Below are 57462 nucleotides of genomic sequence, written 5' to 3' on the forward strand. Positions count from 1 at the left end.
CGAGCACGGCCGCCCACACGGGGACCGCCTTCGGCGCCCGGTCGGGAAGCTTCCTGCCCGCCTCCATGTAGGCGAAGTTGAACCGTAGGGTCGCCAGACCGAGCGCGTTGAGCGCCTCGGCGTAGGCGACCATGAATGGGTGGTCCATGCCGGCCCCGGCGCCGTGCGCGATGACGACGGTGGCGTCCGCACCGTCCGGGCGTGAGTAGACGCCGGAGACGTCGGAGACGGGTGTGGGGATCGTGAGGCGCTCGCCGTGGTCAGCCATGGGACTATCCTGCCGTTCATGGACCTCGACGTCAGGCCGATCCCCAAGCCCCAGCGCAAGCGGGCGGTGTTCGCGGCGTTCGCGAACCTCGCGGTGGGCGAGTCGTTCGTGCTCGTGACGAACGTCGAACCCGGGCCGCTGCGGGCGGAGTTCGACGACGACCAGTACGGCGCCTCCTCCTGGGTGTACCTCGAGCGGGGCCCCGTGTGGCGCATCCGGGTGACGCGGACCGCCTCCACTCCCCTGCCGCGGGTGCTCACCGACACCCGCGCGCTGGCACAGGAGCACGACGCCGACGCCTCGGGGGCCGTCTTCCGGCTCACCATGGGCAACCGCGACCTCGACTCGAACGTGATCGCCCTGCCGCCCCACGGCACCATCGGCGAGCATGTCGGGCCGGACCTCGATGTGCTGCTCCACGTCATCGCCGGGGACGGCACCCTCGCCACCGAGGACGGCGAGGTGGCCCTCGCGCCCGGGGCTCTCGTGTGGCTGCCCAAGCGCTCGCGCCGCCAGTTCACCGCCGGCGCCGAGGGCCTGCGCTACCTCTCGGTGCACCAGCGCAAGCCCGGCCTCGGCCTCACCCGCCGGCCGTGGTGAGCCAGCGCCCGGGGACCTAGTCGTCGGGGGCGGTCCGGCCCCGGGGGCGCGCCTCAGACTGAGAGGTTGTCGATCATGGCCTGGAGGGCCCGGAGCGTGCGCTCGTACTCGCCGTCCTCGAGGCCACGGACCGTCTGCGCGCGCAGCCCGTGGACCGTGTCCCGCGCGCCGTGCAGCTCCATCCGGCCCAGGTCCGTGAGCCGGTAGACCCCGCCCTTCTCCGCGACGAGGCCGCCGCCGAGCAGGGGCTCGAGGTGCCGCTCGCTCGTCTCCTCCGCCCCGTCATCGAGCAGGGGCGCTATCGCCTCGTCGAGCTGGGCGACCGTGGCCTGGGTGTCGGCCAGGACATTCAGGAGCTGCCACTGGCGCCGGCTGAGCCGATGCCGCTCGAGCGCCTCGTCGAAGCGCTCCTCGAGCAGCCGGTCCAGGGTCCGCAGGAGGAAGCCGATGGGGCGCTGGGTTTCTTGCATGGCGTCGCTCCGGTGGCGCGTGGGTCTCGGTCGAGACCACTATGCGCCGCCACGGGGAGCGCGGCTAGGGACCTCAGTCCGTCTGCAGCGCCTGGCTGCGGACCTCCCGGCCGGCAGACTTGACGGTCTGGGCCAGGCTCGCGGCCGCAGTGCCCTCGCCGTTGAGCACGGCGGAGGCGAGGTCCTCGACGAGGTCGATGTACTCGGTGATCTGCACGGGACCATCGTCGCCTCCCGACGTGTACCGGCAGCCGAGGGGCCGGTGAACGCCGGATGAAGGCTTCGTGGAGACACAGCGGCGAGGACCGCCTCGTGGGCGCCATAGCCACCGGATCACGCCCGAGGGAACCACGCCGCCACGCGGAGGCTTCCAGATGAGTCTCGGGGCCCTATCGCCACAGGTGATCCGGTCGTACCCTGCGCGTGTAGGGACCGCTGGTACCCCTGCCAAGGGTCCGCGCTCACGGCGCTTCGCCCGCTCGCGCCCCGGCAGCTGTGGCAGCGCAGCAGCAACACTTGATCGGAGTGCAAGAGATGACCGCAACATCAGCTCACAGCGCGGCAACGACCCCAGTCACTGTAGGACCAGCATTCGCCGATCCGGCTGCGCTTGGCCTAGGTGCCTTTGCCATGACAACCTTCGTCCTCAGCCTTGCCAACGCGAACGTCGTCCCGACGGCGGGCTCGGCTGTGCTCGGTCTGGCCCTCTTCTACGGCGGACTCGCGCAGGTCGCGGCCGGGCTCTGGGAATTCGCCAAGGGGAACACGTTCGGCGCGACCGCGTTCTGCTCCTTTGGATTCTTCTGGGCGTCCTTCTGGTGGCTCGAGATAAACCCGGACGTCGCCAGCAAGGCCGGGTCCGCTGGCGTCGGCGCCTACCTCCTCGGCTGGACGATTTTCACCGCCTATATGACAGTCGCCGCGATCAGGACCAACGGCGTGGTCCTCGCAGTCTTCGTCATGCTGACCCTGACGTTCCTTGCCCTCACCATCGGCGCCTTCTCAGGTTCCACCATCTTCGACCGCATCGGGGGCTGGCTCGGCATCATCACCGCGATCCTGGCTTGGTACGGTTCGTTCGCGACCGTCGTCAACGCGACCTGGAAGCGATCATTGCTTCCCGTCTGGGCAGCAAGGTAGGCAGCAGGATGGCCACCGCCCCAGAGGGGCCGCGTCCCTCTCCCTTGGAGAACCTGACAACCGAGGAGCGCGTCTTCCCTCCGTCGCCAGAGTTCGCCTCATCCGCGAACCTGCACGAAGACGCCTATGCCGAGGCCGAGCGCGATCCGCTCGCGTTCTGGGCCAAGCAGGCCGAGCGGCTCACGTGGTCGAAGAAGTGGGAGACAGTTCTCGACTGGTCGAATCCCCCGTTTGCCAAATGGTTCGTCGGAGGGCGCCTGAACGTGGCGTACAACTGCCTGGACCGGCACCTGGAGGCGGGCCTCGGGGAGCGTGTGGCCTTCTACTTCGAGGGCGAGCCGGGCGACAGCCGCACCATCACCTACGCAGAGCTCACCGAAGCGGTGTGCCAGGCGGCCAACACCTTGGCGGGCCTCGGGGTCAGGGCCGGTGACCGGGTGGCCATCTACATGCCGATGATCCCGGAAACCGTCGTGGCCATGCTCGCGTGTGCGAGGCTCGGGGCTCCGCATACGGTCGTCTTCGGCGGATTCTCTTCCGAAGCGCTGCAGGCCCGCATCCTGGACTGTGACGCGCACGTCGTCATCACGGCCGACGGCGGGTACCGCAGGGGCAACGCCACGGCCCTTAAGCCTGCGGTCGATGAGGCGCTCGTGGACTGCCCGGACGTCCACAGTGTGCTCGTAGTGCGGCGCACGGGCCAGGACGTGGGGTGGACGGAGGGGCGCGACCACTGGTGGCATGAGACGGTCGAACAGGCCGACATCCACCACGATCCGGAGGCCTTCGACGCCGAGCATCCGCTCTACGTCATGTACACCTCTGGCACGACCGGGAAGCCCAAGGGCATCCTCCACACCTCTGGCGGCTACCTGGTCGGCTGTTCCTATACCCACTGGGGCGTCTTCGACCTCAAGGCCGACACCGACGTCTTCTGGACGGCCGCGGACATCGGCTGGGTGACGGGGCACAGCTACATCGTCTATGGGCCGCTCAGCAACGCTGCGACGTCCGTGCTCTACGAGGGGACCCCCGACGCCCCGCACCGGGGAAGGTGGTGGGAGATCATCGACAAATACAAGGTCTCGATCCTCTACTGCGCGCCCACGGCCATCCGCACCTTCATGAAGTGGGGCGAGGACATCCCCGGACGCTTCGACTTGGGCTCACTCAGGGTGCTCGGTACCGTCGGGGAGCCGATCAACCCCGAGGCATACGTCTGGTATCGCGAGAACATCGGCCACAGTCGAGTGCCGGTGGTCGACACCTGGTGGCAGACCGAAACCGGCATGCAGATGATCAGCCCCCTGCCGGGTGTCACGCCGGCGAAGCCGGGCGCCGCCATGCGCGCACTGCCCGGGGTCTTCGCCGATGTCGTGGATGACGAGGGCCGCCCCGTCCCGAAGGGGTCCGGAGGCTATCTTGTGCTGACCGAGCCGTGGCCAGCCATGCTGCGGACGATCTGGGGAGATGACAAGCGGTACGTCGAGACCTACTGGTCGCGGTTCCCTGGGCTGTACTTCGCCGGCGACGGGGCCAAGCGCGACGAGGACGGCGACATCTGGTTGCTCGGACGCGTGGACGACGTCATGAATGTCTCCGGGCACCGCCTCTCGACAACAGAGATCGAGTCGGCCCTCGTGGCGCATCCCAAAGTAGCCGAGGCCGCGGTCGTGGGGGCCTCGGATGAGGTGGGCGGCCAGGGGATTGTGGCGTTTGTCATTCTCCGCGCAGACGCGGGAGACGGCGGGCCCGACGTCGTGCAGGAACTGCGCGAGCACGTCGAACACGAGATCGGCAAGATCGCGAGGCCGAGGCAGATCATGATCGTCCCTGAGCTGCCCAAGACGCGGTCGGGAAAGATCATGCGCCGGCTCCTGCGCGACGTCGCAGAGCAGCGCCCGATCGGCGACGTCACGACCCTTGCGGACACGACCGTCATGGAAACCATCAAGGCCAACCTCGCTGCCGGAGCCGAGGGGCAGAGCTAGGCCGCGGGGCGGTTGCCCTCCTCCGGAAACGCGTGAGGCCGCCCATCGGGCGGCCTCACAGCTCGGATGCACTTTTGATACGAGCAACTCCGTGGAGGTAAGGGGATTCGAACCCCTGACCTTCTGCATGCCATGCAGACGCGCTACCAACTGCGCCATACCCCCGTGGAGCTGAGGGGACTCGAACCCCTGACCCCCTGCATGCCATGCAGGTGCGCTACCAGCTGCGCCACAGCCCCGGAAGTCGGTTCCAGACGTGTCGTGACGGGCCTTCAGAGCCCTTCACCCCGTCCGGAGCAACTCGATTATCTTAGAGCCTCGCGGCCCGTCCGCACAAATCAGCGGCGGCCGCCGCGCGACGTCGTGCGTCAGCCCTCTTCGACGGTGACGGGCACGGGCAGGGTCCCCGCGTTGTGCTCGCCCAGCCGCCACCGGGGACCCCCATCGCGGTGCGGCCGGCGCTCCTCGAGGATGGACCACGAGCAGTTCGAGAGCCCCGCCAGCGCGCCCCAGAGGTCGTGCGGCAGGCCCAGCAGGTGGGCGAGGCCCACGCGGATGGCACCGCCGTGGCTCACGACCACGAGGGTCCCGTCGGCGGGCACCGCGGCGAGGGCGCGGTCCACGGCGCGGTGGACGCGGGCGGCGACGTCGAGGCGCGTCTCGGCGCCGCCCGCGGCCGTGTTGACGTCGCCGTCCTCCCAGCGGCGGAGCGCCTCGGGGTCCATGCCCCGGATCGCATCGAATGTGTGCCCCTGCCAGGCGCCGGCGTTGGTCTCGCGCAGCCCGCTGTCCACGGCCACCGGCAGGCCGGTCACCGCGGCGAGGGCCTCGGCGGTCGCCCGCGTGCGGTCCAGGTCCGAGGAGACGATGGCGGACGGGGAGAGCGAGGCGAGCCGGCGCGCGGCCTGGTGGGCCTGGCGGTGGCCCTCCTCGTTCAGCGGGATGTCGGTCTGCCCCTGGAACCGGCCGGCGGCGTTCCAGTCGGTGCGCCCATGGCGCCAGAACACGATGCGCCGCAGCGCCCCGCGTGCGGCGTCGGGGTGCACCGCCCTCAGCCCGCGGCGGAGGCGGAGGCCCCCGCGTCGTCGAGGCCGAGGTCCACCAGAGGGCAGTCCTTCCAGAGGCGCTCGAGCGCGTAGAAGGCGCGGTCCTCGCGGTGCATGACGTGGACCACGACGTCGCCGAAGTCGAGCAGGACCCAGCGGCCCTCGGAGCGGCCCTCGCGGCGCACGGGGCGCCGGTCCAGCTGGACGATCAGCTCGTCCTCGATGTTGTCCACCACGGCGTTGACCTGCCGCTCGGTGTCCGCCGAGGCGATGACGAAGACGTCGGTGATCGCGAGCCGTTCGCTCACGTCTACGGCGACGATGTTCTCGGCCAGCTTGTCTGCTGCGGCCTTCGCGGCCGTGCGGGCCAGCTCGACGGCCGTCTCTGTTGCGCTCACTCTTCTCCTTGGAAGCTTGCTGCTGCGGGGCGGGCTACTTGCCGCCCAGCACGATCATGATGATGGCGACGATGAGGGCGAGGATGCCGACCGCGCCGATGGCCAGGAGCACGATGCGCTCGCGCTGGGCCCGGCCCATGCCCGCGTGCGCGGAATCGAGCGGGTCGAGACCGTGGGCGCTGCGGGCAGAGACTGGGGCGCCTTCCGGCATGTCCCCGCGGGGCTGGGCGCGGCGGACGTCCACGGGCCGCGAGCCGGCAGGTCCGGCGCCCGCGGACCGCGGCTGGCGCGCATTCTTCCCGGTGACCACGGGCACGTGGGTGGTCGTGGGGGGCTTCATGACCGGGTGCGGGACCCCCGGCACCCGCACGAACTCGAGCGGGGTCACCATCGCGAGGTTGTCGGTGGCCGCGGGGGCGGGCGCCTTCCGCGGCGGAGCCGCCGCTTCCTTCCGCGATTCCTCGGCGAGGCGCTGCTTGGCCTGGGCGCGGCGGTTCAGCACGGCGGCGCGCTCGGCCATGGCCACCTGCTCGGCGAGGAGCGCCGGGTCGACTTCGGTCCCGGCCCCGCCGCGCTGGGCCTCGAGCATGGCCGCCTGGTTCTTGGCCTGCTCCTTGAGCAGTTCGCGGGCGGCGGCGATCTGCTCGTGGCTGAGCCGGCGGAAGGAGCCGGTCTCGGGGCCCAGTGCGGGGGTGACCGTCAGGCCCTGCGGCACGATCCCCTGCATGGCCGTCGGCGGCGCCGGGTCGACGCCGGGCACGGGCGCCGTGCCGCCCTCAGGTGGGCCCTGCGGCCGGGGGACGACCGGCAGCGGCTGGGCCGAGGGAGCCGGCCCTCCGGGGGCCTCGGCCGGCGGCTGCTGGGCGGGCGCTCCGGGAACACCCGTGATCGGCGGGATCTTGCCCGTCTCGCGTTCGCGGATGGAGCGGCGGGTCGGGAAGGACTGCCGGGCGTTCTGGGCGGCCTGCTCCTTCTCGGCCAGCTCCCGCAGCACGCGCTGGGCAGCGCGGTCCCGGGCGCGCGCCTGGGAGCTGCGCTCGGAGGGCGCCGGCTCGCTTCCCGCGGTGCGGGCGCGGGGGGCGCGGGCGGGTGCGGGCGGCACGGCGGCGGACGACGGCGCGTGGCCGCCGCGCGCTGACGCCGCAGCCGCGCCGTGGGCAGCCGCGAGGGCTTCGGACCGGGCACGGGCGGCCGCGGCCGCCGCCTCGGCCCGGCCACGGGCCTCCGCCTCGGCCTGGTCCGGCGTCAGCTGCTGCTGCGGGGCCGAGGCGAGTGCAGCCTGCTGGGCCAGGCGACGCTCGCGCCGGCTCGTGATCGGCCTATCCTCGTTGCTCATGCCTGCTCATCGCACAGCAGCTGCTGTGCTCCCTGCCTCTCCGTTCTCGTCCTGCGCGTGGCCGTCGCCGTCGTCGGACGGGCGGCCCTTCCCACGGTAGAGGCCGTACTTGGCGATGTACTGCACCACGCCGTCGGGAACCAGATACCAGACCGGCTCGGCCACGGCCACGCGCGCGCGGCAGTCCGTCGAGGAGATCGCCATCGCGGGCACCTCGAGGAGGCTGACGTCCGTCCGGCCGAGGTCGTGCAGCTCATGGCCGGGCCGGGTCACGCCCACGAAGTGGGCGAGCTCCCACAGCTCGTCGACGTCCTTCCACCCCACGATCTGCGCCATGGCGTCGGCGCCGGTGATGAAGTAGAGGTCGGCCTCGGGCCGCAGCCGCCGCAGGTCGCGCAGCGTGTCCTTCGTGTACGTCGGGCCGGGCCGGTCGATGTCCACGCGGCTCACCGTGAAGCGCGGGTTCGACGCTGTCGCGATCACCGTCATGAGGTAGCGGTGCTCGGCGGCGCTGACCGTGCTCTTGGACTTCTGCCACGGCTCCCCCGTCGGCACGAACACGACCTCGTCGAGATCGAACTTCGACGCGACCTCGCTGGCCGCAACAAGGTGGCCGTGGTGGATCGGATCGAAGGTGCCGCCCATGACACCGAGGCGGTGACGGCGTGCGCTCCGGGGCTGCTCTGCTGGGGCCAAGGCGAAAGGGTTCAGTGGCCCTGGCCGCGGTCGTGCTTGTTCGGGTGCTGGCGGTGCGGATCCGCGTGCTCGTCGACGGCCTCGTGGCGGCGGCCGAGGTTGGTGTAGGAGACCGTCACGAACATCAGCACTGCGAAGATCACGAACATCGTCACACCGATGACGAGCGGCGGTGCGATGAGCGGCGCGGGCTCCTCGTGGCCGGCGGCCTCCGCTGTGACGTTGACTGCGGTGCTGATCAGCGTTGCCAGCATGGTCTCCCCTTCAGGTCGTGTCTCTCAGATGAAGCATCTGGACTGGCTATCATCCTACCCCGGCGGATCAGGCGCGGACCTGCCCCTCGCCCTGCACGATCCACTTGGTGGTCGTCAGCTCCGACAGGCCCATGGGGCCGCGGGCGTGCAGCTTCTGGGTGGAGATCCCCACCTCTGCGCCGAGTCCGAGCTCGCCGCCGTCGGTGAACCGGGTCGAGGCGTTGACCATGACCGCGGCCGAGTCGACCTCGGCGATGAAGCGCTCGGCGTTCGCGAGGTCGTTGGTGATGATGGCCTCGGTGTGGCCGGTGCTCCAGCGGCGGATGTGCGCGATCGCCTCGTCGAGTCCGTCCACCGTGGCGACCGCGAGCTCGAGGTCCATGTACTCGGTGGCCCAGTCCCGGTCGGTCGCCTCGTCCGCGGCCACGTCGGCCGGCAGCGCCGCGAGGGTGCGCCCGTCGACGTGCAGGCGCACACCGCGCTCGGCGAGGGCCCGCGCGACGGCGGGCAGCACCGTGGAGTCCTTGTGGACCAGGACGGTCTCGACCGTGTTGCAGACACTCGGGCGCTGCGTCTTGGCGTTGATAAGGATCTCCACCGCCATGCGCTCGTCGGCGCTCGCGTCGACGAACACGTGGACGTTGCCCTCGCCGGTCTCGATGACGGGCACGGTCGAGTTGAGCACCACATTCTGGATCAGGTCGCGGCCGCCGCGCGGGATCAGCACGTCCACCCGGCCCCGGGCCCTCATGAGGGCGTTGCCGCCCTCGCGCCCGTAGGCGTCCACGCTCTGCACGGCGTCGTCGGGGAGGCCCACGGAGGCGAGGGCGTCGCGGATGATCCCCAGCAGGGCCGCGTTGGTGTGGCCCGCCGCGCTGCCGCCGCGCAGGATGACGGCATTGCCGCTCTTGAGGGCCAGCCCGGCGATGTCCACGGTCACGTTGGGGCGCGCCTCGTAGATGGCGGCGACCACGCCCATCGGCACGTTGACCTGGCGCACCCGCACCCCGTTGGGCAGCGTCTGGCCCCGGACCACGGTGCCCACGGGGTCGGGCAGCCCCGCCAGGGTCTCGAGGGCATCGACGAGTCCGTCGATGCGGGCCGGGTTCAGGGCGAGCCGGTCGAGCAGGGCCTTGGATGTGCCGTTGGCGCGTCCCGCCTCGAGGTCCTCGCTGTTGGCGGCGAGGATCGCGGCCTCGTTCTCCTTCAGCGCGGCGCCGATCGCCCGGAGCGCGCGGTCCTTCCAGGCGCGGTTGGCGCGGGCCAGCACGCGCGAGGCGGTGCGGGCGCGGTCGCCGATCGCGTGGACCGCCGCCTCGACGTCCGCCGGAACGAGCACGGCCTGCCCGGGCGCCGGGGTGGCCGGTGCGGTGGCAGCAGTGGTCTCGGGCTGGACGGAGGCAGGCGCATTCGCGCGCGCGGTGTCGGTCATGCAACAAGTCTACCGAGGCGGGCGCGGGCGGGCCCCGCCCGGCGTCACACGAGCACGAGGTCGTCGACGTGGACGACGACGCGCTCGTACTCGGGCCCGAGCTCGCGCCCGAGGTCCCTGGTCGAGCGGCCCAGCATGGCCGGGAGCTCGTCCGCGGAGAAGTTGACGAGCCCGCGGGCGAGCACGTGGCCGGACTGGTCGGCGATCTCCACCGGGTCGCCTGCCTCGAACTCCCCCGAGACGGCCGTGATGCCGGCGGGCAGCAGCGAGCGGTGACGCTGCCCGACGGCCCGGACGGCGCCGTCGTCGAGCGTGAGGGTCCCCCGGACCGCCGCGAGGTGCTCGAGCCAGAGCAGCCGCACCGGCTTGCGACGTCCGCTCACGCTGAACCAGGTGCCCACGTCCTCCCCGGCGAGGGCGCGCGCAGCGGCGGCGGTGGAGGTCACGAGGGCGGGAATGCCGGAGCTGGCGGCGATGCTCGCGGCCTCGACCTTGGTGGCCATGCCGCCGGTGCCCACGCCGGCCTTGCCGGCGCTGCCGATCCTCACCCCGTCGAGGTCGGCGGCGTCGCGGACGTGGTCGATCCGCACGCCCCCCTCGGTCGGCGGCCCCGTGTAGACGGAGTCCACATCGGAGAGGAGCACGAGCGCGTCGGCGTGTACGAGGTGGGCCACGAGCGCGGCGAGCCTGTCATTGTCGCCGAAGCGGATCTCATGCGTGGCCACGGTGTCGTTCTCGTTCACCACCGGGACCACGCCGAGGTGCAGGAGCTTCTCGAGGGCGCGGTGCGCGTTCTTGTACTGGGTCCGGCGCACGAGGTCGTCGGCGGTGAGGAGCACCTGGCTTACGGTCACGCCGTGCGCCGTGAACGCCTGCGTGTAGCGCGCCATGAGCAACCCCTGCCCCACGCTCGCCGCAGCCTGCTGGGTGGCGAGGTCCTTGGGCCGGCGCGCCAGCCCGAGCGGGGCCAGGCCGGCGGCGATGGCACCCGAGGAGACGAGGACGATCTCGGTGCCGGCGTTGGCACGCTCGGCGAGGGTGTCGACGAGCGCCTTGAGGGCCTTCTCCGAGATGCCGCCCCGGATCGTCGTCAGGGACGAGGAGCCGACCTTGACCACGATCCTGCGGGCCTCGGGCAGCCATTCGCGCCCGCGCGCGGTGGCCTCAGAGGTCGTCGTCGTCATCGACCCACTCTCCCTCGGCGGCCTCCTCGGCGGCCACGGTGTCCTTCTCCGGCGTCCGGCGCCGCGACGACTCGGTCCAGATGCCGGCGCGGCGCTCGGCCTCGAGCTCCTCGCGCGCCGCGGCCCTCGCGGCCTTGCGGTCCTCGTAGTCCTCGCGCTTCTGGGCGCGGGTGGGGCGTTCCCAGTCTGCGAGGCGCAGGTCCGTGCCCCGGGGCCCGGTGAGCACCTCGGCCCCGGTCATCATGGTCGGCTCCCAGTCGAAGACCACCGCGTTGTCCTCGCCGATGACCACGGTGTCCCCCGGCTTCGCGCCGACCTTGAAGAGCTGGTCCTCCACCCCGAGGCGGTCGAGGCGGTCCGCGAGGTACCCGATGGCCTCCTCGTTGGTGAAGTCGGTCTGCTTGACCCACTTCTCCGGCTTCTCCCCCAGGACGCGGAACAGCGGCTCGAGGTTGCGCTCCTCGCGCCGGATCGTGAATCCGGCCTCGTTCACGGCGCGGGGACGGAGGACGGCGGGTGCCACCTTCGGCGGGGCGGCCTGGACGGCGTCCCGGGCGGCCTGGACGATCTCGGCCATCGCGAAGCCGAGGGGCTTGAGGCCCGCGTGGCTCGTCGCGGAGACCTCGAAGACGCGGTATCCGCGGCGCTCGAGCTCCGGCCGGACCATCTCGGCCATGTCCTTCCCGTCGGGCAGGTCCGTCTTGTTCAGGGCCACGAGCTTGGGACGGGCGTTGAGCGGCTGCGCCTGCCCGTCGGCGCCCGCGTAGCTCATGTCCACGGCGTACTTCTCGAGCTCGCGCTCGATCACGTCGAGGTCGTCGATGGGGTTGCGGTCGGCCTCGAGGGTGCCGCAGTCGAGGACGTGGACGATCGCCGCGCACCGTTCGACGTGGCGAAGGAAGTCGTGGCCGAGGCCGCGGCCCTCGCTCGCGCCCTCGATGAGGCCCGGGACGTCGGCGATGGTGAAGCGCACGTCGCCGGCCTGGACCACGCCGAGGTTGGGCACGAGGGTCGTGAAGGGGTAGTCGGCGACCTTCGGGCGGGCGGCGGACATGGCGGCGATGAGGCTCGACTTGCCTGCCGAGGGGTAGCCGACGAGGGCGATGTCCGCGATCGACTTGAGCTCGAGGACGATGTCCCGCTCGTCCCCGGGGATCCCGAGGAGGGCGAAGCCGGGGGCCTTGCGCTTGGCCGAGGCGAGCGCGGCGTTGCCGAGGCCGCCCTGGCCGCCGGCCGCGGCCACGTACTCGGCGCCCTCGCCGACCAGGTCCGCCAGGACCTTCCCGTCGCGGGACTTGACCACGGTGCCGTCCGGCACGGGCAGCACGAGCGTGTCGCCGGTGTGCCCGGCGCGCCAGTCGCCCATGCCGGGGCCGCCGTTCTGGGCGTGCCGGTGCGGGGAATGGTGGTAGTCGAGCAGCGTCGTGGTCTGGTGCGACACGCGCAGGACGACGTCGCCGCCGTTGCCGCCGTTGCCGCCGTCGGGGCCGCCGAGCGGCTTGAACTTCTCGCGCTTGACCGAGATGCAGCCGTGGCCGCCGTTCCCGCCCGAGACGTGCAGGACTACGCGGTCCACGAAGCTCGCCACGTCATTCTCCTTAGCTCTTCGGGCCTGTCACCCGATTCTAGTGCTGGGCCGTGCCTGCCCCTCCGGAACGGAGTGGGGACACAGCAAAAGGGTGGAGCGGACCACTGGCCCACTCCACCCTGTGTCAACGGACCGCGCCCAAGGGCGCAGCCGCTGCTGCCTGTCCTCTGCTACGCAGCGACGACGATGTCCACGATCCGGCGCCCGCCACGGGTGCCGAACTGGACCGCGCCCGCGGTCAGAGCGAAGAGGGTGTCATCCTTGCCGCGACCCACGCCGTTGCCGGGGTGGAAGTGCGTGCCGCGCTGGCGGACGATGATCTCGCCGGCGTTGACGGACTGGCCGCCGAAGCGCTTGACGCCGAGGCGCTGGGCGTTCGAGTCGCGGCCGTTGCGGGTGGAGCTTGCGCCCTTCTTGTGTGCCATGAGCTGTGCCTCCCTGAGGAAATCTAGAGTCTGGGCGAACCCGAAGGTTCAGGCGTTGATGCCGGTGATCTTGACCTTGGTCAGCTCCTGGCGGTGGCCCTGGCGCTTCTTGTAACCGGTCTTGTTCTTGTACTTCTGGATGACGATCTTCGGGCCGCGCAGGTCCTCGAGGACCTCGGCCGTGACCGTCACCTTGGCCAGCTCGGCAGCGGCGGAGGTCACCTTCTCGCCATCGACCAGCAGGAGGGCGGGCAGCTCGATGGTGCTGCCGGCCTCACCGGCCACGCGGTTGAGGGTGACGAGGTCTCCGACGGACACCTTCTCCTGACGGCCGCCGGCGCGGACAATCGCGTACACCACTGGGGAACTCACTTCTCTCGACTGATATTTCCAAAAGCTCTTTGCGCGCGGCGCCCGGCGTCCGTGCCTTCGCACGGCGCGTCAGGCGCCCAAGTGTGCTTCTGCCGTGAGTCCGCGAGGGGAATCCCTGGGAGTGAATACCCAAGTGACGGCGCAAGCACCGAGGATCAAGAATACGCTAGTCCTCTGTCCGGCCGCAAATGAGGCCTACCCGGCCACTGCCTGCCGGAAAAGCACGCCCGACCAGTGTATCCCACCGGCCGGGCGTGCCCCGTCACGCGAACCTGCGCGGCGCGTCGAAGAACTCGCGCTCGTAGACGGCGGACGCGGCGAAGGCCTCGCGCATCGCCGTGCGCTCGTCGACCGAGGCGCGGCGGCCCGCGGCGTCGGTGAAGGCGATGGCACGGCGGGTCGCCGCGGCAAAGCCCTCGTCGGCGTACGTGCCGATCCAGGCGCCGTACGGATGCGCGTCCTTCTCGGGCCGGGCGGCATGCCGCGCGTGCAGGGCCGCGCCGACCTCGGCGTAGATCCAGTAGCAGGGCAGCGCTGCCGCGGCGAGCACGGCATAGCTTCCGGACGCAGAGGCCGCGAGCAGGTGGTCCACGTAGGCCTTCGTCACCGGGCCGGGGACGGCAGCGCCGGTGCCGCCGGTCCCCGCCCCGGCCGCGGCGGCGTCGTGCGCGGGCTGCGGATGGCGGGAGAGCCAGGTGCGGTGCAGCTCGGCCTCGACCTCTAGGCAGACCCGGGCGCCCTCCGCCCAGAAGGCCTGCTCCTCCTCCGTCGGGGCGAGCGCGCTCGCCCTGGCCAGGACGCGGGAGTACCCGTTGAGGTACAGGGCGTCCTGGGTGAGGTAGTAGGCGAAGTGCGCCTGGGACAGTGTCCCGTCGTCGAGCTGGGCGACGAACGGCAGCGCGTCGATCTCGGCCCGGACCTTGGCCGTGTCGCGCCAGAGCCCGTCCGTGAACTCGCCCTCGGCGAGGGGAACGGACCCCGTGAGGTGGTGGAAGTGGTGCACGGGGCCGTGGCCCCCGCCGACCTCGAGGTCGCCCGAGGCGGCCAGCGCACCGCGCAGCCACTCCTTGACCACCGCGAGCGAGCGCGCCCAGTCGCCGGTGCGGACCTGCACCGTGGCCAGTGCGGAGGACAGCGAGCAGCCGGTGCCGTGCGTGTTGCGGGTGGACACCCGATCGCCGTCGAGCTGTACGAGGACGCCGTCCGCTCCGCGCCGGGCATCGACGATCGCGTCGGGACAGGCCGCGCCGTCGAGGTGGCCGCCCTTGACGAGCACCGCTCCCCCGGTGCGCTCAGAGAGCCGGCGCCCCTGGTCGAGCGCCTCCTCCCAGGACGATGCCGTCGCCTCTCCGAGCAGCGCCCCGAGCTCGGGCAGATTGGGCGTGACGAGATGGGCGTGGGCGAGCAGGTCGCGCAGCGCCTCCTCGGCGTCCGCGGCGAGGAGCCGGTCGCCGCTCGTGGCGACCATCACCGGATCGAGCACGACGACGGCCGGCCGCGCCCGCTCGAGCCAGGCGGCCACCGTGCGGATCACCTCCGCGTCGGCGAGCATGCCGATCTTCACCGCATCGATCTGGATGTCGCTGCCGACGGCCTCGAGCTGGGCCGCGAGGAAGTCCGCCGGCGGGGTGTGCACTGCGGTGACACCGCGGGTGTTCTGGGCGGTGAGCGCCGTGATGGCGCACATGCCGTAGCCGCCCATCGCCGCAATGCTCTTCAGGTCGGCCTGGATGCCGGCTCCGCCCGAGGGGTCGGAGCCGGCGATGCTCAGGACGCGCGGAACGCTGCCCACAGCGCTACAGCTCCGACGCCGGGACGCCGACGCCGAGGATCATGGGGCCGCCCTCGTCCTTCGGGCTGTCCTTGGCGGCCCGGCCTGCCTCTGCCGGCTGCGCGGGCGCAGCGGCGGAGCGCGTCTGGCCGCCGACGGCGCCTGCGGTCTCCTCGACGCGCGTCACCTCCGCCGAGCCCTGGCCGCTGCGGGCGCCGCGGCTGCGGCGCTTGCGGCCCTGGCGCGGCTCGACCTCGCTCGGCGCGTGCCGCTCCCCCGTGAGCTGGTCGAACGCGTGGCTGAGCGCGTCGAGGCTCAGGGCCGGTGCGGCGGCCGGGGGCTCGTGCGGCGTGTCGCCGTGCGGGATCTCGATCCGCTCCCCGCCGATCGTGAGGACGGGCCGGCCGTCCTCGCCTTCGGAGGTGGCGCGGGCCGTGGCAGGCCCGTGGGTTGCCTCAGCCCGGGCCGCCGGGGCGGACGAGGCCAGGGCGCGCACCGGCTCCTGGGCCTGCCGTGCGGCGGCGTGCTCGGCCGCGCCGGCCGCCTCCGCCGGGACGGTGGACGTGGCTGCGGGCGCCTGCTGCGCGGTCTGCTGTGCGGTCTGCTGTGCGGGCGCCTCCGGGGCGGGCCCGGCAGCGGGTGCGTGCTCGGCGGGCGCGGGGTGCTCGCCGTCGTGCAGGTGGGCAGCGTGGGCCGCTGCTGCCACGGCGGCAAGAGCGGCGCGGGTCGCCTGGGCGCGGGCCTGGCGCTCGGCGTCGTCGGCCGGCGGAGCGGCGGGCTGCGCCGGGGCCGCCTGCGGCTCGGCCGGCTGCCCGCTGCCGCGGCGGCGGCGCTTGCGCCCGCTGCTGGCGGCGGCGCCCTCAGTCCGCGGGGGGCCTGGTGCTCGGGTGCCGGCGCCGGCGGACGGCTGCCGCGCTCCACGGGCTCCTCGTGGGTGATGACGCCGCGGCCGCCGCACACCTCGCAGTTCTCGCTGAAGACCTCGAGCAGGCCCGTGCCCATGCGCTTGCGGGTCATCTGGACCAGCCCGAGCGAGGTGACCTCGGCCACCTGGTGCTTGGTGCGGTCACGCCCGAGGCACTCGACCAGACGGCGGAGCACGAGGTCGCGGTTGGACTCGAGCACCATGTCGATGAAGTCGATCACGATGATGCCGCCGATGTCCCGCAGGCGCAGCTGGCGGACGATCTCCTCCGCGGCCTCGAGGTTGTTCTTGGTGACGGTCTCCTCGAGGTTGCCGCCCGAGCCGGTGAACTTGCCGGTGTTGACGTCGACCACCGTCATGGCCTCGGTCCGGTCGATCACGAGGGAGCCGCCCGAGGGCAGGAACACCTTGCGGTCGAGCGCCTTGTGGATCTGCTCGTCGATGCGCCAGTGGGCGAAGACGTCCTCGTCCGCCTCGTACTTCTCGAGCCGACCGAGGAGGTCCGGCGCGACGTAGGTGACGTAGGCCTCGATCGTGTCCCAGGCCTCCTCGCCGCTCACGATGAGCTTCGAGAAGTCCTCGTTGAAGACGTCGCGGACCACCTTGATGGTCAGGTCGGGCTCGCCGTACAGGAGCTCCGGCGCGAGCACCTTGGTGCTGGAGGCCTGCTCCTGGATCGACTCCCACTGGGCGCGGAGCCTGTTGATGTCGTGGGTGAGCTCTTCCTCGCTCGCGCCCTCGGCGGCGGTGCGCACGATCACCCCGGCGTCCTCGGGGAGCCGGTCCTTGAGGATCTTCTTCAGCCGCGCCCGCTCGACGTCGGGCAGCTTGCGGGAGATGCCCGTCATCGATCCGCCGGGCACGTACACGAGGTAGCGGCCGGGCAGGGAGATCTGGCTCGTGAGCCGCGCACCCTTGTGGCCCACCGGGTCCTTCGTGACCTGGACGAGGACGGAGTCCCCGGACTTGAGCGCGTTCTCGATGCGGCGCGGGGCGCCGTCGAGGCCAGCCGCGTCCCAGTTGACCTCGCCGGCGTACAGGACGGCGTTGCGGCCGCGGCCGATGTCCACGAAAGCCGCCTCCATGGAGGGCAGCACGTTCTGGACCCGGCCGAGGTAGACGTTGCCGATGAGCGAGTCCTGCTGCGTCTTGGAGACGAAGTGCTCCGCCAGCACGCCGTCCTCGAGGACCGCGATCTGGATGCGGTCGTCCTTCTGGCGGACCACCATCTGGCGGTCCACGGACTCGCGGCGCGCCAGGAACTCGGCCTCGGTGATGACGTGGCGGCGGCGCCCCGACTCGCGGGACTCGCGGCGGCGCTGCTTCTTGGCCTCGAGGCGGGTGGAGCCCTTCACGCTCTGCACGCGGGTGCTCGTCGGCTCCGACGGCGTGCGGGGCGCGCGGACGCGGGTCACCGTTCCGGGCGGGTCGTCGTCGAGGCCGCCCTCGAGCTCGAGGTCGGCCTCGCCGCGGCGGCGGCGCCTGCGGCGGCGGGACGTGACCTCGTCGGTCTCCTCGTCAGCGTCGCCGTGCTCGGCGTCCTGGTCGTCGCCGGCCTCGGAGGCGCGCGTGCGGCCCCGGCGGCCGCGTCCGCGGCGGCGACGGCGTCCGGTCAGCTCCGACTCCTCGTCCTCCTCCTGCTCCTCCTCGTGGTCCTCCACGGGCTCTGCGGCCACCGGCCGCACGACCGTGCTGAGGTCAGGGGCCTGGAAGATCATCGAGGTCGGAGAGATGGGCTCCCGGAAGAGCGACGCGAAGCCGCCCTCCGGCTGCTCCCCGGTCTCCGCCTCGGCGGCTTGCGGGGCGGCTGCCTCCTCGCGCGGGGCGCGGGCCGGCGCGGATTCCTGCGGGGCCGCTTTCCGGGTGTTCGGCTCTGCGGCCTGCTTCTCGGGCTCGGCTGCGGCAGCGGCCTGCACCACCTCGGCCGGGGCCTCGCCGGCTGCACCCGGTCGCGCCGCAGCGCGGCGGCGGGCGCGGACCGAGCTCTTGGCCCGGGAACCGGCCGCGGGAGCAGCGGCGTCCTCGTCCTGCGGTGCCTGCGCCTGGTCCGCAGCGGCCGCGTGCTCGGGACGGCGCGTCTCCTCCTTCACCGCGGCGGCCCTGGCGGAGGTCCGCCGTCGGCGCAGCGCCTTCTGCTCGGTGGCCTCCGTGCCCTCGGCGCCCGTCACCTCAGCGGCTGGCTGGGCCGCCGGGACGGCAGCCGTCGCCTCAGCGGCAGGCTGGGCCGCCGGGACGGCTTCGGCGTCGTTGGCGGGGGCAGCCTGCTGCTCCCCCTGCAGCCTGGCGGCCTCTGCGGCCTGCTCGGCAGCCACCGGCTCGGCGGTTGGCTCCTTGGTCGCGGCGGCGGCGCGGCGCGTGCGGGTCGCCCGCTTCGGCTTGGCCGGCGGCTCAGCCGCGCTGGCCTCGGCCTCGCTGACCTCGGTGCTGGCGATCTGGGGCGCCTCCGCCACGGCGGCGTCCACCTCTGCCGGCTCCTGGGCGGCGGCCGGCGACGCGGCCGGGCTCGAGGCGCTGCGCCGCCGGGTGGTGCGGCGGGGCTTCTGCTGCTCGACTGCCACGTGCTCGGCTACCGCTGCGTCGTCAGGTGCGGCTGCGCCCGGCTGCTGTTCCATATCCATCTGTACGTACTCCAAAGGCCGCCCCGTCCGTCCCCACATACGGCGGCCGCGGCGGCGCCACGAGTCGGCACCCGCAGGCGCCGACGAAGTCAGTCCTGTGCCCTCGCGGAATCCCGCGCGGGCCGGCGCCACGTTGCAACCCGCCACCGGTCGAGGCCGGGCAGGTGCCGCTCTGGCCCGCGCATCCCGGTCGGGATCGGTGGATCCGGACGGGCACGGGGCGGCGGTCTTCTCGCTGAGCACCGGACCGGGCACTGCATGTGGATCAGCGTCCGGCCACTGGCATTCTCTCACATGCCGGCCCGGCAAGATCCGGAAGGGCGCGCCCGCCGCCGCCGCGTCGCGCGGGGTCCGGCCCGCGGGCGGGGCTGGACGGGCTCCAGTGATCGCCCAGACGGGCAGCCTAGAATCGGAGCATCCCGCAGGAAGGACCTCCATGACTCCCCAGAGCAGCCCGAGCCGGGCAACGACCGCGTCCGAGACCCACGAGGCCGGCACGGACGGGACGGCCGCCCTCCCCGACGGCGACCGGCACGTGATGACCCGCACCGTCCCGTTCGCGTGGCTCGTGCTGGTCACGAGCGTGGTCGGCTGGCTCGCCTCGGGCGAACTCGTCCTCGAGAAGATCGAGAAGCTCATCAACCCCAGCCACACCACGATCTGCGACGTCAACCCGTGGGTCTCCTGCGGCGAGGTCATGAGCACATGGCAGAGCTCGCTCTTCGGTTTTCCGAACATGTTCATCGGGATCGTGGCCTTCGCGGTCACGATCACCGTGGCGATGGCGCTCCTGGCCGGGGCCCGCTTCAGCCGATGGTTCTGGGTCGGCCTGCAGGTCGGCGTCACGCTCGGCTTCGTCTTCGTCATCTGGCTGTGGAGCCAGGCCCTCTACGCCATCGGGATCCTGTGCCCGCTGTGCATGATCGTGTGGGCCATGATGATCCCCCTCTTCGTCTGGACCACCGCCCGCAACGTCGCCCACGGCGTCATCCCCGCGCCGGCCCGGGTCGCGAAGGCCCTCGCCGACTGGGGCTGGGTGACGGTGGCGGTGCTCTACGTCGCGGTCATCGCGACGATCTTCTTCCGCTTCCTGAACCTCTTCGTCCCCTCCACCATGTAGCCCCCCTCGCCGTTTCGGGTACGCATCTCGTCGCGCTTCTGCCGTTCCGGGTACGCATCTCGTCGGCTTTCCGGCATTCCGGGTACGACGACGGCCGGCGCCTTCCACACGGAAGGCGCCGGCCGTCGTCGTCTGTGGATCCTCCGGAAGGATCGGCCGCTGGCGCGCGTACCCGAAACGCGAAATCAGCGTCGAGATGCGTACCCGAGAGTCAGCGGGAGAACCAGATGCCGATCTCGCGCGCGGCGGACTCGGGCGAGTCGGACCCGTGGACGAGGTTCTGCTGGACCTTCAGGCCCCAGTCGCGGCCGAAGTCGCCGCGGATGGTTCCCGGGGCCGCGGCGGTCGGGTCAGTCGCGCCGGCGAGCGAGCGGAAGCCCTCGATGACGCGCTCGCCCTCGAAGACCGCCGCGACCACGGGGCCGCTCGCCATGAACTCGAGCAGCGGCTCGTAGAAGGGCTTGCCCTCGTGCTCGGCGTAGTGCTCGGCCAGCAGCTCGCGGCTCGGCGTGAGCTGCTCGAGGGCCGCGAGGCGGTAGCCCTTCGCCTCGACGCGGGCAAGGATGGCACCGGTCAGGCCGCGGGAGACACCGTCGGGCTTGACGAGGACAAGGGTGCGTTCGGTGGTCACAGGTACTCCTGGGTGAAGGGGCTGGTTTCCCGCCCAGTCTACTGATCAGGCCCCGCCGCCGGCGGCGCCGGTCCCCGCCGGACCGCCCTCGGGGTGCGTGCGCTCCCATGCGGCCTGCTCGCGGTCGCGCTGGAGGTTCTCCCGGTCGAGGCGGGCGCCGGTGCGGACCGCGAAGAACCACGTCACCAGCAGGATCCCGCCGACGAGGAACATCGTGGGCTCGAAGAAGCCGAGGGCAACGAGGACCAGCTGCAGGATCCAGCCGAGGGCCATGCCCCACGGTCGGGAGACCACGGCGCACGAGAGCACGAACACGGCGAGCAGGACGAACCCGCCGCCGAGCACCGTCCCGGCGCCGAGATCATGCGCGCGCAGCCCGAACAGCACGAGCGTGGCGAAGAACACCACGAAGGCCTCGGTCAGCAGGAGCACCGAGGCGAACATGACGCGGACGGAGCGGCGCTTCTTGGGCATGCCCGGGCGCCACTCGCGCTGGGCCCTCGTGAGCCTGGCCATCATGAGGCATCCTTTCCCAGGAGGGTGCGGGCCTCGCCCACCACCGTGATCGATCCCGTGATCAGCACCCCGCCGGCGAAGTCCTCGGTGGCGTCCGCGCGCTCGACGGCGTACGCGATGGCGTCGTCGAGCTTCTCCTCGACGTGCACGGCGTCCTCGTCGAATCCGAGGTCGAGGGCCAGCTCGGCGAGCTCCTCGGCCGGGATGGCGCGCGGGGACGCCGACTGGGTGAAGCAGTACTCGACGCGCTCGTCCGCGAACTCCTCCTCGAGGGTCCGCAGGATCTCCTCGGCGTCCTTCTCGCGCAGGACGCCGAGCACGATGACGAGGGTCGAGAAGTCGAACGCCTCCTTGAGGGCCTGCGCGCTGACCCGGATCCCGTCCGGGTTGTGCGCGGCGTCCACGATGATCGTCGGGGACGTCCGGACGGTCTCGAGCCGTCCGGGAGAGCTGACCTCCGCGAAGCCCTCGCGCAGCAGGTCGATCGAGAGCTCCCGCTCCCCGCCGCCGAGGAAGGCCTCGAGGGCCGCGACGGCCACCGCGGCGTTCTCCGCCTGGTGGGCGCCGTGCAGCGGCACCGCGAGGTCCTCGTAGCGCCCGGCGAGGCCGCGCACCGTGACGAGCTGGCCGCCGACGGCGAGCGAACGGGACTCGACCCCGAACTCCACGCCCTCGAACCGGTGCGGCACGCCCACCTCGCGGGCCTTCTCGAGGAGCACCTGCGCGGCGCCCCGGGGCTGGGCCGCGCTCACGAGGAAGCCGCCGCGCTTGATGATGCCGGCCTTCTCGCGCGCGATGTCCTCGACGGTGTCCCCCAGCAGGTCGGTGTGGTCGAGGGAGATGGGGGTGACGACGGAGACCGCGCCGTCGCCGACATTGGTGGCGTCGGTGATGCCGCCAAGGCCGACCTCGATGACCGCCACGTCCACGGGCTCGTCCGCGAAGACGGCGAAGCCGAGGATCGTGACGCACTCGAAGTACGTCAGCCGCGGCTCGTCGGCCGCCTCGAGCTCGGCGTCCACGATCGCCAGGTACGGGGTGATCTCATTCCAGATCCGCACGAAGGTCGCGTCCGGCACCGGGGCACCGTCGAGGCTGATGCGCTCCGTCACCCGGGCCAGGTGCGGGCTCGTGTACCGCCCGGTGCGCAGCCCGTGGGCCCGGAGGCCCGCCTCGATCATGCGGGCGGTGGACGTCTTCCCGTTGGTGCCCGTGATGTGGATGATCGGGAAGGCCCGGTTGGGCTCGCCGAGCACGTGCATCGCCCGGAAGAGGGGCGCGAGGCGCGGCTCCATCTTGTTCTCCGGGGCCCGGCTGAGGAGGATCGCGTAGACCTCCTCGACCGTGGTCGGCTCCGCCGCGGGGCCGGTGGCGCGATCGCTCACTGGCCAGCCTCCCCTGCGCGCACGCCCTGGCCGTCGGCCACGCCGGCGTCGACGCGCTCGACGAGCGCTGAGGGCTCGACGTCGGCCACGAGCAGCTCGAGCTCGACCGCGAGGGTCTCGCCCCTGAGCAGCTCGGCATGCTCGCGGGCAGCCGCGATGACGTGCGCCTTCGCGGTCACGCTCGCGCGGATCCGGTCGCCCACGGCGAGGTCGGCCTCCTTGCGGGCCTGCTGGATCACGCGCACGAGGTCGCGGGCCAGGCCCTCGGCCTCGAGCTCGGGGGTGAGGCCCGTGTCGAGGACCACGAAGCCCCCGCCCGGGAGCATGGCGACGGCGGCGTGCTCGCCTGCCTTCGCCGGGTCCACGACCGTCTCGAGCGTGTACTCGTGCGGTTCGAGGCCGATGCCCCCGGCGGTGACGGAGCCGTCGTCGGCCACCGACCAGTCCCCCGACTTCGAGCCCTTGATGGCCGTCTGGACGCCCTTGCCGAGGCGCGGGCCGGCGGCGCGGGCATTGACGACGAGCCGGCGCTCGATGCCGAACTCCTCCTCGCTGGCGTCGGCCGCGTCGAGGAGCCGGACGGCCTTGAGGTTCAGCTCGTCCGCGATGACCGCTTCCGAGCCAGAGAGCTCCGCCGCGCCGGGCACGACGACGGTCATCGCCGCGAGCGGCAGGCGCACCCGCAGCTTCGCGGCCTTGCGCAGCGACGAGCCGGCCGAGCACACGGCCTGGGTGCGGTCCATCTGCTCGACGAGCGCGGGGTCGTCGGCGAAGAGCGCGGCGTCCGGCCAGTCGGTGAGGTGGACCGAGCGGCCGCCGGTGAGGCCGCGCCAGATCTCCTCGGTGACGAGGGGCAGCAGCGGCGCCGCGACGCGGCACACGGCCTCGAGCGCGGTGAAGAGGGCGTCGAAGGCGTCGGCGTCCTCGTCGAAGAACCGCTGGCGGGACCTGCGCACGTACCAGTTGGTGAGCATGTCGAGGTACTCGCGCAGCACGTCGCATGCGGTGGAGATGTCGTAGGCGTCGAGGTGCTGCTGCATCCCGCGCACGAGGCGTCCGGTCTGGGCCATGAGGTAGCGGTCCAGGGGGTCGGTGTATCCGTCGTGCCGGACTGCCGCCTCGAAGCCTGCGCCGGCAGCGCCGTCGCGGGAGGCGCGCGCCGCGTTGGCGTAGAGCGTGAAGAAGCTGTACACGTTCCACAGCGGCAGGATCACCTGGCGCACGCCGTCGCGGATGCCCTGCTCGGTGACGATGAGGTTGCCGCCGCGCAGGATGGGGCTGGCCATGAGGAACCAGCGCATCGCGTCGGAGCCGTCGCGGTCCAGCACCTCGGAGACGTCCGGGTAGTTGCGCAGGCTCTTGGACATCTTCTGCCCGTCGGAGCCGAGCACGATCCCGTGGCTGATGACATTGCGGAAGGCGGGACGGTCGAACAGCGCCGTCGCGAGGATGTGGAGCGTGTAGAACCAGCCGCGGGTCTGGCCGATGTACTCGACGATGAAGTCGCCGGGGTTGTGCGTCTCGAACCATTCCTGGTTCTCGTACGGGTAGTGGACCTGGGCGTACGGCATCGACCCGGAGTCGAACCAGACGTCGAGGACGTCGGGGACGCGGCGCATCGTGGACCGCCCCGTGGGGTCGTCCGGGTTGGGCCGGGAGAGCTCGTCGATGAAGGGCCGGTGCAGGTCGGGCTTGCCCTCGTGGTTGAGCGGGAGCCGGCCGAAGTCGGCCTCGAGCTCGGCGAGGGAGCCGTAGACGTCGGTGCGCGGGTACTCCGGGTTGTCCGAGACCCAGACGGGGATGGGCGATCCCCAGTAGCGGTTGCGGCTGATCGACCAGTCGCGCGCGTTCTCGAGCCACTTGCCGAACTGGCCGTGCTTGACGTTGCCCGGGATCCAGGTGATCTGCTCGTTGAGCTCGAGCATGCGGTCCTTGATCTTGGTGACCTCGACGAACCAGCTCGAGACGGCGCGGTAGATCAGGGGGTTCCGGCAGCGCCAGCAGTGCGGGTAGCTGTGCACGTAGCTGGCCTGCTTCAGGAGGCGGCCCTGCTCGCGCAGCACGCGGGTGATGGGCTTGTTGGCCTCGAAGACCTGCAGCCCCACGATCTCCCTCAGCGGGGCGTTCTCGCGCGAGCCGAACAGCGGAAGGAACTTGGCGCCGTCGTCCACGGAGAGGATCACCGGGATGCCGGCCGCCTCGCAGACGCGCTGGTCGTCCTCGCCATACGCGGGCGCCTGGTGGACGATGCCGGTGCCGTCGGTCGTGGTGACGTAGTCGGCGACGAGGATGCGCCAGGCCTTGCCCGTGCCGTAGACCTCGGCGTCGGCGAAGTAGTCCCACAGCGGCTCGTACCGGATGCCCTCGAGCTCGGTACCGAGGTAGGTGCGCTCGACGGCGGCCGCGGCGGCCTGGGCGTCCTCGTAGCCGAGGTCCTTGGCGTAGGAGGCCACGAGGTCCTCGGCGAGGAGGAAGCGGGTGCCGGCGGCGAACGGCGAGACACCGGGCGCGCTCACCCCGTCGGGTCCGGCGGGCACGACGGCGTAGCGCACCTCGGGCCCGACGGCGAGCGCTGCGTTGGTGGGCAGCGTCCACGGCGTCGTGGTCCAGGCGATGGCGAGGACGCCGGCAAGCTGGCGGGAGACGTCGGAGTCGCCGGCGAGCAGCGGGAAGGTGACCGTGACCGTCTGGTCCTGGCGGTCCTTGTACACGTCGTCGTCCATGCGCAGCTCGTGGTTGGACAGCGGCGTCTCGTCGTTCCAGCAGTACGGCAGCACGCGGTAGCCGCTGTACGTGAGCCCCTTCTCATGGAGCGTCTTGAACGCCCAGATCACGGACTCCATGTACTCGACGTTGAGGGTCTTGTAGTCGTTCTCGAAGTCGACCCAGCGGGCCTGGCGCTTGACGTAGGCTTCCCACTCGCGCGTGTACTTGAGGACCGAGGCACGGCAGGCGTCGTTGAACTTGTCGACGCCCATCGCGTCGATGTCCGACTTCTGGTTCATGCCGAGCTGCTTCATGGCCTCGAGCTCGGCGGGAAGGCCGTGGGTGTCCCAGCCGAAGCGCCGCTCGACCCGCTTGCCGCGCAGGGTCTGGTAGCGCGCCACGAGGTCCTTAGCGTAGCCGGTGAGCAGGTGGCCGTAGTGCGGCAGGCCGTTGGCGAAGGGCGGCCCGTCGTAGAAGACGAACTCGTTGGCGCCGTCACGCCCGGCATCCCGGCCGTCGACCGATGCTTGGAAGGTGCCGTCCTCGTCCCAGTAGGCGAGGATGCGCTCCTCCAGCTCGGGGAAGCGCACGGAATGGGTCGTCGCCGCATCCTGGGCGGCTGCTGCAGAGGCCTTGGGGTACACGCTCACTCGGATCCTGGCTCGCTTCATGCTGCTGGATGCGAGGACGGCGTCCACCCGGATCTGCCGGACGGGGCCGCGGTACCACCTCACTTGCCCGCACCGGCCGGCGCGGGCCTCTCATTGACGGCTGTGACGGGCCTGCCCGTCCGGTTCTACTGGGCGTCCCCGCTGCGGCGGGTGGCGCTGTTCTTCCGGAAGCTCGCCGGTGATGGCCGGGTCGACGCTGTGCTGCCCAGTCTACGCATCCGCGCTCGGCCCTGTCGAAAGTCCCGAATATCTCCAACGACTAGAATAACAGGCCCAGGGGGCGCACAATGGAGCCGTCCCACCACGCGCACGAAGGAGCCCAGGATGCGCACCACCCCAGCACTGTCGCTGCCGACCCTCGTCTCGGCGCAGGAATGGGTCGCCGCGGCCGCCGCCGACGGCCTCCGGCTCGAGATCGCCCACACCGGACGCCGCCAGCGGGTGGGACGCACCACTCGCTCGGCCGCCACCGCCATCCTGCGCACCGCCCTCGAGAACGCGGCGCGGCACGCGGACTGCTCCCGGCCGGTGCGGCTCGAGATCGCCTGGCAGCCCGGGGGCCTCAGGCTGCGGATGCTCAACGTTCCCGGCGAAACGGCCCTCGGCCAGATCCTGCGGCCCGGCCGCGGGATCGCCTCGATGGCCGCACAGGCCCGCCGCGCCGGCGGCTGGCTGCGGGCAGGACTGTCCGAGGAAGGGTTCGAGGTCGCGGCCTTCCTGCCGTGCGCCGTGCCGTTCCCCGTGCAGGCCCGCGCCCACGTCGCGGGAGCGCGGCGCCCTGCGCCGGCCCTGCCCGCGTGCGCGGCCGGCGCGTGAGCCGGACGCGCCCTAGGCCCCTTGCGGATGAGCTTGTGGGCGGCGGCCTGCGCGACCGGCCGCACCACGATCTCGTCGAGGTTGATGTGGTGCGGCACGGTCACCGCGTACCGGACGATGTCGGCGATGTCCTCCGCCGTGAGGGGCTCCTCGACGCCCTCGTACACCTTGTCGGCCGCCTCGGCGTCGCCGCCGAGACGGCGGAGGGAGAACTCCTCCGTCTTGACGAGCCCGGGCAGCACCTCGATGACGCGCACGTTGTTCTCGGCCTCCTCGAGGCGCAGCGCCCGGGTCATGGCCCGCTCGGCTGCCTTGGCGGCGTTATAGCCGCCGCCGCCCTCATAGGAGACGAGCGCGGCCACCGAGGTGAGGTTGAGCACGGTCCCCTGGCCGTTCGCACGGAGCATCGGCAGGAAGGCGCGCGTGATCTTCATCGTGCCGAGGACGTTCGAGCGGAACATCCACTCCCAGTCCTCGGTCTTGGCCTCCGCGACCCAGTCCGTCCCGCGTGCGCCGCCGGCGATGTTCACGAGCGTGTCGGCCCCTCCCCCATCGGCGACGGCGGCGACGAGCCGCGCGACGTCGTCGTCCTCGGAGATGTCGGCGGGGACGGCGATCGCGCCGGTCTCGGCGGCAAGGCTTTCGAGCCGCTCGGCCCGCCGGGCCACGGCGAACACCCGCCAGCCCTCCGCGGCGAGCGCCCGCACCGTGGCCTCTCCGATCCCGGTGCTCGCTCCCGTCACGATCGCGGAGCGCTGGTCAGTCTGGGGCACAGTCGTCGTCATGCGCCCAACCTACCGCGCTCCCCCGCCGCGGGCCCGTCAGCGGGCCCGGAGCAGGTCCGCCAGGACCACGGCCTGATTGTGCTCGGTGTCCCTGGCCGAATACACGAGGTCCACGCTGTCGTGGTCGCGGACGGCGGCCCTGAGCTCGTCGAAGGCCTCGGCGCCGTCGAGCTCCTGGCGGTACTTCCGCGCGAACTCCTCGAAGCGGGCAGGGTCGTGGCCGAACCACGTGCGGAGCCCGTCGGAGGGCCCGACCTCCTTGAGCCAGAGGTCCACCGCGGCCCTGTCCTTGCTCAGCCCCCGGGGCCAGATGCGGTCCACGAGAATGCGGTAGGTTCCCTCGGGGGAAGGCTCGTACACCCTGCGGATCCCCATACTGCCCATGCCGCCATGCTAGGACCGCCGGCGCCGCGGGGCCAGGGGACGGCCACGGGCAGCAGAAAGCATGGAAGAATCGATGGCATGCCTGAAGCAGCCATCACGGGTACAGACACGCCCGACCGCACCCCGACGAATCCGACGAACGTCCCCGACAAGCCCGCCCTCGAGGGGCTCGAGGCCAAGCTCACCGAGCGCTGGCTCGCCGAGGGGACCTACCGATTCGACCCCGATACGACCCGCGAGGCCGTCTACTCGATCGACACGCCCCCGCCCACGGCGTCGGGGTCCCTGCACGTCGGCCACATGTTCTCCTTCACGCAGACCGACCTCCTCGCGCGCTACCAGCGCATGACGGGCAAGAACGTCTTCTACCCCATGGGCTGGGACGACAACGGCCTGCCCACGGAGCGCCGCGTCCAGAACTACTACGGGGTCCGCTGCGACCCGGCCATCCCGTACGACGCCGCCTACCGTCCCCCCGCGCAGCCGGCGAAGAACCAGCGCGACTTCGATGTCATCTCCCGCAAGAACTTCATCACGCTGTGCGAGGAGCTCGCGGTCGAGGACGAGAAGGTGTTCGAGCACCTGTTCAAGACGCTCGGACTCTCGGTCGACTGGGGCCTGACCTACCGCACCATCGACGACACCTCCCGGGCCGTCTCGCAGCGCGCGTTCCTGCGCAACTTCGCGGCCGGGGACGCCTACCTCGCCGAGGCCCCCACGCTCTGGGACGTCACCTTCCGCACCGCCGTCGCGCAGGCCGAGCTCGAGGACCGCGAGGTTCCCGGCGCCTACTACCGCTACGCCTTCACCGCGCCCGACGGCGAGGCGGTGCACATCGAGACAACCCGTCCCGAGCTGCTGGCCGCCTGCGCCGCCCTCGTGGCGCACCCTGACGACGAGCGCTACCAGCACCTCTTCGGCACCACGGTCGTCTCGCCGCTGTTCGGCGTGGAGGTCGAGGTCAGGGCCCACCCGCTCGCCAAGCCGGACAAGGGCTCGGGCATTGCGATGGTCTGCACGTTCGGTGACCTGACCGACGTCACCTGGTGGCGCGAGCTCCAGCTGCCGACCCGCCCGATCATCGGCCGCGACGGCCGCCTGGCCGCCGAGACCCCCGAGTGGATCACGGCCGAGGAGGGCCGCGCAGCCTACGCCCGGATCGCCGGCAAGACGGCGTTCTCGGCCAAGGAGGCCGTCGTGGAGATGCTCGCCGAGCAGGGACTGCTCGACGGCGAGCCGAAGAAGATCCTCCACCCGGTGAACTTCTACGAGAAGGGCGACAAGCCGCTCGAGGTTGTGACCTCGCGCCAGTGGTACATCCGCAACGGCGGCCGCGACGAGGAGCGGCGCGCGACCTTCGTGCAGCGGGGGCGCGAGCTGGAATGGCACCCGACGTTCATGCGCGCCCGCTACGAGAACTGGGTCGAGGGCCTCAACGGCGACTGGCTCGTCTCCCGCCAGCGCTTCTTCGGTGTGCCGATCCCGGTCTGGTACCGGCTCGACGCCGAGGGCAACCCCGACTACACGGACCCGATCGTGCCCGACGAGGCCTCGCTGCCCGTGGATCCGGTGGCTGAGCCGGCCCCCGGCTTCGCCGAGGACCAGCGCGATGTCCCCGGCGGCTTCACGGGCGACCCGGACGTGCTCGACACGTGGGCCACCTCGTCCCTCACGCCGCAGATCGTGGGCCGCTGGAGCCGGGACGATGAGTTCTTCGCGAACGTCTTCCCCTTCGACGTGCGGCCGCAGGCGCACGAGATCATCCGCACCTGGCTGTTCTCGACCGTGGTGCGCGCGCAGGAGCTCCACGGCTCGCTGCCGTGGAGGCATGCGGCGATCTCCGGATGGGTGCTCGACCCGGACCGGAAGAAGATGTCCAAGTCGAAGGGCAACGTGGTGGTCCCGACCGACATCCTCGAGGAATACGGCGCTGACGCCGTCCGCTACTGGGCGGCCTCCGCCAAGCTGGGCGCGGACACGGCGTTCGAGGTTGCCCAGATGAAGATCGGCCGGCGGCTCGCGATCAAGGTCCTCAACGCCTCCAAGTTCGTCCTCGGGCTCGGAGCGACGGAGGCGGACGTCCTCAGCGACGGTTCCGACCCCGTGCTCATCAACGCCCTGGACCGCGCGCTCCTCGCCCAGCTCGCGGACGTCGTCGAGCAGGCGGGGGCTGCCTTTGCCGCCTACGACCCGGCGAAGGCGCTCCAGCTGACCGAGTCCTTCTTCTGGCAGTTCACGGACGACTACGTCGAGCTCATCAAGGACCGCGCGTACGGCGCCCAGGGCGAGGAGCAGAAGGCCTCCGTCCTCGCCGCCCTGGCGACGACGCTCGACGCCGTGCTGCGCCTCTTCGCTCCCGTCCTTCCGTTCGCGACGGACGAGGTGTGGAGCTGGTGGCGCGCGGGGTCGGTCCACCGCGCCCCGTGGCCGGCTCCGGTGCCGGTGGCCGACGGCGACCGCGGCATGCTGCCGACGGTGGGCCTTGCCCTCTCAGGCATCCGCAAGGCGAAGTCCGAGGCGAAGGTCAAGCAGCGCACCGAGGTCCTCGCCGCCGTGGTGTCCGCCCCGGCGGAGCTGCTCCCCCAGCTCGAGGCCGGACTCGGAGACCTTCGGGCCGCGGCGAACGCGCGCTCGATCGAGCTCCGGGACGGTTCCAGTGAGGTGAGCGTGAGCGAGGTGCAGCTCGCGGACGCCTAGCCGAGGCGCCTGCGGGCAAAGGGGAAGCCCCATCAGCGTTTTCGCGTTGGTGGGGCTTCGACTTTTCGGCTGCTCGGTGACGTTCTCGCAGTCTGCTGGACTCCTTGGCATCCAGGTCTTGCCGTCCCGTCACTGGCGGCCAGTCGACGGCTTTGCCTGAGGCTGCGCCGAGTCGGCTGTCACTGGATCTTCGGTTTCCACGTCCTCATCGTCTCCGATGGGGTGCTTCCATTGTGATCTCGGGCACCCTCGGATTCAAGGGCGTCAGGCGAACTACACGAGGGTAGTTCGGGCGGGGGCGACCGCGCGGCCTTCAGTCTGCCGTGGGGCTCTCGGTGCGGGTGCGCTTGAGCTCGAAGAAGTGCGGGAACGCCGCGAGCCCGACCGCCGCGTCCCACAGTGAGCCTGCCTCCTCGCCGCGGGGCACGCGGGTGATGACCGGCCCGAAGAAGGCCGTGCCGTTGATGGCCACGACGGGGGTGCCGACGTCCTGCCCGACCTTCTCGATGCCTTCGCGGTGGCTTGCCCGCAGCTGGCGGTCGAACTCGTCGGAGTCGGCGTACTGGGCGAGCTCGGCCGGCAGGCCGACCTGCTCGAGCGCGCGGCGCACCACCTCGGTGCGGTCCGCGACCTTCTCGTGGTGGATGAGGGTCCCCATGGCGTCGTAGAGCGGCTTGATGTGCTCGGCGCCGTGAAGCTCGGCGGCCGCCACGATGACCCGGACGGGGCCCCAGTTCTCGTCCATGGCGCGCTGGTAGTCGTGCTCGAGCTCACGGCCCTCGTTGAGGACGGACAGGCTCATGACGTGCCACCTGGTCTCGATGTCGCGGACCTTCTCCACCTCCTCGATCCAGCGGGAGGTCACCCAGGCGAACGGGCAGGCCGGGTCGAACCAGAAGTCGGCGCGCTGGGTGGCGGCGGCAGGGGTGGACATGCAGGCTCCTTCGACGTTGCCGGACGGCACGGCGGGCACCGGGCCGTCGGCGGAGATCAGGCTGACTTGTTGCGGCGCTTGACGACGCTGTGCGGGATCAGGTCCGGCTCCTCCGAGCCGGCCACGACGCCGCGGGTGATGACGACACCGGAGATGTCGTCCCGGCTCGGGAGGTCGAACATGACGGGGAGCAGCACTTCCTCCATGATCGCGCGCAGCCCGCGGGCTCCGGTGCCGCGCTCGAGCGCGAGGTCCGCGATGGCCTCCAGGGCGCCCTCCTCGAAGTGGAGGTCCACACCATCGAGCTGGAACATCTTCTCGTACTGCTTCACGAGCGCGTTCTTCGGGACGGTGAGGATCTGCATGAGCGCAGGCCGGTCAAGGTTCTCGACCGTGGTGATCACCGGAAGCCGGCCGATGAATTCCGGGATGAGGCCGAACTTGAGCAGATCCTCCGGCATGACGTCTGAGTAGGAGCTCTCCTTGCTGGTCAGCGCGCTGAGGGGGGCCCCGAAGCCGATGCCCTTCTTGCCGGCACGCTGGCCGATGATCTCCTCGAGGCCGGCGAACGCGCCGGCGACGATGAAGAGCACGTTCGTGGTGTCGATCTGGATGAACTCCTGATGGGGGTGCTTGCGCCCGCCCTGGGGCGGCACCGAGGCGACCGTCCCCTCGAGGATCTTCAGCAGGGCCTGCTGCACGCCCTCGCCGGAGACATCCCGGGTGATCGACGGGTTCTCGCTCTTGCGGGAGATCTTGTCGATCTCGTCGATGTAGATGATGCCCTGCTCGGCCTTCTTGACGTCGTAGTCCGCCGCCTGGATGAGCTTGAGCAGGATGTTCTCGACGTCCTCGCCCACGTAGCCGGCCTCGGTCAGCGCCGTGGCGTCCGCGACGGCGAAGGGCACATTGAGCCGACGGGCCAGGGTCTGGGCCAGATAGGTCTTGCCGCAGCCGGTGGGACCGATCAGGAGGATGTTGGACTTGGCGATCTCGACGTCGTCATGCGCGTCCGCGAGCGAGCCGCCCTTGCTGGCGTGGCCCGACTGGATCCGCTTGTAGTGGTTGTAGACGGCGACGGCGAGGGCCCGCTTGGCCGGCTCCTGCCCGATCACGTACTCCTGGAGGAAGTCGAAGATCTCGCGCGGCTTGGGAAGCTCGAACGAGCCGAGGTCCGAGACTTCGGCGAGCTCCTCCTCGATGATCTCGTTGCACAGCTCGATGCACTCGTCGCAGATGTAGACGCCCGGGCCCGCAATGAGCTTCCGGACCTGCTTCTGGCTCTTGCCGCAGAAGGAGCACTTCAGCAGGTCTGCGCTCTCGCCAATGCGCGCCATTCGTCGATTCCCTTCCTGAAGAAGTATGACCATCCCACTGTAGGCCACCGTGCCGACAGCCGTCGTAGGACACGGCACGGGACCCCGTGCCCGGCACGGCGCCGGTCCCCGGACTACGGGGCACCGGTGCCGCGCCGAGGAGGCGGGCGTCAGCGGGTGATGGCGCTCGGACGGATCTTGCGCGACTCGAGGACCTCGTCCACGAGCCCGTACTCCTTGGCCTCGCTTGCCGTGAGGAAGAGGTCGCGCTCGATGTCCCGGCTGATGTCCTCCGGCGTCTTGTTCGAGTGCTTCGCCCACGTGTGCTCGAGCCACTCGCGCATGCGCAGCACCTCGCGCGCCTGGATCTCGAGGTCGGTGGCCTGCCCGCCAGACCCCCCGGCGAGCGAGGGCTGGTGGATCATGACGGTCGAGTTGGGCAGCGCCAGCCGCTTCCCGGGGGTGCCGGCAGCGAGGATCACCGCGGCGGCGGAGGCCGCCATGCCGAGGCACACCGTCTGGATCTCCGGCCGGATGAACTGCATCGTGTCGTAGATCGCGGTCATCGCCGTGAACGATCCGCCCGGGGAGTTGATGTACATCGTGATGTCGCGGTCCGGGTCGTTCGCCTCGAGGACGAGCAGCTGCGCCATGATGTCGTCCGCCGAGGCGTCGTCGACCTGCACGCCCATGAAAATGATGCGGTCCTCGAAGAGCTTGGTGTACGGGTCCTGGCGCTTGAAGCCGTACGGGGTGCGCTCCTCGAACTGCGGGAGCACGTAGCGGCTCGTGGGGAGGTTCGCGGGGTTGACGCCCATGCTGTAGTTCATCTCGTTGCTCCTAGTCCTTCCGGGCGTGCTACTTGTCGGTCCCGCCGCCGCCGGACACGTGGCCCGCACGCGCGGCGATCTTGTCGAAGAAGCCGTACTCGAGGGCCTCCTGCGCGGTGAACCACTTGTCGCGGTCGTTGTCCTTGAGGATCTGCTCGACGGACTGCCCGGTCTGCTCGGCGGTCAGCTCGGCCATGACCTGCTTCATGTGCAGGATCAGCTCGGCCTGGATCTTGATGTCCGACGCCGTGCCCCCGATGCCGCCCGACGGCTGGTGCATGAGGATCCGGGCGTGCGGAGTCGCGTAGCGCTTGCCCTTCGTGCCCGAGGAGAGCAGGAACTGCCCCATGGACGCGGCCAGGCCCGTCGCCACCGTCACGACATCGTTCGGGATGTACTGCATGGTGTCGTAGATGGCCATGCCCGCCGTGACGGATCCGCCGGGCGAGTTGATGTAGAGGTAGATGTCCTTCTCAGGATCCTCGGCCGAGAGGAGGAGCAGCTGCGAGCAGATCGCGTTCGCGTTGTCATCGCGCACCTCCGATCCGAGCCAGATGATCCGCTCCTTGAGGAGCCGCTGGTAGATGTAGTCCTGGCCGCCGGACCCCTGGACCGGCTCAGCCATGCTCGGCGACTTCTCCTGCTGGTGCATGGTGCGATACCTCTCGATCTGATGCACTGGGCATGGTTCGTTCTACAGGGACATTAGCCGTTTTCAGGGGCGCAATGTTCCGGCCCTGCGGGCTGTTCGCTTCAAGCGCATGCGCCCCGGGCCCGGGACGGCGAAGGCCGCCGCCCCCGTCCCTGGGGGGACGGCGGACGGCGGCCTCGTGCACCGTGCGGACCGGCGGCAAAAGTGCCCGGTCCGGATGGCGTTAGAACGTCGCGGCGGCGGGATCGTCGCTCGGCGTCGCCTCGGACTGCTGCGGCTCGGCGGCCTCGGGGGCCTCCTCCTCGTTGAGCGGGCGGACGAACTCGCTGAGGTCGACGGCGTTGCCCTCGGAGTCGGTCACCTCGGCCTTGCCGAGCACGGCGGCGAGCGCCTTGCGGCGGCGGACCTCGCCGACCATCATCGGAACCTGGCCGGACTGGTCCATGATCTGGGCGAACTGGTTCGGGTCCATGCCGTACTGGCTGGCGGTGGTGACGAGGTACTCGATGAGCTCGCCCTGCGAGACCCCGATCTCCTCCTTGTCGGCGATCGCGTCGAGGATGACCTCGTTCTTGAAGGCACGCTCCGTGTTGGCCTTGACCTCGGCGCGGTGCTCGTCGGTGTCGTGGTCCTCGTCGGCCGCGTGGCCGCCGTTCGCCGGGTTGAAGTGGGCCTCGACCTGCTCGGTCACGACGCTCTCCGGAACCGGGACCTCGACCAGCTCGACGAGCTTGTCGAGGACCTTGTCGCGGGCCTCGACGCCCTGGGCGACAACCTTCGACTGGGCGGCCTGCTTGACGAGGTCGCCGCGGAGCTCCTCGATGGTGTCGAACTCGGAGGCGAGCTGGGCGAAGTCGTCGTCGGCCTCGGGGAGCTCACGCTCCTTCACCGCGGTGACCTTGACCGTCACGGAAGCGGTCTCGCCCGCGTGCTCGCCGCCGGCGAGCTTCGTCTCGAAGACGGCCTCTTCGCCCTCGGACAGGCCCGTCACGGCCTCGTCGAGGCCCTCGAGCATGGTGCCCGAGCCGACCTGGTAGGACAGGCCCGCGGCGGAGTCGACCTCCTCGCCCTCCACGGACGCGGAGATGTCGATCGTGAGGAAGTCATCGGCCTGCGCGGGACGGTCCACCGGCTTGAGGGTGCCGAAGCGGCCGCGGAGCTCGTCGAGCGCGGTCTGGACGTCGTCGTCGCCCACCTCGGCGGCGGCGACGTCGACCTTGAGGCCCTCGTAGTCGGGGAGCTCGATCTCGGGGCGCACGTCGACCTCGACCGCGAACTTCAGCTCGCCCTCGGTGGCGGCCGGGTCCGGAACCTCGGTGATCTCGACCTCGGGGCGGGAGAGCGGGCGGATGCCGGTCTCGGCCACGGCCTGCTGGTACCAGTCGTTGAGGCCCTCGTTGATGGCGGTCTCGAGCACGTAGCCGCGGCCGACGCGCTGGTCGATGAGGCGGGACGGGACCTTGCCCTTGCGGAAGCCTGGCACCTGGATCTGCTCGGCGACGGACTTGTAGGCGGCATCGATGTTGGGCTTCAGCTCGTCGAGGGTCACCTCGACGTTGAGCTTGACCCGCGTGGGGCTGAGGTTCTCGGCAGCGCTCTTCACAGCGTGGCTCTCCTGGATGGTCGGATCATGGGTGCCGCCCTGGGCGTGATGCCTCAGGACGCGACTGTCGGGGTGACAGGATTTGAACCTGCGACTTCCTGCTCCCAAAGCAGGCGCTCTAGCCAAGCTGAGCTACACCCCGGTCTAGTGCACAGACCACGATACAGGCCCGCGACAAACCAATGCACATCAGCCCCGGGCACGGAAACGGGCCCCTCCATGGCAGGAAGGGCCCGGTGCAGGCGAGGGGGCGACGGGAATCGAACCCGCGTATCCAGTTTGGAAGACTGGCGCTCTACCATTGAGCTACGCCCCCGGGGCCCTCCAACTAAAGCGAACGGGGGGCAGGGGTGTCAAATTGCGCCACGGGCGCCGTCCGAAGCCTGGCAGACGCGGCACCAGTACAGCTTCCGCCCGGCCTCCTCGGCCATCGTCACGGCGGTGCCGCAGGCGCGGCACGGCAGGCCGTGGCGCCGGTACACGTAGTGGGCGTCCTCCGGCGCGGGAAGGTCCCGGGGGCCGGCCGGCCACAGCCGCGGATCGGTGGTGACGATCCTTCCGTGGCGCACCCCTTCGGCCATGGCCGCGACGGCGTCCGCCCAGAGGGAGAGCGCACGCTGCCTCCCGACGGACGTGCCGGGGGTGAACGGGTCGAGCCGCGCACGGAACAGGAGCTCGGCACGGTAGACGTTCCCGATCCCTGCGACGACTTCCTGATCCATGAGCAGCCGTGCCACCGGTGTGCGGCGCCGCGCGATGCGCCGGGCGAACTCCGCGGCGTCCTCGTCGCCGGACGCCCGCGGCTCCCCCGCGGTGAGGCCGCCGAGCGGGTCAGGGCCGAGACGCGCCTGGACCGCCCTGGCCTCGTCCTCGGTCTCGACCACGCACGCGCTCGCGCCGCGAAGGTCGGCCCAGCCGTGCTCGGAGACGAGTCGCGCGCGGACCGCGCCGCGGGGAGGGGGAGGCGCGGCACCCTGCTGCCGCGCGGCGTCGTCCGCTGTCTCCCGCTCCCCCACGCGCCGCGGCGCGCCGATACTCGAGGCGCCGCGGAAGGTCGCATCGCCGCCGAACTCCCACGCCCCGTACAGGCCGAGGTGGACGCGGAGCACCATCCCACCCTCGAAGCGGAGGAACAGCTGCTTGCCGTGGGCCGACGCGCCCTGGAGGACCCGGCCGTCGAGGAGGGCCGCCCCGGGGGCGAAGCGGCCCTGTGGGCTCGAGACGGCGAGCCGTTCGCCGACGAAGACGTCGCCGAACTGGCGCGCAAGGCGGTGGATGGAGTGACCCTCGGGCACGGTCGCCGGCGCCTTCGGGCTACTCGACGATCTCGCCGGAGGCCTCGTACGCGGCGATCTTGCCGATGCGCCGGACGTGGCGCTCGTCCTGGCTGAACGGCTCGGCGAGGAAGGCCTCGATGAGGGCGGTCGCCTCGTCCACGCTGTGCTGGCGGCCCCCGACGGCCACGACGTTGGCGTCGTTGTGCTCCCGTGCGAGGCGGGCGGTGTCGAGATTCCAGGCCAGCGCCGCGCGGATCCCCTTGACCTTGTTGGCCGCGATCTGCTCGCCGTTGCCCGAGCCGCCCAGGACGATGCCCAGCGCGGGCGTGCCCGCCTCCTGGTCGGCGACGACGGCGAGCGCGGCCTTGATGCAGAAGGCGGGGTAGTCGTCGAGCGGATCGTACTCGGCGGGCCCGTGGTCCACGACTTCGAAGCCCCGGCCGCGCAGGTGGGACACGAGATGGGCGGAAAGCTCCATGCCGGCATGGTCGGTGGCAATGTGGACGCGCGGCTTGGGCACGGGGTTCCTCTCCTCGAATTCGGTGGCCCCCGTCGCCGGCGCGGAGGCCGTGCCCGGCGCCTTCCGGGACCTCGCGGGGAGCGAGGTCAAGCCTACGCGCCCGAGGCGGCCCGCAGCACGTCCACGACGCGGCGGGCAGTGTCGCCGTCCCGGCCGGAGAACGTGGCACGGCGGCCGTCGTCGAGGATCACCGTGATGGCCTCGCCGCTGGCCACGAGGACGGAGCGGGACTGCCCCCGGCGCCGGTATCCCCATCCTCCGAAGTCCCTGGCGCGCACCGTCTCGAATTCGGCGCGCAGCACCCGCTCGGGCTCGAACCGGAGCACGGGGAGGACCCCGGCGAGGCGGACGACGACGGACTCCGGGCTCACCCCCACGCGGGCCACGAGCGAGGCGGCCGTGAGCGCTGCCGCCGCGGTCAGCGCCAGCGAGATCCACCAGGAGAGGACGAGCAGCAGGAGGGAGACCGAGACGCCGATGATGCTGAGCATGACGAACACGGAGGACCGCGCGTGGGCCCAGTAGGCGAAGGTCGAGGCGGCGCGCTCCGGCTCGAGCTCATCGAGGAGCGCGGCCTCGTCTTTCGGGCTCCACTGCTCCTCGGGCTTGAAGGACAGCAGCATCACGACGCTGAAGGCGACGGTGGCCCCGGACCCCATCGCCAGCACGATCGGGTCGGGATGCGAGGCGCGGGCCGGGATGCCGTCTTGGCCGATGAGGCCCGCGGCGAGCACCGTCGTGAGGAACATCGACATCCCGACGCCGCCGGCCATGAAGATCCGGCGGGAGATGGGTGGGCGGGTCAGGAGGGCGGCCTGGACGCACAGCAGCGCCCCGACCACCGCCACCAGCGCCGCACCGCCGATGAGGTAGGCGGCAAAGGGGATGAACGCCCGGCCCCCGTTCGCGTCCCACTGCCACGCCACCGGGTCGGGGACCCGGCCATGGAAGGAGAGCGAAGCCAGCCCGAAGCCCAGTGCCAGCAGCACGGGGTAGCCGATCGCGAAGCGGAGCGCCTTCCGGTCCCACCTCGCCTCCGCCGATCCCGCCATGCTCCAACGCTACTGCACCCGCACGGCCGCCCGGGGGCGCCCCAGGAAGGCGCTGGCATGCTGCGGCGCACCATGAAAGAATAATTTCAAAAGTGACCCGCACCACGCGGGCCATCGTGGCGCACATGCTTGGAGGGCACATGCCAGGGACGAATCTCACCCGCTCGGAAGCCGTCGAGAGGGCTGAGTGCATCCGGCACGTCGAGGACTACCACGTCGAGCTCGACCTCACCCGCGGAGAGCGGGTCTTCGGCTCGCGGACCACGGTGCGCTTCAGCGCGGCCGAGGGCGCGTCGTCATTCATCGACGCCATCACCGACACGGTCCGTTCGGTGACCCTCAACGGCGTCGAGCTGCACGTCGAGAAGGCCAGCGACGGCGTCCGCATCCAGCTGCCGTCCCTCGCCGCCGAGAACGTCCTCGTGGTCGACGCCGACGCCCCCTACATGAACACCGGCGAGGGCCTGCACCGCTTCGTCGATCCCGTGGACGGCGAGGCCTACCTGTACACGCAGTTCGAGGTCCCGGACTCGCGCCGCATGTTCGCCGTCTTCGAGCAGCCCGACCTCAAGGCCTCCTTCCGCTTCACGGTCACGGCGCCGTCACACTGGGAGGTCGTGTCCAATTCGCCCACTCCGGAGCCCGTGCGCGTGCCCGGCCAGGAGGCCCGCTCGACCTGGGACTTCGCCCCCACGCCCCGGATCTCCAGCTACGTCACGGCGCTCGTCGCCGGCCCGTACCAGAAGGTCGCGGACGAGCTCGTGAACGCCGAGGGCCGGACCATTCCGCTGGGCATCTTCGCGCGGAAGTCGCTCATGCAGTACCTCGACGCGGAGAACATCTTCGCGCTCACCAAGGAGGGCTTCGCGTTCTACGAGCGCGAGTTCGGCTGCGGGTACCCGTTCGAGAAGTACGACCAGCTCTTCGTCCCCGAGTTCAACGCGGGCGCGATGGAGAACGCCGGCGCGGTGACGATCCTCGAGAGCTACGTGTTCCGCTCGAAGCCCACGCAGGCGACCGTCGAGCGGCGCGCCATCACGGTGCTGCACGAGCTCGCGCACATGTGGTTCGGCGACCTCGTGACGATGCGCTGGTGGGACGACCTCTGGCTCAACGAGTCGTTCGCCGAGTTCATGTCCCACCTCGCGGCCGCCGAGGCCACCGACTTCCGCCACGCGTGGACCACGTTCGCCTCGGTCGAGAAGTCGTGGGCCTACCGTCAGGACCAGCTCCCCACCACCCACCCGATCTTCGCGGACATCAGCGACCTGGCCGACGTCGAGGTGAACTTCGACGGCATCACGTACGCCAAGGGCGCCTCCGTGCTCAAGCAGCTCGTTGCGTGGGTCGGCCAGGACCACTTCATGGAGGGCGTCCGCCGGTACTTCGCCAAGCATGCCTGGGGCAACACGGTCCTCGCGGACCTCATGGCCGAGCTCGAGGCTGCAAGCGGGCGCGACCTGACCGCGTGGGGCCAGGCCTGGCTCGAGACGGCCGGCGTCAACACCCTCTCCCCCGAGATCGAGACGGACGACGACGGGCGCATCCTCCGCTTCGCCGTCCGGCAGAGTGCCGTCCCCGACTACCCCCAGATCCGCCCCCACCGCCTCGCCATCGCCTTCTACGACCGTGACGGCGCCGGGGAGCTCGTGCGCACCCACCGAGCCGAGCTCGACGTGGACGGGGAGCTCACCGAGGTGCCCGAGCTCGTGGGGCGCCCGCGCCCGGCCCTCGTGCTGCTGAACGACGACGACCTCGCCTACGCGAAGGTCCGCCTCGACCCGGTGTCGCTGGCGACCGCGACCTCGTGCCTGAAGGACATCTCCGAGAGCCTGCCGCGCGCCCTCGTCTGGGGCTCTGCCTGGGACGGGGCGCGGGACGGCGAGACCCCGGCCCGCGCCTATGTGGACCTCGTCCTGGGCAACATCGGCGCCGAGTCGGACGCCTCCGTCGTGCAGACGCTGCTCCGCCAGCTCGCCACGACGCTCGACTACTACGTCGCCGCCGACGCGCAGCCGGAAGCCAAGCGCAGCGCGGCGGAGCGCCTGTGGGCGCTCGTCCACGAGGCGGCGCCGGGCTCTGACTCCCAGCTGCAGTTCGTGAAGTCCTTCTCGGCACTCGCCTCGTCCGAGGAGCACCTGGACGCGGTGGCCGGCCTCCTCGACGGATCCGCGCCGATCCCTGGCCTCGACGTGGACCAGGACCTCCGCTGGGAGCTCGTCGCCTCACTCGCCTGCGGCGGCCGGATCGAGCGGGCGCGGATCGAGGACGAGCTCGCCCGGGACACGACCTCGACGGGGCAGTGCGCGGCGGCGCTCGCCACGGCCGCGCTGCCGACCCCGGAGGCGAAGGCCGAGGCGTGGGAGTCGATCGTGGTGAAGGGCACGCTCTCCAACGCCATGCAGCAGGCTGCGATCAACGGCTTCGCACGTGTCCACGACGCGGCGCTGCTCGCCCCGTTCGCCGAGAAGTACTTCGAAGCGGTGCCGCGCATCGTCGCCGAGCGCACCCACGCCCTCGCCCAGCAGGTCGTGGTCGGGCTCTACCCCGCGCGCCAGACGACCCAGGCCATGCTCGAGCGCACCGATGAGTTCCTCGCGTCCCTCGGGCCCGACCAGGCCGCCCTGCGCCGCATGACCCTCGAGAACCGCGACGGAGTGCAGCGGGCCCTGCGCGCCCAGGCCGCCGACAGGTAGCCTGCCTTCCATGGCGATCGGAGAGCACCACTACAGCGTGTCCGTGACATGGACGGGCAACCGCGGCACCGGCACGTCCGGCGTGCGCGACTTCGGGCGTGAGCACGACGTCGCGCTGCCGGGGCTGCCCGTCCTGCCCGGCACCGCCGACCCCGCGTTCCGCGGAACGGCCGACCGGTACAACCCGGAGCAGCTGCTGCTGGCCGCGCTGGCCCAGTGCCACATGCTCAGCTATCTGTTCGAGGCGGCGCGGGCGGGCGTCGTCGTGACCGGGTACTCCGACGACGCGACGGGGACCCTGACGGTCCACGGCTCCTCCGGGGAGTTCACCGAGGTGACGCTGCGTCCGCGCGTCGAGCTCGCGGACGAGTCTCAGCGCGCGCTCGCCGACAGGCTGCACGACGACGCGCACGCGACGTGCTTCATTGCGCGATCCGTGAACTTCCCCGTCAGGCACGAGCCGGCAGCACCCTGACGCCCCCAGGTCGTTAAGGTGGAAGGGCCACCATCCCCCAGACAAGGAGGCCCCCGACAGTGCAATCCGGCCTGTCCGCGATCCCGCGTGCCCTCGTGCCCCGCACGGCGTCGACCCCGTCCCCGACGCCCACTCCGGCCCCCACCACCGACACCCCGAGCCCGGTGCCCATCACCGCGGCCCAACTCGACAGCGCCGTCACCACCTTCAACCAGACCCTCCTCCAGATAGCGATCGCGGTCGGCATCGGGCTCATCGTGTGGCTCGTGGCGACCTACCTGATCCGGCAGGTCGTCAAGCGCATCCTCGCCGGCAGGACCCTGACGCAGCGGCGCATCTTCCGGTGGGCGGCGCCGGCGCTGCGGGCGCTGGACTCGGAGCGGAGGGCACAGCGAGCCCAGACGATCGGGTCGCTCCTGAATTCGGTGGTCGCCGTGGTGATCACGACGATCGTCGGCATGTACGTGCTCCGGGCGCTCGGCGTCGACCTCGCCCCCGTCCTGACCAGCGTCGGGATCCTCGGCGTCGCGATCGGCTTCGGCGCCCAGCAGCTCATCCGCGACTTCCTCGCCGGGATCTTCATCACCCTCGAGGACCAGTACGGGATCGGCGACTTCATCGAGACGGGCGCCGGAGAGGTCGCCGGCACGGTCGAGTCGGTCGGCCTGCGCATCACGCGGGTTCGGGCCGAGGACGGCACGATCTGGTACCTGCGCAACGGGGAGATCCTGCGTCTGGGCAACCGCTCCCAGGGCACCTACCTGCCGCCGACGACGGACCCCGCGGCAGCGGCCCCCACCTCCGGCGCGGCGGGCGGGGCCCACACCGACGGAGCGGCAGTTCCCGTGCACGAAGGCAAGGGCGCGCTCGGCCAGGCAGCGGGCGAACAGTACGGCAACGGAGGACAGAGGTCCCATGAGTGAGATGACCACGCCGGGCGCCCCGCGCGGAAACCAGCCGAACCTCCTCCAGGGCTCGGCCGCGGGGGCTTCCTTCTACGACCTCGTGGGCGGCCACGAGACCTTCGTCAAGCTCGTCGACACCTTCTACGAGGGCGTGGCCGACGACCCGCTGCTGCGCCCCATGTACCCCGAAGAAGACCTCGGACCCGCTCGGCACCGCCTGACCATGTTCCTCGAGCAGTACTGGGGTGGGCCGGGCACCTACAGCGCAGAGCGGGGGCACCCGCGCCTGCGCATGCGGCACGTGCCGTTCAAGGTCAACCCCGAGGCACGCGACCGGTGGCTCCACCACATGCGGGCGGGCGTGGACGCGCTCGGCCTCGCCCCCGTGTACGAGGCCACCCTGTGGGACTACCTCGAGCGCGCGGCGCACTCGCTCGTGAACACGTTCGACGGGTGAGGGGCGCCCGGCCGGGAGGCCGGGCATGGGGGTGGCCGCCGCTGGGCGGCTAAAGGCCCTGCAGCACGGCCGGCCGCCGGCACAGCACGTGTCCCCGGCTCGAGGACAGCCGGGACCACGGACCGCAGGAGAACCACTGCAGGTCCTCCCCCGGCGCGATGAAGCCGAGCAGGTGGGCGGCGAACGCGGCCCCCGCTGGGAGAGCCGGGCACGGCTCGAGGTCCCGGCCCCACACCGCGGCGCGCACACCCTGCAGCACCGCGGCGCCGGGCTGGTCGGGGACCGTCGCGGCGACCTCCGCGATGCCCGCTTCCGCGGCGGCCCGCACGGCGTCGGCGTCCACTGTGCCCTCCGGTGCCCACGGTCCGCGCGGTGGCGTCACCGCCGCCCACGGCGCACGGACCTGGGCGGGCGGAAGCTCGAGCTCGGTGCCCGATCCCCCCAGGCGCGCGAGCCGGTCGAACACCGAGGCGATCGAGACGGTCACATCGGCCTGGGCGGGACGGGCGAGGCCCGCGGTCCGGAGCCCCAGGACGGTCGGGACGGGCTCGCCGAGGGCCCGTGGGCCCATGACCAGCACGTAGGCGGCCAGCACGCTGCCCACGGCCTGGAGCCGCACGGCGCCGTCCTCGACGGAGCGCGCCCTGGAGAGGAAGACCCTCAGGTCCTCGATCGCGCGCGGATCGCCGAGGTCCAGCACGGTGTCCGTCCCCGAGGTCCTCACGCCTGCCCCGCCTCGGCCGGGAGCGGCGGACGGCGGCGGAAGGGAACGTCCGGGCCGGCGAAGTGCGCGAACTCCGCCCTCATCCCCTCCGGCAGCCGCACGGGGCGCCCCGTCGAGCGGCTCACCAGCACCATCGACGTCGAGCAGTTGGCGCACACGGCCCCGTCCTCGGGGTCGATCACCGCATAGCCGAGGTCGAAGCTCGACCCACCGACCCGCGTCACCCAGAGGTCCACGGCCACCGGCTCACGGCGGTACATGAGCGGAGCGAGGTACTCGATCTCGTGCCGCCCCACCAGGGTGAAGTTCTCGGGGGTGACGAGGTCCGCGAGGGTCTGCGCGCCGTCGCCGCCACGGGGCGCGCTCCTGAGCGGCTCCCGGAGCCAGTGGACGCGGGCGTCCTCGAGGAACTGGAGGAACCGCACGTTGTTCACGTGGCCGTAGGAGTCGACGTCGCCGAAGCGCAGCTGGAGGGGAAACCGGTAGGCGGAGGGCATGGATCCATCTTCGCACCCGCTGGAGAGGCCCCCACCGCGGCCGGCTGGCAGCGGGCTGGCCCGTGCGTCTAATGTCGTGCCATGACGTCAGCCGCGCGCCGGTCCGGCCCCACCGGAACCCTGCTCACCCTCCTCGACCTCGACGATCTGGGAGGTGCCCGCACCGACAAGGACGTGTTCGTCGGCCCGAGCGAGCGGCAGCCGCGGCACCGGGTCTTCGGCGGGCAGGTCCTCGCGCAGAGCCTCGTCGCCGCCTCGCGCACGGTGACCGGGGAGCGCCCCGTCCATTCCATGCACGCATACTTCCTGCGGCCCGGCGACGCGGACAAGTCGATCACCTTCGGCGTCGAGCGGCTGCGGGACGGCCGGTCCTTCTCGGCCCGGCAGGTCCACGCCTACCAGGACGGCAACCCGATCCTGTCGATGATCGCCTCGTTCCAGGAAGAGTCGGAGGGGGTCGAGCACCAGTCGGCCATGCCGGAGGGGATCCCCGATCCGGAGTCGCTGCCCAGCACCGCCGACCTCCTGGGGGAGATCGACCACCCTGTCGCCCAGTACTGGGCGTTCGACCGCCCGTTCGACGTCCGCCACGTCGACCCCGCGATCTACATCTCGTCCTCCGGACCGCAGGTGGCGCGCAATGCCGTCTGGATGAAGACCATCGAGCCGATGCCCGACGACGACATGCTGCACCGCGCCGCCCTGGCGTTCGCGAGCGACTACACGCTGCTGGAGCCGGTCCTCCGCCGCCACGGCCTCTCGTGGATCACGCCGGGGATGAGCGTCGCGAGCCTCGACCACGCGATGTGGTGGCACCGGCCGGTGCGGGTCGACGAGTGGCTGCTCTACGTCCAGGAGTCCCCGAGCGCCCAGGGCGCCCGGGGGCTGGGCGCCGGCAAGGTCTTCAACCGCCACGGAGTCCACGTGGCCAGCGTCGCCCAGGAGGGCATGGTCCGCCTGCCCTATCTGGAGGGCCCCGCCTAGCGGCGGAGTCTGCCGGGCCCAGTGGCCCCGGCTCCTGCGGCCGCCGTGCCGGCGCGCAGACGACGAGGGGAGGCCGGCCCAGCGGGCCGGCCTCCCCTCGTCGGATCGGAGCGTCCGCGATCAGTCGCGGGTGAGCTTGCGGTGGGTGACCCGGTGCGGCTTGGCTGCCTCGGGCCCGAGGCGGTCCACCTTGTTCTGCTCGTAGGACTCGAAGTTGCCCTCGAACCAGTACCAGCTCGACTCGTCCTCGTCCGTGCCCTCGTAGGCGAGGATGTGCGTGGCCACCCGGTCGAGGAACCACCGGTCGTGGGAGACCACGACGGCGCAGCCGGGGAACTCGAGCAGGGCGTTCTCGAGGCTCGAGAGCGTCTCGACGTCGAGGTCGTTCGTGGGCTCGTCGAGCAGGAGGAGGTTTCCGCCCTGCTTGAGCGTCAGCGCGAGGTTGAGCCGGTTGCGCTCTCCGCCCGAGAGCACGCCGGCCTTCTTCTGCTGGTCGGGGCCCTTGAACCCGAACGCGGAGACATAGGCGCGCGAGGGCATCTCGACCTGGCCGACCTGGATGTGGTCGAGCCCGTCGGAGACGACCTCCCACAGGGTCTTGTTGGGGTCGATGCCGCCGCGGCCCTGGTCGACGTAGGAGATCTTGACCGAGTCGCCGATCTTCAGCTCGCCGCCGTCGAGGGGCTCGAGGCCGACGAGCGTCTTGAAGAGCGTGGTCTTGCCGACGCCGTTGGGACCGATCACCCCGACGATGCCGTTGCGCGGCAGGGAGAAGGACAGCCCGTCGATGAGCACCCGGTCGCCGAAGCCCTTCTTGAGGTCCTTCGCCTCGATGACGAGCTGGCCGAGGCGCGGACCCGGCGGGATCTGGATCTCCTCGAAGTCGAGCTTGCGGGTGCGCTCGGCCTCGGCGGCCATCTCCTCGTAGCGGGCGAGACGGGCCTTGGACTTCGTCTGACGGCCCTTCGCGTTGGACCGGACCCACTCGAGCTCCTCCGAGAGGCGCTTGGCGAGCTTCGCGTCCTTCTTGCCCTGGACCTCGAGACGGGCACGCTTCTTCTCGAGGTACGTCGAGTAGTTGCCCTCGTAGGGGTAGAGGCGGCCGCGGTCGACCTCGCAGATCCACTGGGCGACGTGGTCGAGGAAGTAGCGGTCGTGGGTCACCGCGAGCACGGCGCCGGGGTACTCCGAGAGGTGCTGCTCGAGCCAGAGGACGCTCTCGGCATCGAGGTGGTTGGTCGGCTCATCGAGCAGCAGGAGGTCGGGCTTCTGCAGCAGGAGCTTGCACAGCGCGACGCGCCTGCGCTCACCTCCCGAGAGCACCTTCACGTCAGCGTCCGGCGGCGGGCACCGCAGGGCATCCATGGCCTGCTCGAGCTGCGAGTCGAGGTCCCAGGCATCCGCAGCGTCGATGGCCTCCTGGAGCTTGCCCATCTCCTCGAGCAGCGCGTCGTAGTCCGCGTCGGGGTTCGCCATCTCCTCGGAGATCTGGTTGAAGCGCTGGATCTTGCCGTAGATCTCGCCGACGCCCTCCTGCACGTTCCCGAGGACGGTCTTGTCCTCGTTCAGCGGCGGCTCCTGGAGGAGAATGCCGACGCTGTAGCCCGGCGAAAGCCGGGCCTCCCCGTTGGACGGGGTGTCGAGGCCCGCCATGATCTTGAGGATGGTCGACTTGCCGGCACCGTTCGGCCCCACGACGCCGATCTTGGCTCCGGGGAAGAACGACATGCTCACGTCGTCGAGGATGACCTTGTCCCCCACGGCTTTGCGGGCCTTGGTCATGGTGTAGATGAATTCCGCCATGGCCTTAAATCTAGTGCTTCGCGCGCACGATCACACATCCGGCACCGGTCGCGGGGAGCCCTTCAGGCCAGCCGTCGGGGCTCCCCTGCCCACGCACGGCGGCTCACGCCGACATGAGCCGCTCCCCGGGGCCGGCGTCAGCGCTCCGCTCTGCGCCCTCGTCCCCGTCCTGACCCTCGTCCCCGTAGGCCGCCGCGGCCTCGTCGCCCGGGGGGAACGCGCCGTCCTCGCCGAAGTCGGGCGCCACGCCCAGGAAGGGGTCCTCGGGGGCACCTTCGGCCGCGACCTCACCGGTGACGGGATCGACGACGCCGACCCCGGCCACGGTCTCGGCGCCCCGCGGGAGCTGTGCCGGCTCGTCCCGGCGCCGGTTCCACCGGCCCATGCCGAGGGCGAGGTCGTGTCCCACGGACGCGGCGATGAGGTCGGCCTCGGTGCCGGGCGTGCCATCGGCCCGTTCGAAGTTCCGGATCTGCAGGCGTCCCATGACGATCAGCCGGTGGCCCTTGCGGACGCTGTCCGCGACGTTCTCCGCCATCGGCCCGTAGCACTGGATGTTGTACCAGCTCGTGTGGTTGTCGACCCATGACTGGCGCTCGCGGTCGAACCGCCGGTCGTTCACGGACATCCGGAACCGGCAGTAGGGCGTGTTGTGCCGCGTCAGTCCCACCGTCGGCTCGGTGCCGACCCAGCCGCGCAGGGTGATCGTGTCGTTCATCTGAAGACCTCCAGTCCGAGGCCCTCCGGACTGGAGGGCTCGGAACCAGCCTGTCGGCGGGACAGGTGCAGCAGAAGCGCGTCCGGCACGTATGTGGACGACGCGCGGCCCGCGGGCGCTGTGGAGGAGAAGCTGGCCCGCGTGAGGACTGCCGCGGGCCCCTCGGCCGCGGCGGTGCGACAGTGCCGCGCGGGGCGGGATAGACTTTCACAGGCCCGCCCCAGTAGCTCAGAGGATAGAGCAGGAGCCTTCTAATCTCTTGGTCGGGGGTTCGATTCCCTCCTGGGGCGCTCGGTAGTGTCCCGGACCCTGGCCGCCGGGGCCTCGCGACATCGACGGCACCCCCGGTCCGAGCACCGGGGGTGCCCGCCCGTCTCCGGCCTAGCCTCCGGATCCCTTGCGGCCGGCAGCCTCGGCCCGGAAGCCGAGCGAGAGCCGGAACCGGCGGGCGTCCAGGCGGTACTGCGGCAGTTCCACTGGTCCGCACGCCCCGCTGCCGAGACCGTGGTGCTCGGCATCGAGGGTGACCCACAGCCAGTGCGGGTCCGGCACCAGATCGGTCGGATGCGCCGCAGCGGCGAGGGCCTCGCTGGTCCAGGGGCGGGCCGTGAGGATGAAGGGGCCGCCGGTGACCGTCAGCGCGGCCGCCCCGCCGGACAGCGTCACGCGGCGCACGCAGCGCCGGGCACCGTTCTCCTGGGGGCGCACGCAGGGCTCCTGGAGGTCCGCGACGCACGCGGTGAACCTGCCCTGTCGCACCGATGCCACCGCGTCCGGGTAGGACTCCCCCGGGCCCAGCCCGAGCCATTCGACCCGTCGCAGTGCGGCAGGCACGGCCAGGCGCACGCCGAGGCGCGGCACCGGAACCTGCCAGGCGCCCAGAGGCGAGCCGACGACGTCGAGGTGCAGCCCGCCGTCGTGCGCGTGCCAGCGGTACTCGACCTCGTACCCCACGTCGCGGCCCGCGGGCATGACGTGGGCGACGACGCTCAGGGCCCCCTGTTCCTCCGCGACCGAGACGGTGCGGTGCCGGAGCCTGTCGAGGCCGAGCGCCCTCCACGCCGCGGCGGGCGCCGTCCCCGGAGCCCGCTCGTCGTTGTCGGTGGGCGCGCGCCACAGGTCCAGCCGGGGTCCGACCAGCGGGACGCCGGCCAGCTCGGCCAGCCTCCCCGCAGCGTCGAAGCGGCCCGGGCCGAGCTGCCAGCCGCCGGCAGCAAGGGGCAGGCACGGCGCGTCCCCGGCGGGCCTGCTCGGGCGGCGGGGCGGCTCTTCCGGCCGGTCCACGCGGGCCTGTCCGAAGGCGACCTCGTGCCCGGCACCGGCCCACGGGGCCGCCTCCGCGAGGTGCGCGGACACCGTCAGCCACCGCTCCGGCCCTGGGGGCGGCGGCGGGGCCGCTGCGGAGCGGGGCAGCGGGACGTCCGCGCAGCCTCCCGGCTCCAGCGCGGGGACGTCGAGCACGCCGGAGGCGACGGCCTCGCCGTCGTCCTCGATGCGCCAGCGGTACGCGAGGTGGGACGTGTCCCGGTGGGCCAGCCGCGAGCGGACGCGCACCCCGTCAGGCCGCGGCTCGAGGACTACCGGAGCGTACGCCACGGCCAGCTCGGCGAGCCCGGAGGAGGGGCGGCGGTCCGGGAAGAGGAGGCCGTCGGCGACGAAGTTGCCGTCGTGGACGTCCTCGCCGAAGTCGCCCCCGTAGGCGAAGAACTCCGCGCCCGGGGTGGGGCCGCCGGGTGCGCGCTGGGCGATGCCGTGGTCGATCCACTCCCAGACGAAGCCTCCGGCGATCCGGGGGTACGCGTCGAACAGCGCCGCGTACTCTGCGAGGCCCCCGGGGCCCGTGCCCATGGCGTGGGCGTACTCGCACAGGACGAACGGCAGGGCCCGCCGGTGGGCGTCCGCCGCGGGACCGGAAGCGGGCGGTTCCTCGCCGCGGCCGATGAGCTCCGTCTCTGCGTGGTCGGCGTACATGCGGGAGTACACATCGACGTACGTGCTGTCCCAGTCGCCCTCGTAGTGGATGAACCGGTCCGGGTCGCGCTGGCGGGCCCACGCGGCCATCGACTCGAGGTTGGCGCCCCGCCCGGACTCGTTGCCGAGGGACCAGCCGACCACGCAGGGATGGTTCTTGTCCCGTTCGACGGTGCGGGTCATGCGGTCGAGGAACGCGTCGCGCCAGACGGGTTCTCCGCTCGGATTCCGGTGCCAGCCGACCTTCACGAAGCCGTGGGTCTCGAGGTCGCATTCGTCGAGGACCCACAGCCCGTATTCGTCGCACAGGGCGAGGAACCGCGCGTCCGGCGGATAGTGGCTCGTGCGCACCGCGTTGATGTTGTGCCGCTTCATGAGCTCGACGTCGGCGCGCATCGTGTCGAGGTCGAGGGTGCGTCCGGTGCGCGGATGCCATTCGTGCCGGTTGACCCCCCGAAGCTTCAGCGGGGCGCCGTTGACGGTGAGCGTGGCGTCCTCGATCGCGACCGTCCGGAAGCCGACCGCGATCCGCACCGTCTCCCCGGGAGTCGAGAGGGTGCCACGGTACAGCCGCGGCACCTCCGCACTCCACGGCTCCACGCCCTGCACCACGAGCGGCTCGTTGGCCGGCGCCTCGATCCCGAGTTCGGGCAGGTGCACGACGGCGCCGCGCGGGCCCTCGACGAGGAGGGACCCTTGGCGGGCGGCGGCATTGAACCCCGCGTGGACGAAGAGGTCATCGATGCCGTCTGCGGGCCGGTGGAGGAGGGTGACCGGCCGGAAGATCCCCGACAGCCACCACATGTCCTGGTCCTCGAGGTAGGAGCCGGCGGACCATTGGTGGACGCGCACCGCGATGAGATTCCCGGTGGGCCGGACGCCGGCGGTGACATCGAACTCGTGGACCAGCCGGGACCCCATGGCATCCCCGATCCGCTCTCCGTTGAGGTAGACCTCGAACGCCGAGTCCACGCCCTCGAAGCGCACCACCCAGCGCCCGCCTGCCGGAGCAGACGGCAGGTCGAACCGGCGGCGGTACTCCCCGGTCTGATTCTCGTCCGGCACGTCCGGCGGATCCAGCGGGAAAGGGTAGGTGACGTTCGTGTAGGCAGGGGCCGAGTACCTGGGCGGGCCCGGGACGCCCTCGAGCTGCCAGCAGTGCGGGACCTGCACCCGGGCCCAGGAGCCGTCGTCGAACCCGCTCTCCTCGAAGCCTGCGGTGCCCGCGGCGGTGGCGGAGCAGCGGAACGCCCAGGCGCCGTCGAGCGGGAGGCTGGCCGCATCGGTGTCCAGGAGCGCCCGTGGAGCCAGCGCGCCGTGGTGCGGCGCGGTGTCGGTGAACCATGCGGGCCCTTGCCTGGCAGCGGTCATGGGGTCCTGCTGCGGGACGGGATCAGCGGTGCGAAGAGGACACGGGTCTTCCAGTCCCACAGCACCATGTAGGAGACGAACGCCACGCTCAGCACGATCGCCACGGCGCGCACCACCGCGAGCGGGATCCACTCGAACACGTCGAGCTGGTCCGTGATCGCGATGACGGTGAAGAACACGGTCACGAGGTAGTAGGCGAGCAGCTGCCAGCCCTTCCGGACGCCGACCAGGGCGAACAGGGCCATGAGCCACGTGATGTACCACGGCTGGATCATCGAGGCGGTCATCACCACGGCGGTGAAGGCCAGGGCCATGCGCAGGAACACCTGGTCGCTGCGGCCGCGCAGGATGAACCAGAGGGCGATGACCGCTCCCACGATGGTCCCGACCCGCTTGATGAGCCCGGCCACGAGGTCCGGGTCGCCGCCGGCGAGCTGGGTGATGTCGCCGGCGATGACGGAGAGGAGCCCGAACGGCGCGTACCAGATCCACAGCGCCCCGGGGGTGGCCATCGCGGGGACCCACCCGAACCAGAGGCCCGAAACGGCGCCGGCGGCTGCCAGCAGTGCGAGGGAGATTGCCGCGGTCGCGGCCCAGTACAGGATGCGCCTGCCCCAGCCGGCGTCCCTGCCGGCCCAGATGAGGCCGATGAACGGCAGCGCGAGGATGGTGATGGGCTTGATGAGGATCGACACCGTGACGATGACGACGGCGAGCACGGGCCTGCGCCGGACGGCCGCGAGGAGCCCGAGGAGCAGCAGGCCGAGCATGAGCGCGTCATTGTGGATGCTGGCGACGAAGTTGATGACGAACAGCGGGTTGACCACGGTCAGCCAGAGGGTCTTGGACGTCCCGAGTCCGAAGTGCTCGGCAAGGCCGACCACCGCGACGGCGCACAGCGCCACACCGCCGACGGCGACGAGCCGGAACAGCACGATCGCCACCTCGAGGTTCCCACCGCTGAGCCACACGATGCCCTGCTCGATCCACAGGAACAGCGGGCCGTAGGGCGTGGGTGCCTCGGTCCAGAGCGAGTCGGGGCCCAGGTTGTGGTAGTTGTTCAGCGCGGAGATGCCGTTCACGTACGGATCGAGGCCGGCCGCCATGAGCCGGCCCTGGCCGATGTAGGCGTACACGTCCCGGCTGAGCAGGGGGAACGTGACCATGAACGGGGCGCACCACAGGGCGGCAATCCTGACCGCGACGCGGGGGTGCACCCCCGTCCAGTCCCCCACCCGCTGGCCCAGGCGGAGCCACGCCCGCACGAGCAGGAGGCCGCCCGAGGCGACCAGGACGGTGCACAGCACCACGAGGACGGGGTTGTCCCGCAGGACGATGAAGAACGGCACCCGGATGAGCGAGGACCCGTTCGCCATCCAGCCCACGCCGAGACCGCCGACCGCCATGGCGAGCGCCGAGGCGAACCCCTGCCACACGGCGATGCGGCCCCCGCCCGGAAGCCCGGCGATCGTGCCGGCGGCGCGGGGGACGCTCAGGCTGCCGCCTGCCGGAGGCTGAGGCATCACGGTCCCTACTGTTTCGGAAGCGCTGGCTCGGGAGCGCTGTCTCTCAAGCGCCGGACGGGGGCGGCCTGCTGGGCGCCTTCCCCGTCGGCATGACATCCTCTCGATGCTATCAGCCGGCAGCCGCGGCCCCGCGGGGCGCCGGGGGCCCGCTGGTAGACTTGCGGGCGGTCGCGAGCCCCGTGCGGCCCGCCGGTCCGTAGCGAGGAGAACAGCCATTTCCATCCAGCCTGCCCGCCCCGCGGACAAGAGCCAGCCCGCGGACGAGAGCCGCTCCCCCCAGCCCCGCCGCCTCATCGCGTGGCTCCTCTCCCCCGCCGGGCTGCTGACCGGCTACCTCGCCGTCCACCTCGGCTACCTCGCCTACCTCTCCATCTTCGTCTTCCAGGGGCAGGCGTTCAGCGACACGAACATCTACCGCGCCTGGGCAGCGGCAGGCTTCCCCCAGAACGTGCAGCCCTCGCCGTGGGTCTACCCGATGGTCGGGCTCCTGCCGATCTGGATCTCGGGCCTGGCCGGCCCGGGCCCCTTCCTCATCGTGTGGGTGGTGCTCACGTCGCTGCTCAACGGCGCGGCCCTCGGCATCCTCAGCGGCTGGGGCCGGAAGGCCGAAGGCGTGCGCGCGGGATGGTGGTGGCTCGTCTTCATCACCCTCATGGGCCTGCTGGGCTTCGCCCGGGTCGACGGCGTGACGGCGCCGATCGTCCTCATGGGCCTGAGCCTCGGCGTGGCGAGCCCCTTCGCGGCGTCCGCCATCCTCGCCTTCGCCACCTGGATGAAGATCTGGCCCGCCGCCGCCCTGCTGCCGCTCTTCGCCGTGGTCCGGGACCGCTGGAAGGTCATCGTGGGCGCCGCGCTCGTCACGGCCGCCGTGGTCGCTGCGGCCGCCGCCCTCGGCGTGCTCGGCCACCTGCTCGACTTCCTCACCACTCAAGGTTCGCGCGGCATGCAGCTCGAGGCCACGTTCACGACGCCGTGGCTGTGGATGTCGGTGCTCGGCCTCGGCGGCGCACACATGTACATGAACACCGAGATCAACTCGATGCAGGTGGACGGGCCCGGCTCGACGGTGGCCTCGGCGCTCATGCAGCCGCTCTTCGTCGTGGTGGCCGCGGCCATCGCCGGGGCCATCTTCTGGGCGCTGCACGAGGGGAAGAAGCGCGGCCACGAGGACCGCTCGGAGCTCCTGCTCGCCGGGGCACTCGCCATGGTGAGCGCCTTCATCGTGTTCAACAAGGTCGGCTCGCCGCAGTTCATGGTCTGGCTCGGCCCCGTCGTCGCGCTCGGCATCGCCCAGGACAGGGCTGCATGGCGGGTGCCCGCGCGGCTCCTGCTCGGCATCGCGGTGGCGACCTACTTCATCTACCCGCTCTTCTATGACGCGCTGAGCCACAACAACCCGCTCATGGCCCTCGTGCTCACCGTGCGGAATGTGCTGCTCGTGGTCCTGTTCGTGTGGTCCGCGATCCGCCTCGTCCGACTCGGACGGCGTGGCGCGCCCGCCGTGCCCGCGCCCGGTTCCGGATCCGACGCCGCGTAGGCCCGCCGCCGCGCAGGGTCACCCGGCCGGCTCTGGGCCGGCCTGCGGTCTGGGCCGGCCCCGCTCGCCAGCCGGCAGGCCGGCCGCGGGCCGGCCCCGCCCGTCAGTATGAACCGCTCCGGCTGCTGCCCCGCTCGCGCGGACGCTCGAAGACGATGCGCCGGGTCTTCGGGTCCAGCAGGACGAGGTAGGCGACGAACGCGAGGGCCACAAGCCCCGCGAGGGCATCGGGCGGGAGCGGGATGTTCACGAACCCGAACACGTGCAGCTGGTCCTGGGCGCCGAACACCACGAAGAACACCACGGTGAGGTACCACAGCTTCACCTGCCAGTCGTCGCGGATCCCGGTCACCGCGAGGAACGGGACGAACCACAGGACGTACCACGGCTGGATGATCGGGCCGAGCACCACGATCGCCATGAAGGCCAGGCCGAGCCGGCGGACGACCTGCCGGTCGTCGCCGCGGAAGATGAGCCAGACGGCCAGGGCGATGCCCGCCCACTTCAGGACGCCGCGGTAGACCTCGGCGGCGTGGCCCCCGTCGAGGCCCATTGCGCCGAGCACGGCGGCCACGATGTTGCTCGTGAATCCCGAGGGCGTGTAGGCGATGAAACCGGGCGTCGGATCGACGATCGCGTTGACCCACCCGAAGCCGAGCCCGTACACGAACGAGCTCACGACGAACAGTCCCAGGCAGATGAGGCCTGTGCCGGCCCAGCAGAGGAACTTGCGCGCCCAGGAGGCCCGGGGGCCCGCCCAGAGCAGGCCGATGAACGGCAGGACCACCGCGGTGATCGGCTTGACGCCGATGGAGACGGTCGTCAGTGCGATCCCTGCGAGCCAGTTGCCGCGCGCCGCGTAGTAGACGCCGGCGACGGCGAAGCCGATCATGAGCGCCTCGTTGTGGGCGCTGGCGATGCACGAGATGAGGAAGAGCGGGTTGGCCACCGTGAGCCAGACGGCTCGTGCGCCGTCCACCCCGTGGAGCTCGGCGAGCCGGTAGCCGTAGTATGCGCACAGTGCCACCCCGCCGAGCGCGAGGACGCGGAAGAGCAGGACGGAGAGATCGGGCTGTCCTCCGGTGAGCTGCACGATCCAGCGTTCGAACCAGAGGAAGTAGGGCCCGTAGGGGGTGCGCGTCGACGCCCAGGAGGGGTCCGTGCCGAGCTCGAGCCAGTTGTTCAGGCTCGAGATGCCGGTGTCGTAGGGGTTCAGGCCGGCCGCCATGAGCCTGCCCTGGCCCACGTAGGCGTAGACGTCCCGCGAATAGATCGGGACGGCGGCCATGAGCGGCAGGCCCCAGAGCAGGACGGCCGCGACCGTGGGCCGGATCGTCCCGGGTCCCCAATGGCGCAGCCGCTGCCCGAGCCTCAGCCAGGAGCGGGTGAGGAGCATGGCCCCGATCACGAGCGCGATGATGCAGGCGGTGACGCCCCATGTCTCGGTCCGCAGCATGATGAACAGCGCGGTGCGGTTGAACTGCGAGGCGTCCGCGAGCCACCCGACGCCGAAGGAGCCGACCACGATCAGCAGCGATCCGATGAATCCCTGGCCGAGGGCCCAGTGCGGGGGCTGGTTCACGCCCGCCGGAGGAACCGACGTCCACAGGGAACCCAGCCGCTCGAGAATCCTCCCGGGCAGGGCAGGGCGCTGTGAGGACATGGGTCACCCCTTCTGTCGGTGCGGGAGAGGCTCATTCTAGCATCGGCGCCCCCGCGGGGACCGGCCGGAACCGGGTGCCGCATCCCGCTTGGCGGTAGTCTGGGCCGGTGCCCATCAGCAACGAACACATTGTCTGGATCGACTGCGAGATGACCGGCCTCGACCCGGTCGCCGACGCCCTCATCGAGGTGGCGGTCCTCGTCACCGATTCAGAGCTCAACGTCCTCGGCGACGGAGTCGACGTCGTCATCAAGCCCTCTGAGGAGGCCCTGGCCGGCATGGGCGACTTCGTCCGTGCCATGCACACCGAGTCCAAGCTGCTCGACGAGCTGCCCCGTGGCATGACGATGGAGGCGGCCCAGGCCGAGGTCATGGCCTACATCCGGGCGTGGGTCAAGGAGCCGAACAAGGCCCAGCTCGGCGGCAACTCCGTCGGGACGGACCGGCTCTTCCTGGCCAGGGACATGCCGGAGGTGATCGAGTACCTGCACTACCGCGTCATCGACGTCTCGACCATCAAGGAGCTTGCGCGGCGCTGGTACCCGCGGGCCTACTTCCAGTCGCCGGCCAAGACCGGGAACCACCGTGCCCTGGGTGACATCCGTGACTCCATCGACGAGCTGCGCTACTACCGCGAGACGGTGTTCGTCCCCGCGCCCGGGCCGGACTCCTCGGCGGCCCGCGAGGCCGCGGAGCGGATCTCCTCGGGAGCGACCGGCACGGGGACGCCGGCGAGCCGCGAGGCCGCAGAAAAAAGTTAGTCCGGAGCCGCCGTTTTGGTCATGAGCACCGGCGCGGAGCAGGTAGACTATTTCTCGTTGCTTTCACGGGGAAGGACGGCTGAGCGAGCTCGGCCCATCTCCCGAGAGTGAACGCGGTGGGTATAGCTCAGTTGGCAGAGCGTCTGGTTGTGGTCCAGAAGGTCGCGGGTTCGAGCCCCGTTACTCACCCGAAGAGGCCGGGTCTCCGGTCACCACGAGGCCGCCGGGGATGTCCCCCGGCGGCCTCGTCGTTGTCCCTCGCCGTCCCGTCGATCCGTGAGGGCGAATGCCCGGCACAGAACAGGAGCCGATCCGTGGCCGTCCGTCCCATCACCATCTGGGGGGAGCCTGTCCTCCACCGCCGCGCCTCCGAGGTCACCGAGTTCGACGGCGCCCTGCGGGCCCTGATCGAGGATATGCACGAGACGAACGAGGCCGCCCACGGAGTGGGCCTGGCCGCCCCGCAGATCGGCGTCGGGCTGCGGGTCTTCGTGTACAAGTTCAACAATGACGACGGCGTGCCGCCCCGTGGCGTTGTGGTCAACCCGCGCCTGACCCTCTCCAAGGTCCCCGGCGCGGCGCCGGACCCCGAGGAGGACGAGGAAGGCTGCCTCTCCTTCCCGGGCGAGGGCTACCCGCTGCAGCGCGCCGAGTGGGTCAAGGTCGAGGGGTTCGACGGCGACGGACGCCCGCTCGAGTTCGTGGCGACGGGCTGGTTCGGCCGGGTCATGCAGCACGAGTACGACCACCTCGACGGCAAGCTCTACGTCGACCGTCTGATCGACCGCTACGCGAAGAAGGCTCGGCGGGCGGCGCGCAAGCACGGGTGGGGCGTCCCCGGCCTGACGTGGATGCCCGGGGTGGACCCGGACCCGTTCGGCCATGACGACCACGACCACGACGTGCACGAGCACATCTGAGGCACGGCCCCGCGGGGCCGTCCAGGACGCGCGAAGGGCGCCGCA

47 protein-coding genes, 6 tRNA genes and 2 pseudogenes (1 of these 55 cut by a window edge) are annotated in these 57462 nt (G+C 71.3%); 15 read left to right on the forward strand and 40 right to left on the reverse strand.

Going from position 1 to position 57462, the window contains the following annotated elements:
• Positions 1–268, reverse strand: partial view of an alpha/beta hydrolase family protein gene (locus SA2016_RS11440; RefSeq protein WP_066498144.1) — the beginning only. 401 nt of this gene lie to the left of the window's left edge; 268 of the gene's 669 nt are visible here — the first part of the coding sequence; its start codon is at positions 266–268; its stop codon lies off the left edge, out of view.
• Between the two features lie 18 nt (positions 269–286).
• On the opposite strand from SA2016_RS11440, the gene SA2016_RS11445 reads away from it, so the two are divergent.
• The gene (locus tag SA2016_RS11445; protein ID WP_066502386.1) at positions 287–868 is read left to right on the forward strand and encodes a DUF2249 domain-containing protein; all 582 of its coding nucleotides are present in this window, start codon (positions 287–289) and stop codon (positions 866–868) included.
• A 53-nt stretch (positions 869–921) separates the two neighbouring features.
• On the opposite strand, the gene SA2016_RS11450 is transcribed toward SA2016_RS11445, so the two are convergent.
• Together SA2016_RS11450 and SA2016_RS21455 are read right to left on the reverse strand one after the other, a co-directional pair.
• Positions 922–1338 (reverse strand): winged helix DNA-binding protein, encoded by a 417-nt coding sequence (locus tag SA2016_RS11450; protein WP_066498146.1) that lies wholly within the window; start codon positions 1336–1338, stop codon positions 922–924.
• A gap of 73 nt (positions 1339–1411) precedes the next feature.
• Positions 1412–1555 (reverse strand): hypothetical protein, encoded by a 144-nt coding sequence (locus SA2016_RS21455; protein ID WP_157089128.1) that lies wholly within the window; start codon positions 1553–1555, stop codon positions 1412–1414.
• A 317-nt stretch (positions 1556–1872) separates the two neighbouring features.
• Here SA2016_RS21455 and SA2016_RS11455 point away from each other — a divergent pair, with 317 nt between their 5' ends.
• Positions 1873–2478: an acetate uptake transporter gene (locus SA2016_RS11455; RefSeq protein ID WP_066502388.1), complete on the forward strand. Its 606-nt coding sequence runs from the start codon at positions 1873–1875 to the stop codon at positions 2476–2478.
• Positions 2479–2486: 8 nt separating this feature from the next.
• The gene (acs, locus tag SA2016_RS11460; RefSeq protein WP_066498147.1) at positions 2487–4469 is read left to right on the forward strand and encodes an acetate--CoA ligase; all 1983 of its coding nucleotides are present in this window, start codon (positions 2487–2489) and stop codon (positions 4467–4469) included.
• Between the two features lie 92 nt (positions 4470–4561).
• On the opposite strand, the gene SA2016_RS11465 is transcribed toward acs, so the two are convergent.
• The 14 genes and pseudogenes from SA2016_RS11465 to SA2016_RS11530 all read right to left on the reverse strand — a co-directional run bounded on the left by SA2016_RS11465 (position 4562) and on the right by SA2016_RS11530 (position 18508).
• Positions 4562–4634: transfer RNA gene (locus tag SA2016_RS11465), tRNA-Ala, on the reverse strand.
• Position 4635: 1 nt separating this feature from the next.
• Positions 4636–4708: transfer RNA gene (locus SA2016_RS11470), tRNA-Ala, on the reverse strand.
• A gap of 129 nt (positions 4709–4837) precedes the next feature.
• Positions 4838–5515, reverse strand: a complete 678-nt coding sequence (locus tag SA2016_RS11475) for a histidine phosphatase family protein (protein ID WP_066498149.1) — start codon at positions 5513–5515, stop codon at positions 4838–4840.
• Positions 5516–5520: 5 nt separating this feature from the next.
• Positions 5521–5913: a ribosome silencing factor gene (gene rsfS / locus SA2016_RS11480; protein WP_066498152.1), complete on the reverse strand. Its 393-nt coding sequence runs from the start codon at positions 5911–5913 to the stop codon at positions 5521–5523.
• A gap of 34 nt (positions 5914–5947) precedes the next feature.
• The gene (locus SA2016_RS11485; protein WP_066498154.1) at positions 5948–7249 is read right to left on the reverse strand and encodes a hypothetical protein; all 1302 of its coding nucleotides are present in this window, start codon (positions 7247–7249) and stop codon (positions 5948–5950) included.
• 6 nt (positions 7250–7255) lie between these two features.
• Positions 7256–7945: a nicotinate-nucleotide adenylyltransferase gene (gene nadD, locus SA2016_RS11490; RefSeq protein ID WP_257125753.1), complete on the reverse strand. Its 690-nt coding sequence runs from the start codon at positions 7943–7945 to the stop codon at positions 7256–7258.
• An 11-nt stretch (positions 7946–7956) separates the two neighbouring features.
• Complete coding sequence (locus SA2016_RS11495; RefSeq protein ID WP_066498156.1) at positions 7957–8199, reverse strand: hypothetical protein; 243 nt, start codon at positions 8197–8199, stop codon at positions 7957–7959.
• 67 nt (positions 8200–8266) lie between these two features.
• Complete coding sequence (locus tag SA2016_RS11500; RefSeq protein ID WP_066498158.1) at positions 8267–9631, reverse strand: glutamate-5-semialdehyde dehydrogenase; 1365 nt, start codon at positions 9629–9631, stop codon at positions 8267–8269.
• A gap of 44 nt (positions 9632–9675) precedes the next feature.
• Entirely contained in the window at positions 9676–10815 is a 1140-nt protein-coding gene (gene proB, locus SA2016_RS11505) for a glutamate 5-kinase (protein WP_066498160.1), read from the reverse strand.
• Positions 10796–12403 carry a GTPase ObgE gene (gene obgE, locus SA2016_RS11510; protein ID WP_066498162.1) on the reverse strand — a complete coding sequence of 536 codons (1608 nt, stop codon included), beginning with the start codon at positions 12401–12403 and terminating at the stop codon, positions 10796–10798. The genes proB and obgE overlap by 20 nt, the downstream gene beginning before the upstream one ends.
• A 170-nt stretch (positions 12404–12573) precedes the next feature.
• Positions 12574–12828, reverse strand: a complete 255-nt coding sequence (gene rpmA, locus SA2016_RS11515; protein ID WP_066498165.1) for a 50S ribosomal protein L27 — start codon at positions 12826–12828, stop codon at positions 12574–12576.
• Positions 12829–12876: 48 nt separating this feature from the next.
• A complete protein-coding gene (gene rplU, locus SA2016_RS11520; protein ID WP_066498167.1) occupies positions 12877–13188 on the reverse strand; it encodes a 50S ribosomal protein L21 in 312 nt (103 codons plus the stop codon).
• A gap of 274 nt (positions 13189–13462) precedes the next feature.
• Positions 13463–14992 (reverse strand): bifunctional hydroxymethylpyrimidine kinase/phosphomethylpyrimidine kinase, encoded by a 1530-nt coding sequence (locus SA2016_RS11525; RefSeq protein WP_066498169.1) that lies wholly within the window; start codon positions 14990–14992, stop codon positions 13463–13465.
• 4 nt (positions 14993–14996) lie between these two features.
• Positions 14997–18508: pseudogene (locus SA2016_RS11530) on the reverse strand (Rne/Rng family ribonuclease).
• A 442-nt stretch (positions 18509–18950) separates the two neighbouring features.
• Here SA2016_RS11530 and SA2016_RS11535 point away from each other — a divergent pair.
• On the forward strand, positions 18951–19634 hold the full coding sequence (locus SA2016_RS11535; protein WP_066498172.1) for a vitamin K epoxide reductase family protein: 684 nt from the start codon (positions 18951–18953) through the stop codon (positions 19632–19634).
• A gap of 211 nt (positions 19635–19845) precedes the next feature.
• Here SA2016_RS11535 and ndk read toward each other — a convergent pair whose 3' ends face one another.
• The 6 genes and pseudogenes from ndk to SA2016_RS11565 all read right to left on the reverse strand — a co-directional run bounded on the left by ndk (position 19846) and on the right by SA2016_RS11565 (position 27528).
• Entirely contained in the window at positions 19846–20265 is a 420-nt protein-coding gene (gene ndk, locus SA2016_RS11540) for a nucleoside-diphosphate kinase (protein ID WP_066498174.1), read from the reverse strand.
• Positions 20266–20310: 45 nt separating this feature from the next.
• Positions 20311–20781 carry a DUF4233 domain-containing protein gene (locus SA2016_RS11545; RefSeq protein WP_066502390.1) on the reverse strand — a complete coding sequence of 157 codons (471 nt, stop codon included), beginning with the start codon at positions 20779–20781 and terminating at the stop codon, positions 20311–20313.
• Positions 20781–22166, reverse strand: coding sequence for a bifunctional folylpolyglutamate synthase/dihydrofolate synthase (locus SA2016_RS11550; RefSeq protein ID WP_066498178.1), 1386 nt, complete (start codon positions 22164–22166; stop codon positions 20781–20783). The genes SA2016_RS11545 and SA2016_RS11550 overlap by 1 nt, the downstream gene beginning before the upstream one ends.
• The gene (ileS, locus tag SA2016_RS11555) at positions 22163–25522 is read right to left on the reverse strand and encodes an isoleucine--tRNA ligase (protein WP_066502392.1); all 3360 of its coding nucleotides are present in this window, start codon (positions 25520–25522) and stop codon (positions 22163–22165) included. Before ileS ends, SA2016_RS11550 begins: the two co-directional genes overlap by 4 nt.
• A gap of 857 nt (positions 25523–26379) precedes the next feature.
• A pseudogene (locus tag SA2016_RS22265) lies at positions 26380–27144 on the reverse strand (SDR family oxidoreductase); the annotation flags it as partial.
• Between the two features lie 36 nt (positions 27145–27180).
• Positions 27181–27528 (reverse strand): DUF488 domain-containing protein, encoded by a 348-nt coding sequence (locus SA2016_RS11565; protein WP_218030591.1) that lies wholly within the window; start codon positions 27526–27528, stop codon positions 27181–27183.
• A gap of 78 nt (positions 27529–27606) precedes the next feature.
• Between SA2016_RS11565 and valS the strand changes: the two genes are divergently transcribed.
• Positions 27607–30225 carry a valine--tRNA ligase gene (gene valS, locus SA2016_RS11570; RefSeq protein ID WP_066498184.1) on the forward strand — a complete coding sequence of 873 codons (2619 nt, stop codon included), beginning with the start codon at positions 27607–27609 and terminating at the stop codon, positions 30223–30225.
• Positions 30226–30538: 313 nt separating this feature from the next.
• On the opposite strand, the gene SA2016_RS11575 is transcribed toward valS, so the two are convergent.
• From SA2016_RS11575 to SA2016_RS11620, 10 genes are all read right to left on the reverse strand, one after another.
• Positions 30539–31159: a mycothiol-dependent nitroreductase Rv2466c family protein gene (locus SA2016_RS11575; RefSeq protein ID WP_066498185.1), complete on the reverse strand. Its 621-nt coding sequence runs from the start codon at positions 31157–31159 to the stop codon at positions 30539–30541.
• A gap of 56 nt (positions 31160–31215) precedes the next feature.
• Positions 31216–32496 (reverse strand): ATP-dependent Clp protease ATP-binding subunit ClpX, encoded by a 1281-nt coding sequence (gene clpX, locus SA2016_RS11580; protein ID WP_066498187.1) that lies wholly within the window; start codon positions 32494–32496, stop codon positions 31216–31218.
• Between the two features lie 149 nt (positions 32497–32645).
• Positions 32646–33305, reverse strand: a complete 660-nt coding sequence (locus SA2016_RS11585; RefSeq protein ID WP_066498189.1) for an ATP-dependent Clp protease proteolytic subunit — start codon at positions 33303–33305, stop codon at positions 32646–32648.
• Positions 33306–33333: 28 nt separating this feature from the next.
• Positions 33334–33957 carry an ATP-dependent Clp protease proteolytic subunit gene (locus SA2016_RS11590; protein WP_084249468.1) on the reverse strand — a complete coding sequence of 208 codons (624 nt, stop codon included), beginning with the start codon at positions 33955–33957 and terminating at the stop codon, positions 33334–33336.
• Positions 33958–34180: 223 nt separating this feature from the next.
• The gene (tig, locus tag SA2016_RS11595) at positions 34181–35560 is read right to left on the reverse strand and encodes a trigger factor (RefSeq protein ID WP_066498190.1); all 1380 of its coding nucleotides are present in this window, start codon (positions 35558–35560) and stop codon (positions 34181–34183) included.
• 67 nt (positions 35561–35627) lie between these two features.
• A tRNA-Pro gene (locus SA2016_RS11600) sits at positions 35628–35702 on the reverse strand.
• 103 nt (positions 35703–35805) lie between these two features.
• Positions 35806–35876: transfer RNA gene (locus SA2016_RS11605), tRNA-Gly, on the reverse strand.
• A 37-nt stretch (positions 35877–35913) separates the two neighbouring features.
• Complete coding sequence (locus tag SA2016_RS11610; RefSeq protein ID WP_066498192.1) at positions 35914–36855, reverse strand: Fpg/Nei family DNA glycosylase; 942 nt, start codon at positions 36853–36855, stop codon at positions 35914–35916.
• Positions 36856–36874: 19 nt separating this feature from the next.
• Positions 36875–37357, reverse strand: coding sequence for a ribose-5-phosphate isomerase (locus SA2016_RS11615; RefSeq protein WP_141305513.1), 483 nt, complete (start codon positions 37355–37357; stop codon positions 36875–36877).
• 92 nt (positions 37358–37449) lie between these two features.
• Positions 37450–38409, reverse strand: coding sequence for a putative NADH:ubiquinone reductase complex subunit (locus SA2016_RS11620; RefSeq protein ID WP_066498194.1), 960 nt, complete (start codon positions 38407–38409; stop codon positions 37450–37452).
• 140 nt (positions 38410–38549) lie between these two features.
• On the opposite strand from SA2016_RS11620, the gene pepN reads away from it, so the two are divergent.
• The 4 genes from pepN to SA2016_RS11640 all read left to right on the forward strand — a co-directional run bounded on the left by pepN (position 38550) and on the right by SA2016_RS11640 (position 42942).
• A complete protein-coding gene (gene pepN / locus SA2016_RS11625; RefSeq protein WP_066498196.1) occupies positions 38550–41105 on the forward strand; it encodes an aminopeptidase N in 2556 nt (851 codons plus the stop codon).
• A 10-nt stretch (positions 41106–41115) separates the two neighbouring features.
• Positions 41116–41580 (forward strand): OsmC family protein, encoded by a 465-nt coding sequence (locus tag SA2016_RS11630; protein WP_066498197.1) that lies wholly within the window; start codon positions 41116–41118, stop codon positions 41578–41580.
• A gap of 170 nt (positions 41581–41750) precedes the next feature.
• Positions 41751–42503 carry a mechanosensitive ion channel family protein gene (locus SA2016_RS11635; RefSeq protein WP_229710916.1) on the forward strand — a complete coding sequence of 251 codons (753 nt, stop codon included), beginning with the start codon at positions 41751–41753 and terminating at the stop codon, positions 42501–42503.
• Position 42504: 1 nt separating this feature from the next.
• On the forward strand, positions 42505–42942 hold the full coding sequence (locus tag SA2016_RS11640) for a globin (protein ID WP_084249470.1): 438 nt from the start codon (positions 42505–42507) through the stop codon (positions 42940–42942).
• Positions 42943–42991: 49 nt separating this feature from the next.
• On the opposite strand, the gene SA2016_RS11645 is transcribed toward SA2016_RS11640, so the two are convergent.
• The gene (locus SA2016_RS11645) at positions 42992–43666 is read right to left on the reverse strand and encodes a DUF8185 domain-containing protein (RefSeq protein ID WP_244932801.1); all 675 of its coding nucleotides are present in this window, start codon (positions 43664–43666) and stop codon (positions 42992–42994) included.
• Entirely contained in the window at positions 43663–44163 is a 501-nt protein-coding gene (locus SA2016_RS11650; RefSeq protein ID WP_066498198.1) for an acyl-CoA thioesterase, read from the reverse strand. Before SA2016_RS11650 ends, SA2016_RS11645 begins: the two co-directional genes overlap by 4 nt.
• A gap of 81 nt (positions 44164–44244) precedes the next feature.
• On the opposite strand from SA2016_RS11650, the gene SA2016_RS11655 reads away from it, so the two are divergent.
• Entirely contained in the window at positions 44245–45147 is a 903-nt protein-coding gene (locus tag SA2016_RS11655; protein WP_066498200.1) for an acyl-CoA thioesterase, read from the forward strand.
• A gap of 120 nt (positions 45148–45267) precedes the next feature.
• Here SA2016_RS11655 and ettA read toward each other — a convergent pair whose 3' ends face one another.
• Entirely contained in the window at positions 45268–46950 is a 1683-nt protein-coding gene (ettA, locus tag SA2016_RS11660) for an energy-dependent translational throttle protein EttA (protein WP_066498202.1), read from the reverse strand.
• Positions 46951–47053: 103 nt separating this feature from the next.
• Positions 47054–47668 carry a single-stranded DNA-binding protein gene (locus tag SA2016_RS11665; RefSeq protein ID WP_066498204.1) on the reverse strand — a complete coding sequence of 205 codons (615 nt, stop codon included), beginning with the start codon at positions 47666–47668 and terminating at the stop codon, positions 47054–47056.
• 217 nt (positions 47669–47885) lie between these two features.
• Between SA2016_RS11665 and SA2016_RS11670 the strand changes: the two genes are divergently transcribed.
• Positions 47886–47958 (forward strand) — tRNA-Arg (locus tag SA2016_RS11670).
• Positions 47959–48049: 91 nt separating this feature from the next.
• Here the strand turns inward: SA2016_RS11670 and SA2016_RS11675 are convergent.
• Positions 48050–51010, reverse strand: coding sequence for a glycoside hydrolase family 2 TIM barrel-domain containing protein (locus SA2016_RS11675; protein ID WP_066498206.1), 2961 nt, complete (start codon positions 51008–51010; stop codon positions 48050–48052).
• Positions 51007–52533, reverse strand: a complete 1527-nt coding sequence (gene mptB, locus SA2016_RS11680) for a polyprenol phosphomannose-dependent alpha 1,6 mannosyltransferase MptB (protein WP_066498208.1) — start codon at positions 52531–52533, stop codon at positions 51007–51009. The genes SA2016_RS11675 and mptB (SA2016_RS11680) overlap by 4 nt, the downstream gene beginning before the upstream one ends.
• A gap of 106 nt (positions 52534–52639) precedes the next feature.
• Here mptB (SA2016_RS11680) and SA2016_RS11685 point away from each other — a divergent pair, with 106 nt between their 5' ends.
• A complete protein-coding gene (locus SA2016_RS11685) occupies positions 52640–54073 on the forward strand; it encodes a glycosyltransferase 87 family protein (protein ID WP_084249471.1) in 1434 nt (477 codons plus the stop codon).
• A 103-nt stretch (positions 54074–54176) separates the two neighbouring features.
• Here SA2016_RS11685 and mptB (SA2016_RS11690) read toward each other — a convergent pair whose 3' ends face one another.
• On the reverse strand, positions 54177–55736 hold the full coding sequence (mptB, locus tag SA2016_RS11690; protein ID WP_141305512.1) for a polyprenol phosphomannose-dependent alpha 1,6 mannosyltransferase MptB: 1560 nt from the start codon (positions 55734–55736) through the stop codon (positions 54177–54179).
• Positions 55737–55843: 107 nt separating this feature from the next.
• Between mptB (SA2016_RS11690) and orn the strand changes: the two genes are divergently transcribed.
• The 3 genes from orn (at position 55844) to def (ending at position 57417) form a co-directional block, all read left to right on the forward strand.
• A complete protein-coding gene (gene orn / locus SA2016_RS11695) occupies positions 55844–56497 on the forward strand; it encodes an oligoribonuclease (protein ID WP_084249472.1) in 654 nt (217 codons plus the stop codon).
• A 116-nt stretch (positions 56498–56613) separates the two neighbouring features.
• A tRNA-His gene (locus tag SA2016_RS11700) sits at positions 56614–56686 on the forward strand.
• Positions 56687–56811: 125 nt separating this feature from the next.
• Positions 56812–57417 (forward strand): peptide deformylase, encoded by a 606-nt coding sequence (gene def, locus SA2016_RS11705; RefSeq protein ID WP_066498217.1) that lies wholly within the window; start codon positions 56812–56814, stop codon positions 57415–57417.
• The last annotated feature ends 45 nt before the right edge of the window (positions 57418–57462 follow it).

Origin of the sequence: Sinomonas atrocyanea (assembly GCF_001577305.1) — a bacterium.
In the GTDB taxonomy this organism is placed as follows: Bacteria; Actinomycetota; Actinomycetes; order Actinomycetales; family Micrococcaceae; genus Sinomonas; species Sinomonas atrocyanea.

What these genes read in the sequence shown, in the direction of transcription:
- SA2016_RS11445 (WP_066502386.1), top strand. Translation starts at nt 287, where the DNA reads ATGGACCTCGACGTCAGGCCGATCCCCAAGCCCCAGCGCAAGCGGGCG.
- SA2016_RS11450 (WP_066498146.1), bottom strand. Translation starts at nt 1,338, where the DNA reads ATGCAAGAAACCCAGCGCCCCATCGGCTTCCTCCTGCGGACCCTGGAC.
- SA2016_RS11455 (WP_066502388.1), top strand. Translation starts at nt 1,873, where the DNA reads ATGACCGCAACATCAGCTCACAGCGCGGCAACGACCCCAGTCACTGTA.
- acs (WP_066498147.1), top strand. Translation starts at nt 2,487, where the DNA reads ATGGCCACCGCCCCAGAGGGGCCGCGTCCCTCTCCCTTGGAGAACCTG.
- SA2016_RS11485 (WP_066498154.1), bottom strand. Translation starts at nt 7,249, where the DNA reads ATGAGCAACGAGGATAGGCCGATCACGAGCCGGCGCGAGCGTCGCCTG.
- SA2016_RS11495 (WP_066498156.1), bottom strand. Translation starts at nt 8,199, where the DNA reads ATGCTGGCAACGCTGATCAGCACCGCAGTCAACGTCACAGCGGAGGCC.
- SA2016_RS11500 (WP_066498158.1), bottom strand. Translation starts at nt 9,631, where the DNA reads ATGACCGACACCGCGCGCGCGAATGCGCCTGCCTCCGTCCAGCCCGAG.
- proB (WP_066498160.1), bottom strand. Translation starts at nt 10,815, where the DNA reads ATGACGACGACGACCTCTGAGGCCACCGCGCGCGGGCGCGAATGGCTG.
- rpmA (WP_066498165.1), bottom strand. Translation starts at nt 12,828, where the DNA reads ATGGCACACAAGAAGGGCGCAAGCTCCACCCGCAACGGCCGCGACTCG.
- SA2016_RS11535 (WP_066498172.1), top strand. Translation starts at nt 18,951, where the DNA reads ATGACTCCCCAGAGCAGCCCGAGCCGGGCAACGACCGCGTCCGAGACC.
- SA2016_RS11545 (WP_066502390.1), bottom strand. Translation starts at nt 20,781, where the DNA reads ATGGCCAGGCTCACGAGGGCCCAGCGCGAGTGGCGCCCGGGCATGCCC.
- SA2016_RS11565 (WP_218030591.1), bottom strand. Translation starts at nt 27,528, where the DNA reads ATGGGCAGTATGGGGATCCGCAGGGTGTACGAGCCTTCCCCCGAGGGA.
- valS (WP_066498184.1), top strand. Translation starts at nt 27,607, where the DNA reads ATGCCTGAAGCAGCCATCACGGGTACAGACACGCCCGACCGCACCCCG.
- SA2016_RS11575 (WP_066498185.1), bottom strand. Translation starts at nt 31,159, where the DNA reads ATGTCCACCCCTGCCGCCGCCACCCAGCGCGCCGACTTCTGGTTCGAC.
- clpX (WP_066498187.1), bottom strand. Translation starts at nt 32,496, where the DNA reads ATGGCGCGCATTGGCGAGAGCGCAGACCTGCTGAAGTGCTCCTTCTGC.
- SA2016_RS11585 (WP_066498189.1), bottom strand. Translation starts at nt 33,305, where the DNA reads ATGAACTACAGCATGGGCGTCAACCCCGCGAACCTCCCCACGAGCCGC.
- SA2016_RS11590 (WP_084249468.1), bottom strand. Translation starts at nt 33,957, where the DNA reads ATGCACCAGCAGGAGAAGTCGCCGAGCATGGCTGAGCCGGTCCAGGGG.
- SA2016_RS11620 (WP_066498194.1), bottom strand. Translation starts at nt 38,409, where the DNA reads ATGGCGGGATCGGCGGAGGCGAGGTGGGACCGGAAGGCGCTCCGCTTC.
- pepN (WP_066498196.1), top strand. Translation starts at nt 38,550, where the DNA reads ATGCCAGGGACGAATCTCACCCGCTCGGAAGCCGTCGAGAGGGCTGAG.
- SA2016_RS11630 (WP_066498197.1), top strand. Translation starts at nt 41,116, where the DNA reads ATGGCGATCGGAGAGCACCACTACAGCGTGTCCGTGACATGGACGGGC.
- SA2016_RS11640 (WP_084249470.1), top strand. Translation starts at nt 42,505, where the DNA reads ATGACCACGCCGGGCGCCCCGCGCGGAAACCAGCCGAACCTCCTCCAG.
- SA2016_RS11650 (WP_066498198.1), bottom strand. Translation starts at nt 44,163, where the DNA reads ATGCCCTCCGCCTACCGGTTTCCCCTCCAGCTGCGCTTCGGCGACGTC.
- SA2016_RS11655 (WP_066498200.1), top strand. Translation starts at nt 44,245, where the DNA reads ATGACGTCAGCCGCGCGCCGGTCCGGCCCCACCGGAACCCTGCTCACC.
- ettA (WP_066498202.1), bottom strand. Translation starts at nt 46,950, where the DNA reads ATGGCGGAATTCATCTACACCATGACCAAGGCCCGCAAAGCCGTGGGG.
- SA2016_RS11665 (WP_066498204.1), bottom strand. Translation starts at nt 47,668, where the DNA reads ATGAACGACACGATCACCCTGCGCGGCTGGGTCGGCACCGAGCCGACG.
- SA2016_RS11675 (WP_066498206.1), bottom strand. Translation starts at nt 51,010, where the DNA reads ATGACCGCTGCCAGGCAAGGGCCCGCATGGTTCACCGACACCGCGCCG.
- mptB (WP_066498208.1), bottom strand. Translation starts at nt 52,533, where the DNA reads ATGCCTCAGCCTCCGGCAGGCGGCAGCCTGAGCGTCCCCCGCGCCGCC.
- SA2016_RS11685 (WP_084249471.1), top strand. Translation starts at nt 52,640, where the DNA reads ATGCTATCAGCCGGCAGCCGCGGCCCCGCGGGGCGCCGGGGGCCCGCT.
- mptB (WP_141305512.1), bottom strand. Translation starts at nt 55,736, where the DNA reads ATGTCCTCACAGCGCCCTGCCCTGCCCGGGAGGATTCTCGAGCGGCTG.